This is a genomic window from Clavibacter michiganensis (genome assembly GCF_021216655.1).
GTDB classification, from domain to species: domain Bacteria; phylum Actinomycetota; class Actinomycetes; order Actinomycetales; family Microbacteriaceae; genus Clavibacter; species Clavibacter michiganensis.
The window spans coordinates 1759261-1814631 of sequence record NZ_CP080437.1 but is presented as its reverse complement, the minus strand read 5'-3'; the positions used below and the strand labels follow the sequence as shown (position 1 = coordinate 1814631).

Sequence of the window (55371 nt, the reverse complement as noted above, 5' to 3'; positions counted from 1 at the left end):
GTCCCGGCACCTCGCAGGCGCCGGTCGCCTCCGCCTACGAGCAGGTCACCACGGCGTCCGACGTCGTCATCGACAAGCGCGACGTCGTCGGCGGCGGCACGGCCACGGTCTACTTCTCCGCATCAGAGGCCAAGACGGCCGTCGTCCTGAACGACGCGTCGCCGCTGCCCGAGGGCCGCGTGCTCCAGATGTGGTACGTCGGCGCATCCGGTGCCGTCTCCGCCGGCGTCATGCCGGCCGCGGACGGGGCGGGTCACGCCGTGCTCGACGGCAGCTACACCCCCGGCGACACCGTGGCCATCACGGTCGAGCCCGAGGGCGGATCCGAGCAGCCCACCACCGAGCCCATCGTGGCGGTCACCAGCACCTGATCGGCGCTGCACAGCCCGTGCAGAGGCAAGGCCCCCGCATCCTGGGGATGCGGGGGCCTTTCGTCGTCCGAGGAGTCGGGATCAGCCGAAGCGGCCGCTCACGTAGTCTTCGGTGGCCTGCACGCTGGGCTTGGAGAACATCGTGGTGGTGTCGTCGTACTCGATGAGCTTGCCGGGCTTGCCGGTGCCGGCGATGTTGAAGAAGGCCGTGCGGTCGGAGACGCGGCTGGCCTGCTGCATGTTGTGGGTCACGATGACGATCGTGTACTGCGCCTTGAGCTCCTCGATGAGGTCCTCGATGGCGAGCGTGGAGATCGGGTCGAGGGCGGAGCACGGCTCGTCCATCAGCACCACGTCGGGCTGCACCGCGATGGCGCGCGCGATGCAGAGGCGCTGCTGCTGGCCACCCGAGAGGCCGGATCCGGGGAGGGCCAGGCGGTCCTTCACCTCGTTCCAGAGGTTGGCGCCCTGCAGGGACTGCTCGACGAGCGCGTCCGCGTCCGACTTGGAGATCTTGCGGTTGTTGAGCTTGACGCCCGCGAGCACGTTGTCGCGGATCGACATGGTGGGGAACGGGTTCGGCCGCTGGAAGACCATGCCGACCTGGCGGCGCACGAGCACCGGGTCGACGCCGGGGCCGTAGAGGTCGTTGCCGTCGACCAGCACCTCGCCCTCCACGTACGCGCCGGGGATCACCTCGTGCATGCGGTTGAGCGTGCGGAGGAAGGTCGACTTGCCGCAGCCGGACGGGCCGATGAACGCGGTGACGGTGCGCGGCTCGATCCGCAGGTTGACGTCCTCGACCGCCTTGAACTTGCCGTAGTAGACGTTCAGGTCGTTGACTTCGATGCTCTTGGACAAAGGTGTTCCTACCGATCGGGTGAGTGGGCCGGGGGAGCGGGCGCTAGCGGCCGAGCTTGGGGGCGAAGATGCGGGCGATGAGGCGGGCGATGACGTTCAGCACCATGACGATGAGGATCAGCACGAGCGCGCCGGTCCACGCGCGGTCCACGTAGGCGAACGCGTCGCTGCCCTGGTCGGCGTACTGCCGGAACACGAACACCGGCAGGGTCATCATCTGGTCCTTGAAGGGGTTGTAGTTCATGCTCTGCGTGAACCCGGCGACGATGAGGAGCGGTGCGGTCTCGCCGATGACGCGGGCGATCGCGAGCATCACGCCCGTGACGATGCCGGCGAGCGACGTGGGCAGCACGATCTTCACGATCGTCAGCCACTTCGGCACGCCGAGCGCGTAGGACGCCTCGCGGAGCTCGTTCGGCACCAGCTTGAGCATCTCCTCGGCGCTGCGCACGACCACGGGGATCATCAGCACCGAGAGCGCCAGCGCGCCGCCGAAGCCCAGGCGGACGCCCGGACCGAGGAATATCACGAGCAGCGCGTATGCGAAGAGGCCCGCGACGATCGACGGGATGCCCGTCATGACGTCGACGAAGAACGTGATGGCACGGGCCAGGCGGCCGCGGCCGTACTCGACGAGGTAGATGGCCGCCATCAGGCCTACGGGGATGGAGATCACCGCGGCGATGGCCGTGACGATCAGCGTGCCGATGATGGCGTGGAGACCGCCACCGCCCTCGCCCACCACGTTGCGGAGGCTCGAGGTGAAGAACAGCGGGTCGAAGCGGTTGGAGCCGTTGGTGACCGCCGTGAACACGAGCGAGATGAGCGGGATGAGCGCGAGCACGAACGCGACCGTGACGAGGATCGTGATGACCCGGTCCTTCGCCTTCCGCTCGCCCTCCACGGCGAGGGAGAAGCAGAACAGCGCGACGCCGAACAGGATCGTGCCGAAGACCGCGGTGCCGACGATGTTGAAGCTGTCCGCGGCGCCTGAGAGCTCGAGCACCAGGAACACGGCCGCCATGACGAGCCAGGACACGACGAAGATCGCCGGGGCCGTGAACCGGTGCAGCTTGCCGGCGGTGAGGGAGTTGGGGAGGGTGCTCGCCACGGGACGCGTGCGGGAGGGTGCGGTCGTCGCCATTAGTTCGCTCCGGAGAAGGCCTTGCGGCGGCTGATGATGTAGCGGGCCAGCATGTTCACGGCCAGCGTGATGACGAAGAGCATGAGGCCGGATGCGATGAGCTCGTTGATCTTGAGGCCGTACGCCTCGGGGAAGCTCAGCGCGATGTTCGCGGCGATGGTGTTCGAGTTCGTGGACTGGAACCACGCGAAGTTCACGACCGCGGCGGGGGAGAGGACGATCGCGACCGCCATCGTCTCGCCGAGGGCGCGGCCGAGGCCGAGCATGGAGGCAGAGATGATGCCGGGGCGGCCGAACGGCAGGACGGCGGTCTGGATCATCTCCCAGCGGGTCGCGCCGAGGGCCAGCGCCGCCTCCTCGTGCAGCTTCGGGGTCTGCAGGAAGACCTCGCGGCAGAGCGCGGTCACGATCGGCAGGATCATGACGGCGAGGACCACCGCGACCGTGAAGATCGTGCGGCCGGTGCCCGAGACGGGGCCGGCGAAGAGCGGGAACCAGCCGAACGTGTCGGTGAGGAACTCGTAGAACGGCTGCAGGAACTTCGCCAGCACCGCGATGCCCCAGAGGCCGAACACCACGGAGGGGACGGCCGCGAGCAGGTCGATGATGTAGCCGAGGCCCTGCGCGAGGCGGCGGGGCGCGTAGTGCGAGATGAAGAGCGCGATGCCGATGGCGACGGGGACGGCCATGAGCATGGCGAGCGCCGCGGCGTAGACGGTGCCGAACATGAGCGGCCCGACGTAGGCCCAGAAGCCGCTGCCGCCGGAGACCTCGGCAGGAGGCGCGGTGAGGGCGGGGATGCTCTGCACGATGAGGAACAGCGCGACGGCCGCGAGGATCACGAGGATCAGCGTGCCGGACCCCCGGGAGAGGCCGGAGAAGACGCGGTCGCCCACGCGGGCCTTGGGCTTCGCGTCCTGGGAGCTGCGGGGAGCTGCGGTGGCGGCGGCGACGTCGCGCGGCCGATCGGACTCGGGAGCCTCGGGAGGCTGCGGGGCGGCGGTCGTCATGGGTCGGGATCCCTTGGGTCGAGACGGTGGGGCTGGGGGCGGCGTGGCCGCCCGTGGGAGCGCCCCCTGACCCGCGCGGGCGCGGATCAGGGGGCGGACAGCTGGTGCTACTTGATCGACTCGACCGCGGTCTTGACCTGAGCGGAGACCGTGTCGGAGAGCGGCGCGGCGCCGGCCTTCTCGGCGGCGAGCTGCTGGCCCTCGCTGCTGGTCACGTAGCCGAGGTAGGCCTTGACGAGCTCGCCGACGGCCGGGTCCTTGTACTCCTGGCAGGCGATGAGGTAGCTGACGAGGACGATCGGGTAGACACCCGACTCGGTGGTGGAGTAGTCGATGTCGAAGACGACGTCGTTCGCCTCGCGGCCCTCGGCCTCGGGCGAGGCCTCGACGACGGCGGCTGCGGCCTCCGGCGAGTAGCCGACGAACTCGTCGCCGACCTTGATCTTCGCGACGCCGAGGGTGCCGGCCTTGGACGCGTCGGCGTAGCCGATGATGTTGCTGCCGCCCTTGACGGCGTCGACCACGCCGGTCGTGCCCTGGGCCGCCTCGCCGCCCTGGTAGGGCCAGACGCCCTTGGGCTCCGCGTCCCAGACCGTCTTGGCCGTGGTGTTGAGGTACTTCGCGAAGTTCTCGGTGGTGCCCGAGTCGTCCGAGCGGTGCACGGCGGTGATGCCCGCGTCGGGCAGCGTGGCGTCGGGGTTGAGCGCGACGATGGCCGGGTCGTTCCACTTCGTGATGGTGCCCTTGAAGATGCCGGCCGTGGTGGCGGCGTCGAGGTGCAGCTCCTTCACGCCGTCGACCTGGAAGATCAGCGCGATGGGGGAGATGTAGGCGGGGAGGTCGATCGGCTTGACGCCGTCGGCGCACTGGCCGAACGTGCCCGTGAGCTCGTCGGTCTTGAGCGCGCGGTCGGAGCCGGCGAAGGCGGCGTTCTGACCGCCGGCCATGAACGCCTCGCGCCCGGCGCCGGAACCCTCGCCGGCGTAGGTGACGGTGACGTCGGGGTTCGCGATCTGGAACGCGGCGTTCCAGGCCTCCTGGGCTGCGCCCTGGGAGGTGGCACCGATGCCGTTCAGCGTGCCGGACAGGGTGGACGCCGAGGCGTCGCCCCCCTCGGCGGGCGCCTCGTTGGAGGCGCAGGAGGAGAGTGCGAGGGCGGTGACGGCGGCGAGCGCTGCTGCGCTGCCGAGACGCGAGATCTTCACGTGATGGAGCCTTCCGGGTATTTCTTGCTGTGAGGAGGCAGGTGCATGCCCCTCGACGAAGCTATGTCGGGCTCTTGACCGGTTCGGCCGATATCGGTGAACGGGAGGTGAACAGACCGCGTGGATCGGCACGGGCTCGGGCGTACGGGCGCACAGTTGTCGGTCGGGCGGAATCGGGCTTCGAGACGCCCGGGCGCCGTCAGACGGACGGCCCGTACGTCTCCACCGCGAGGATCCCCGCCTCCGGGTCCGACGCCGACAGGTGCACCACCGAGAACTCGGCGGGTGACAGCATCCCCGCCCGCGGCATGCGGCTGGCGCGGGGCGTCTCGGTGGCGAGGGCGATCTCGTGCAGGATCTCCGGGAGGACCGGGCTGTGGCTGCAGAGCACGGCGCTGCGGGCCTTGCGCACGCGCTTCGCGACGGTCTCCCGCACGGATCCGCCGTAGGTCTCGTACGCGTCCTGGCTGATGCCCGCGTCCTCCTTCACCCGACGGCCGAGGGCCTCCGCGAGGGGTGCCACCGTCTGCATGCAGCGCTCGGCGGTGCTGCTCGTGACGACCCGCGGCCCGAAGGCGAGGAGCGTCGGCACGATCGTGCGGACCTCGTCGCGTCCGCGCGCGCTGAGCGGCCGGGAGGCGTCGGCCCCGTCCCACTCGTACGGCTGCACGGCGTGGCCGTGGCGCAGCGCGATGAGGGCGAACGAGCGGTGCGAGCCCGTCTCCACGAGCCCGGCGAAGAGGTCGAGGATCTGCACCTCGCCGGGGTAGTCGAGGCGCTTGCGGGCGTTGGGGATGGAGACCCACTCGACGCTCTCGACCTCGTCGTCCGGCTCGAAGCGGCCCGCCTCGACCATGGCGTCCGTGGCCTCGGCGGCCCAGTAGCTCACCGACTTGCGGCGACCGCCGGAGATGCCGTACTCGATGGCGCCGAGCGGCACGCCGAGCGCGACCCGGAGGCCGGTCTCCTCGTGCACCTCGCGGACGGCGGTCTGCGGGAGCGTCTCGCCGGGATCCACCTTGCCCTTCGGCAGGGAGGTGTCGCGGCGTCGCGTGCGGTGGATGATGAGCACCCGGATCCGGCCGTCGACCACGCGCCAGACGACGGCGCCCGCGGCGAAGACGGAGGGGACAGGGGGCACGTCCCCCACGCTAGCGGGGCCGGGGCTCCGCGGAGCCCCGCTCAGCGGAGCACGCGCCGCTTGCGCTTGGACACGATGCCCATCACCGCGGTCTGCAGGTCCTCCAGCGTGGTGCCGTCCGCGCCCTTGTTGCGGCGCGTCCACTCCCCGGCGGAGTCGAGGATCCAGGCGGAGGTGGTGTCGGCCATGGCGCGGTCGAACAGGTCCTCGATCTCCTGCAGGTGCGCGGGATCCACGAGCCGCACGAGCGCCTCGACGCGGCGGTCGAGGTTGCGGTGCATCATGTCGGCGCTGCCGATGTAGGTGGCCTGGTCGCCGTCGTTGACGAACGAGAAGACGCGGCTGTGCTCGAGGTAGCGCCCGAGGATCGACCGCACCTCGATGTTCTCGCTGAGCCCCGGCTGCCCCGGCGTGAGCGAGCAGATGCCGCGCACCCAGACCTGCACGGGCACGCCCGCGTTGCTGGCCCGGTAGAGCGCGTCGATGATCTTCTCGTCGACGATGGAGTTGACCTTGATGCGGATGCCGCTCGGCTTGCCGTCGAGCGCGTTCTGCGTCTCCACGGCGATGCGCTTGAGCAGGCCCTTCCGCAGGTGCAGCGGCGCGACCAGCAGGCGCTTGAACTTCTTCTCGATGCCGTAGCCGGAGAGCTCGTTGAACAGGCGCGTCAGGTCCTTGCCCACCACGTCGTCCGCCGTGAGGAGCCCGAGGTCCTCGTAGATGCGGCTCGTCTTGGGGTTGTAGTTGCCCGTCCCGATGTGGCTGTAGTGCCGGAGCACCCCGCCCTTCTCCTGGCGGATGACGAGCGCGAGCTTGCAGTGGGTCTTGAGGCCCGCGACGCCGTACACCACGTGCACGCCGGCCTTCTCGAGCTTGCGGGCCCACGTGATGTTGGCCTGCTCGTCGAACCGGGCCTTGATCTCCACCAGCGCGAGCACCTGCTTGCCCGCCTCGGCCGCGTCGATGAGCGCCTCGACGATGGGGCTGTCGCCGCTCGTGCGGTACAGCGTCTGCTTGATGGCGAGCACGTGCGGATCCGCGGCGGCCTGCTCGAGGAACGCCTGCACGCTCGTGGTGAACGACTCGTAGGGGTGGTGCAGCAGGATGTCCTGCTGCGCGATGGAGCGGAAGATGTCGGCCCGCGAGTTGTCCTCGGCGGGCTTCAGCGCGACGGCCGTGGTGGGCACGTTGTTCGGGTAGTGCAGCGCCGGGGGGTCGAGCTTGGCGAGGTCGAACAGGCCGCCGAGGTCGAGCGGGGACGGGAGCGTGAACACCTCCTGCTCGGTGATGTCGAGCTCGCGCATGAGGAGGTCGAGCGTGACCGCGTCCATGTCGTCCGAGATCTCGAGGCGGATGGGCGGGCCGAACCGGCGGCGCAGCAGCTCCTTCTCGAGGGCCTGGATGAGGTTCTCGGTCTCGTCCTCCTCGATCTGCACGTCCTCGTTGCGCGTGACGCGGAAGACGTGGTGCTCGACGATCTCCATGCCGGGGAACAGCGTCTCGAGCTGGTTCGCGATGAGGTCCTCGAGTGCGATGAAGTCGATGGGGCCCGAGCGCGTGTCCGGCGTGAGCGGCATGAAGCGCGGCAGCATCTGCGGCACCTTGATGCGCGCGAACTCCTGGCGGTTCGTCTTCGGGTTGCGGATGCGCACCGAGAGGTTGAGCGACAGGCCGGAGATGTAGGGGAACGGGTGCGCGGGATCCACCGCCAGCGGCATGAGCACGGGGAAGACCTGCTCGGAGAACAGCTCGTGCAGGCGGTCCTGCTGCGCCTCGTCGAGCGAGTCCCAGCGCACGATGCGGATGCCGTGCTCCTCGAGGGCCGGCCGGACGCTGTCGTTGAAGGCGGCCGCGTGACGGACCTGCAGGCGGTAGGCGGTCTCGTTGATGGCGGAGAGCACCTCGGCGGGGGTGCGGCCGATGTTCGTGGGGACGGCGAGGCCCGTGGCGATGCGGCGCTTGAGGCCGGCGACGCGGACCATGAAGAACTCGTCGAGGTTGCTGGCGAAGATGGCGAGGAAGTTGGCGCGCTCGAGGACGGGCAGCTCGGGGTCCTCCGCCAGCTCGAGGACGCGGCGGTTGAACGCCAGCCAGCTCAGCTCGCGGTCGAGGAAGCGGCCCTCGGGGAGGGTCCCGTCGTCCTCGAGGAGCTCGTCCTCGTCATCGAAGTCGTCCAGGGATTCGGCGACCGCCTTCGCATCGCCGATGTACGTCTCGCTGTCCATCCGCCCATCATGGCATCGTGGTGTGCGCTCCGCCCTCCGGCAGGTGAACGCAGGGTGAACCGCATCAGGGTAGCGCCGGGGGAGGCGCGGGGATCAGGCGCGGCGGTACTGGACGTCGACCGCGGCGTCGCGGAACGCGGCCCGTCGGTAGAGCGCGAGGGCGGGCGCGTTGTCGGCCTCGACGTAGAGGTCCACCTCGTCGAGGCCGCGCGCGGCGAGCAGGTCGAGGCCCGCGGCGAGGAGCGCTGATCCGAGCCCGCGGGCCGCGCGGTCGGGATCCACGCCGAGCACGTACACCTCCGCCTGTCCGCCCTCCACCTTGAGCCAGTGGAAGCCGGCCAGCCGGCCGTCGGCGTCGCGGGCGAGGAGCAGGAGGGCCGGGTCGAACCACGGCTCGGCGACGCGGTCGTCGAGGTCGCCGCGGGTCATGCGGCCCTGCTCGGGGTGGCTCGCGAAGGCCCGCGCGTTGAGCGCGACCCAGTCGTCGGCGTCGTCGGCGGTGAAGGAGGAGAGCGCGAGGCCGGCGGGCATCGGGCGCTCGCCGAGGCCCGTGCGCGCCTCGGCGACCGACGCGCGCAGCTGCAGGAGCTCGCGGGCCCGGTCGAGTCCGGTCGCGGCGGCGAGGGCGCGCGCGCCCGGGTGGTCGCCGTGCGCCCAGACGGAGACGGGGGATCCCGCGGCCTCCGCGAGCACGGCGTCGAGGAGCGCGCGGCCGACGCCGCGGCGGCGGCGAGCCGGATCCACGACGATCTCGGCCTCGATCCCGCCGTCTCCGCGCGCAGCCACGGCCGCGCCGATCGGGCGGCCGTCCGTCCCCTGGACCACGAGGAGGGCGGGGCCGTCCTCCGTGCCGAGCGTGAGGCGGGTCTGCTCGTTGAACGGGGCGACGCCGTCGTCCGCGCGGGCGCGGTCGCCGAGCTCGAGGATCCCGCGGACGACGTCGGGGGTGGGCTCGACGCGGGCGACGCGGGAGGCGTCAGGCGCCGGGATCGGTGGGGGCGGGAACGCGCTCACTGTCCTCCTCGTACACGTTGAAGCGGTAGCCGACGTTGCGCACCGTGCCGATGAGCGACTCGAGGTCGCCGAGCTTCGCCCGCAGGCGCCGCACGTGCACGTCGACCGTACGCGTGCCGCCGAAGTAGTCGTAGCCCCACACCTCGCTGAGCAGCTGCTCGCGCGTGAAGACCCGCGACGGGTGGCTCGCGAAGAAGCGGAGCAGCTCGAACTCCTTGAAGGTGAGGTCGAGCGGCTTGCCGTGCACCTTGGCGGAGTAGCTCGCCTCGTCGATGACGACCCCGGACGCCTGGATCTTGCTGCCCGTGTGCTCGAGCGCCGCGCGGCCGATGACGAGGCGCACGCGCGCGTCCACCTCGGCGGGGCCGGCGGAGTCGAGGATCACGTCGGTCGCGCCCCAGTCGGCGCTGACCGCCGTGAGCCCGCCCTCGGTGAGCACGAGGATGAGCGGCGTGCCGCCGCCCGTGGTGGTGAGGATCTTGCAGAGCGACTTCGCGCTGGCGAGGTCGCGTCGGGCGTCGACCAGGACGAGATCGGCCGCGGGGGCGTTCACCAGGCTCGCCGCATCCGCCTGGATGTGCCGCGTCCGGTGGCTGAGGAGCCCGAGCGCCGGGAGCACGTCGGTGTCCGCGGACGAGGTCAGGATCAACAGCTGGGCCACAGGGATCCTCCATGGATGAATTCCCCCCATGATACGTGGGGCAGGATTGCGGGGTGACCTCCCCCCTGCGCAGCCTCGTCCCCGTCTGGCTGGCCGCCGCCGTCGGCGCGGTCGTGGTGGCGATGGCCGTCGGCCCCGACGCGGCCCCGCGATGGTTCCCGCTCGTGCTCGCCACGTGCGTCATCGGGACCTTCGTGATCCAGCTGGCGCTGCCCCGCAAGACCGGCTTCGTCGACCGCGCCGTCGGCAGCGTCGTGGGAGCCGTGCTCGTGCTCGCCGCGGCCACCGTCGTCGTGCTCCTCGTGCCCGTCGCCGCCTAGACCGACCGGTCGGATCCGGCCACCCGTGGGGTAGATTGGGGCCATGTCGTCGCTGCTTGCTCTGGAACTCTTCTTCACCGGACTGCTGGTCCTGGCGAGCCTCTCCATCGGCTGGGTCTCGCTCGTCGTGGTCTACAACCTCTTCCGCGGCCAGCGCTGACCGCGCGCCGCATGATCGAGATCCCGACCGGCCTCCCCGCCGAGCTCGTCCCGCTGTCCTGGCTCCTCGGCGTCTGGGAGGGCACGGGCGTCGTCGAGTACGCGGTCGGGGACGACGTCGTCCGCCGCGAGTTCGGCCAGCGCATCAGCTTCAGCCACGACGGGCTGCCGCATCTCAACTACTCCTCGTACGCGTGGGTCGAGGGTGACGACGGGCCCGTGCCCTTCGTCACGGAGACCGGCTACTGGCGGCTGCGACGCCGCGTCACCGACGGCGACCCGGGTCCGGCGATGCTGCCGCCCACCGGCGAGCGCCCGTTCACGACGGCCGAGGAGGTCGAGACGCTCCGCAACGCGGACGGCGGGTTCGACGTCGAGGTCGCGCTCGTGCATCCGGGCGGGGTCAGCGAGCTCTACGTCGGCCAGGTGAAGAGCGCGCGCATCGACCTCGCGACCGACGCCGTGCTCCGCACCGAGGGTGCCAAGGCCTACACGGGCGCCACCCGGCTCTACGGCCTCGTCGAGCGCGACCTGCTCTGGGCGTGGGACATCGCGGCGCTCGGCCAGCCGCTGCGCACGCACGCCTCCGGGCGGGTGTCGCATGTCGACTGACCCCGGTCCCGTCGTCGCCCGCTCGCCCTTCCTCGACCTGCCCGGCACCGTCGCCGCGGACGGTCCGGATGCGGGCGTGCCCGCGCACCTCGGATCCCTGGTCGCGGAGCAGCGCGCGCTCGCCGCGGGCACCGCGATCGTCGACCTCTCGCACCGGGCCGTGCTCTCCATCACGGGCGAGGACCGGCTGACCTGGCTCGACTCCATCACCAGCCAGTCGTTGCGCGGCCTCGCGCCCGGCGACTCCGCGGAGACCCTCTTCCTCGACCAGAACGGCCGCCTCGAGCACGCGGTCGGCGTGCTCGACGACGGCGTCACCACGTGGCTCCTGCTCGGCGCCGGCGACGCGGCGTCGCTGCTCGCGTACCTGCAGCGGATGCGCTTCATGCTCCGGGTCGAGCCCGCCGATCGCACGGCTGAGCTGGCCGTCATCGGCACGCTCGGCGAGCCCGACCTCCCCGTCGCGGCGCCCGCCGGCGTGCCGCTCGTGTGGCGCGACCCGTGGGCCCACGTCGTCCCCGGCGGCCACCAGTACGCGGCGGCCGCGTCGCACCCGGGCGAGGGCTGGACCTGGAGCGAGCGCCTCGTGCCGCGGTCGGCGCTGCCGGCCGTCGTCGCGCGGGCCGTGTCCGGCGAGCTGCCCGTCGCGGGCGTGCTCGCCGCCGAGGCCCTGCGCATCGCCGCGTGGCGCCCGCGCTTCGCCACCGAGGTCGACGACCGCACCATCCCGCACGAGCTCGATTGGCTGCGCAGCGCCGTGCACCTCAGCAAGGGCTGCTACCGCGGGCAGGAGACGGTCGCCAAGGTGCACAACCTGGGCCGGCCGCCGCGCCGCCTCGTGCTGCTGCAGCTCGACGGATCCGACGCGGTGCTGCCGGGGGCCGGATCCGAGGTGCGGCTCCCCGCCGCCGCCGACGGCACCCCGGGCGAGGTCGTCGGGGCCGTCACCTCGAGCGCGCTGCACCACGAGCTCGGCCCGGTCGCGCTCGCGGTCGTGCGCCGCAACGTGGATCCCGGCCTCCAGCTCGAGGTCGTCGCCGACGACGTGCGGGTCCAGGCCATGCAGGACGCGATCGTGCCCACCGACGCCGGCCGCTCGGCCGACGTCCCCCGCCTGCCGCGGCTCGGTGCGGTCCGCCGCTGAGCGCGCGCGGGAGCGGTCGGCCCGTGCCGCCCGCACCCTGAGGCACCGGGCGGATCCGCGCGCCGCGCTCCTGCGCCTCTGGGGATCCGCGCCCGCCGCCCTGCAGATCGCCGTCGCGGCGACGGGCGGCTGGGCCTTCGCGCACCACGTCCTCGGCCACGACACCCCGCTGCTCGCGACGACCGTCACGATCACGAGCCTCGGCTTCGTCCGCGACGCGCGGCCGGTCCGGGTGCTCGAGACGGCGATCGGCATGACCGTCGGGATCACGCTCAGCGAGGTGCTCCTGCTCGGCATCGGACGCGGTGCCTGGCAGCTGTTCGTCATCATCCTGGCCACGCTGCTGGTGGCGCGGCTGCTGTCGTCGAACGCCGCGTTCGCCGTCGCCGCCGGCGTGCAGGCCGTGCTCGTCGCGCTGCTGCCCGCGCCGCCGGGCGGGGTGTTCGTCCGCAGCGTCGACGGGCTCGTGGGCGGCGCGGTGGCGCTGCTGGCGACGGCGCTCATCCCGCGGGATCCCAGGCGCCAAGCCCTGCGCGAGGCCCGCCGCGTCTTCTCCGAGTGCTCCTACGCGCTCACGTCGCTCGTCACGGCGCTGCGGCTCGGCGACGCGACCGCCGCCGACCGCGCGCTCGACCGCCTCCGCCGCACCCAGCCGCTCATCGACGCGTGGAGCGCGGCGGCCGACTCGGCCCTCTCCATCGCGCGCATCTCGCCGTTCCTGCGCCGCCACCTGCCGGAGCTGCGCGCCCAGCGCCGCGTGCTCGACGGCATGGACCTGGCGGTGCGGAACCTGCGCGTGATCTCGCGGCGCATCGACTTCCTCGTGGTCGACCGCGTGCGCCGCCCGGTGCTCGCGGAGTTGCTCGCCACCGTCTCCAACGGCGTGAACCTCCTCGGCCAGAGCCTGTCGGATCCGTCGGCCGCGCCCCTCGCCCAGCAGAACCTCGTGCTCGTGGCCGTGCGGCTGGATCCGCGCGAGCTCATCCCCGGCGCCCCCGTGGGCGAGGTGATGCTCGTGATGCTGCTGCGGCCGCTCCTCGTCGACCTGCAGGTGGCCGCCGGCGTCGACGCCGCGACCGCGCGACAGGCGCTGCCCGAGGTCTAGGCGGGCGCGACCGCCGACCACGGCACGGTCAGCTCGCCCAGCCGCCACCGGGCGCGCCCGCCCTCGACGGGGACGCCCGCGTCGCGCATCCGCCGCACCGTGCCCAGCCACTGCTGCCGGGGGCCGTACACGCCGAGCGGGGCGCTGAGGATCCAGCTGCGGTCGAGGAGGGCGAGCACCGCGTGCACGCGCTCGCCCGGGACGTTGCGGTGGATGAGCGCCTTCGGCAGCCGCTCGGCCACGATCGACGGCAGCTCCAGCCCTGCCAGGCGGAGCGAGATCGTGAGGCTGCGCGGCCCGTCCTCGCGCACGTCGATCCAGCTCGCGACCCGGCCGATCTCGTCGCAGGTGCCCTCCACCACGGACCCGCCGGGCGCCAGCCGCGCCGCCATGCGCGCCCAGGCGGCCGGCACCTCCGCCTCGTCGTACTGCCGCAGCACGTTGAACGCGCGGATCACCGTGGCGCGCTCGCCCCCGGGCAACGGCACCTCGAACCCGCCGCGCACGAAGGAGATCCGCTCCCGGGCCGACGCGTCGGGCCACGCCGCGAGCTGCTCCCGGGCGCGCGCCACGCGCCCCGGCTCGATCTCGATCCCCACGACGCGCACGTCCGGCCGCGTCGCGCGCAGCCGCCGGTGCATCTCGAGCGCGGTGATCCCGCTCGCGCCGTAGCCGAGGTCCACGACGAGCGGCGCGGGAGCGGTGCGCAGGGAGCCGAGGGTCGCGATCCACCTGTCGACACGCCGGAGGCGGTTCGTGTTGGTCGTCCCGCGGGTCACGGAGCCGACGGGGGAGGCGGCGCCCGGCATGGGATCAGTCTCCCATCGCTCGATAGGCTGGCGGCATGGCTGAACCCCGCACCCTCGTGCTGCTGCGTCACGGCAACAGCGACTGGAACCAGAAGAACCTGTTCACCGGATGGGTAGACGTCGAGCTGAGCGAGCAGGGCGTCGCGGAGGGCCAGCGCGCCGGCGAGCTCCTCGCCGAGTCCGGCATCCTCCCCGACGTGCTGCACACCTCCGTCCTCATCCGCGCCATCGACACCGCCAACATCGCGCTCAAGCGCGCCGGCCGCTCGTGGATCCCCATCCAGCGCACCTGGCGTCTCAACGAGCGCCACTACGGCGCGCTGCAGGGCAAGGACAAGGCGCAGACCCTCGCCGAGTACGGCCCCGAGCAGTTCGCCACCTGGCGCCGCTCCTTCGACGTGCCGCCGCCCCCCATCGACGACGACGACGAGTACTCGCAGTCGCGCGACCCCCGCTACGCGGACCTCGGCGACGCGCTGCCCCGCACGGAGTGCCTCAAGGACGTCATCGAGCGGATGCTGCCCTACTGGGAGTCCGACATCCAGCCCGACCTCGCCTCGGGCCGCACCGTGCTCGTCACGGCGCACGGCAACTCGCTGCGCGCGCTCGTGAAGCACCTCGACGGCATCTCCGACGCGGACATCGCGGAGCTCAACATCCCCACCGGCATCCCCCTCGTCTACCGCCTCGACGAGGACTACCGCCCGATCGTCCCCGGCGGCGAGTACCTCGACCCGGAGGCGGCCGCCGCCGGGGCCGCGGCCGTGGCCGCGCAGGGCAGCAAGAAGTAGCGCCACCCGCACGGACGACGAGAGCCCGACCGGATCATCCGGTCGGGCTCTCGTCATCGCTGCGGGTCGTGGCCCGCGGCGGGATCAGGCGTCGGCCTGCACCCAGTCGCCGGTCGCGAGGTACTGCACGGTCTTCGCGATGGACACCGCGTGGTCGGCGAAGCGCTCGTGGTAGCGGCTGGCGAGCGTGGAGTCGACCGTGTCGACGGCCGCGCCCTTCCAGGTCTCGCCGAGCACCTTGTCGAAGACGCTGAGGTGCAGCTCGTCGATGCGGTCGTCGTCGTTGCGGATCTCCTCGGCGAGCTTCGGGTCCTCGGTGGTGAGGAGGTCCGTGAGCTTGCGCGCGATGGCCACGTCGAGCTGGCCGAGCTCCAGGAAGGTGGGGCGCAGCGACTTCGGGACCACCTTGTCCGGGAAGCGGTAGCGCGACAGCTGCGCGATGTGCTCGGCGAGGTCGCCCATGCGCTCGAGCGACGCGCTGATGCGGAGCGCGCTCACGACGATGCGCAGGTCACGGGCGACCGGCTGCTGGCGGGCGAGGATGTTGATCGCGAGCTCGTCGAGGCTCGTGGCGAGCTCGTCGATCCGGCGGTCCTGCTCGATGACGGTCTCGGCGAGGCTGACGTTCGACTCGTTGAACGCGCGGGTCGCGTTCTCGATGGAGATGGCGACGAGCGCGGAGATCTCGATGAGACGCTCCTGGACCTCGTGGAGCTCCTGCTGGAACACTTCGCGCATGGGGGACGTCCTTTCAGGCCGCCCCGCTGCGAGGGGCGGGGTGGTTCTCGGGCATGGCGGGCCCCTGGTGACGGGCCCACATCCTCCGACTCTGGTCATGCGAGGTTAACGCACGGTGCCGGCGAGCTGAATTCGCGCCCTCGTGGCCCGTGCGGCGGGGCCTGACGGCCGGGACGCCCCGATGCCGTCTCCTAGTGTGGGCGCATGGACACCGGTGCGTTGGTGCTCGTCTGCCTCCTCATCGGATTGGCGGTCGGCGCGGGATTCGTGTGGCTGCTGAACCACGCGGCGGACCGCGGCGACCGCGCCGTCGAGATCACGAACCCGGTCGTCCCCGACGGCGTGGACCAGGTGCTCGAGGCGCTCGAGTCGGCGGGCATCGTGCTGGATCCCTCCAACAACGTGATGAAGGCGTCGCCCGGCGCCATCTCCTCCGGCCTGGTCTTCCACCAGGCGCTCGTCCACCCCGAGCTCGTCTCCATGGTCGACCGCGTGCGCCGGTCCGGCGAGCCGCTCGCCGAGGAGGTGTCGCTCGCGCGCGGCCCGTTCGGCGCGGCCGAGTTCCAGATGCACGTCCGCGTCGCCCGCCTCGGCACCAGGTACGTGCTCCTCCTCGCGCAGGACCGCACCGAGTCGCACCGCCTCGATCAGGTGCGCCGCGACTTCGTGGCGAACATCAGCCACGAGCTCAAGACGCCCATCGGCGCGGTCGGGCTCCTCGCCGAGGCGCTCGACTCATGCGCCGACGACGCCGTGCAGGTGCGCCGCTTCGCCGCCCGGCTGACCACGGAGTCGGCCCGGCTCGCGCGCATCACGCAGGAGATCATCGAGCTCTCGCGGCTCGAGGCGGCCAACGCGTTGGAGAAGGCGGAGCCCGTCGACGTCGACCACGTCATCAGCGTCGCGCTCGACCAGGTGCGGCTCGGCGCGGAGCTCCGCGGCATCGAGCTCGCGCGCGGCAAGCGGTCGCGCTCGACCGTCTACGGCGACGAGGCCCTCCTCGTCGTGGCCGTGCACAACCTGCTGAGCAACGCGGTCAACTACTCGCCGGACGGGTCGCGCGTCGGAATCGGCGTCATGGTCGACGACGGCGCCGTCGAGGTCGTGGTCACCGACCAGGGCATCGGCATCCCCGAGGATGAGCAGGGCCGGATCTTCGAGCGCTTCTTCCGCGTGGACCAGGCCCGCGCCCGCGACACCGGCGGCACGGGGCTCGGGCTCAGCATCGTCAAGCACGTCGTGCAGAATCATGGCGGCGACGTGCGGGTCTGGTCCCGTCCCGGCCGCGGCTCGACCTTCACCATCCGCCTCCCCGAGGCATCGCAGACCCCGGCGCTCGCCGGTACGGACATCGGAGAACCCACGTGACACGCATCATGCTCGTCGAGGACGAGGCGTCGCTCAGCGAGCCGCTCGCCTTCCTGCTCCAGCGCGAGGGATACGAGGTGGACGTCGTCGAGGACGGTCCCGCCGCGGTGGCCTCGTTCGACAAGGACGGCGCCGACCTGATCCTGCTCGACCTCATGCTCCCCGGCCTCCCCGGCACCGAGGTGTGCCGGGAGATCCGCACGCGCTCGGCCGTGCCGATCATCATGCTCACCGCCAAGGACTCCGAGGTGGACATCGTCGTGGGCCTCGAGCTCGGGGCCGACGACTACGTCACCAAGCCGTACTCGACGCGCGAGCTGCTGGCGCGGATCCGCGCCGTGCTCCGCCGCCGCGTCGAGGTGGACGACGAGCCGCTCAACGTGCTCGAGGTCGGCTCCGTGCGCATGGACGTGGAGCGCCACACGGTCGAGGTCGACGGCCGCGAGATCGCGATGCCGCTGAAGGAGTTCGAGCTGCTCGAGCTGCTGCTGCGCAACGCGGGGCGCGTGCTCACGCGCGGCCAGCTCATCGACCGGGTGTGGGGATCCGACTACTTCGGCGACACCAAGACCCTCGACGTGCACATCAAGCGGATCCGCTCCAAGATCGAGCGCGAGCCGTCCGACCCCGTGCTCCTCGTCACCGTCCGCGGGCTGGGCTACCGCTTCGAGGCCTAGGCCGCCGACCGGCCGGCACGACGAAGGCCCCGTCCCGTGAGGGGCGGGGCCTTCGTCGTGCGAGGCCGCGTGCGCGAGCCGCGGGCTAGTTCGTGCTGTCCCCGAGGCCCTCGTCGCCCTCGGTCGTGCCGGGAGTCGTGGTGACCTTCGTGTCCGGGGTGGATCCGGTCTCACCGGGGACGAGGTTCGTGTACGTCTCCTGGTCGCCGTTGAGCACGGGGACGTCCATCTCGACGCCCTCGGCGTCGCCGTACTGGATGTAGATCTTGGTGAGCGAGCCCGGCGTCGGGTCGACCGAGTCGAAGGTGATGCGCTGGGAGTCCTCCGCGCCGAACTTCGTGAGGCCGGGGGCCGCCGTGACGGTGCGCGTCTCGCGGTCCGCGCTGCCCTCGGTGAGCTCGTGCTGGAAGGCGACGCGCTGGCTGTCGCCCGAGTTGTTGACCAGCGTGACGACGAGGCTCGCGCCGGCCGCGGATCCGCCCTCGGTGAGGAGGATGGCGTTGCGCACCTGGATGTCGCCGACCGTGGCGTCGAAGCCGTCGCTCGGGAAGTAGGAGATCTGCGTGGCCTGGGGCGTGATGAACGTGCACGACGACGTGCCGACCGCGATCAGGGCCGCGAGGACGATGGACGATGCGGTACGCGCTCTCACGGGACCCTCCTGTTGTCGCGCGGGCCGGCGCCGGGGCGTCCGGAGGCGTCCGCGCTGGATCAGCTGACCCTCTCAGCCTACGGGATCGGGTGGCGCCCGACCGCCCGCGGGCGCGCGGGACCCGGCTGGTATCCTGGGGAGAAGTCCACAGAACGGGGAACCCATGCTCTTCGAGGTCGGCGAGACCGTCGTGTACCCGCATCACGGGGCGGCGACCATCATCGAGGTGAAGAAGCGCGTCATCCGGGGCGAGGAGAAGCTGTACCTCAAGCTCGACGTCAACCAGGGCGGCCTCCAGATCGAGGTGCCCGCCGAGAACGTCGACATGGTCGGCGTGCGCGACGTCATCGGGCGCGAGGGCGTGGAGAGCGTCTTCGCGGTGCTGCGGGCCGAGTTCACCGAGGAGCCCACCAACTGGTCGAGGCGCTACAAGGCGAACCTCGAGAAGCTCGCGTCGGGCGACGTGCTGAAGGTCGCGGAGGTCGTGCGCGACCTGTGGCGCCGCAACCAGGACCGCGGCCTGTCCGCCGGCGAGAAGAGCATGCTGCAGAAGGCCCGCGGCATCCTCGTGGGCGAGCTGGCCCTCGCGGAGAAGACGGACGAGGAGCACGCGTCCACGCTGCTCGACGAGGTCCTCGCCTCCTGATCCGTCCGCCGTCGGCGCGCGTCGCCGCCGGTAGCCTGACCGCATGAGCCACGACCCCGTCGTCCCGTCCGCCCCCGCGACCGATGGCGGCGCGACGGACGGGCCACGGCTGGGCGTCGTCGTCGTGGCCGCGGGAAGCGGCACGCGGCTCGGGGCGGGGATCCCGAAGGCGCTCGTGGAGGTCGGCGGCGTGACGCTGCTGGCCCGCTCCCTGAGCTCGGTCCTCGGCCTCGCGGAGGAGGCGCACGTCGTCGTCGTGGCGCCGGACACGCACCTGGCCGAGACATCCGCCGTCGTCGACGCGGTCGCGGGCGCGGCACGCGGATCCGTCGCGGTCGTCGTCGGGGGAGCGACCCGGCAGGGATCCGTGCGGGCGGGCCTCGCCGCGCTCGTCGGATCCGTCGACACGGTCCTGGTGCACGACGCCGCGCGCGCGCTCACGCCCACCGACCTCTTCGCCGCCGTGGCGCGCGCCGTCCGCGCCGAGGGCGCCGGGGTCGTCCCCGGCCTGCCCGTCACCGACACCGTTAAGCGCGTGGATCCGGCGGGGGAGTGCCTCGGCACCGTCGACCGCAGCGACCTGGTCGGCGTCCAGACCCCGCAGGGATTCCCGCGGGCCGCGCTCGACGCCGCCTACGCACGGGCCGCCGCCGAGCACACGGACGACGCGGCCCTGTTCCAGGCGTCGGGCGGACGCGTCCGCGTGATCCCCGGCGACGCCCTCGCCTTCAAGGTCACCACCGCGTGGGACCTCCGTCGCGCGGAGGAGCTCGTCGCCCGGGACGCGGGCGCGGGATCCGCTAGCTCGCGCCTCCGCTCGGGCATCGGCACCGACGTCCACGCGGTCGACGCCACGCAGCCGCTCTGGCTCGCCGGACTGCACTGGCCGGGCGAGGCGGGTCTCGCGGGGCACAGCGACGGCGACGCGGTCAGCCACGCGATGTGCGACGCGCTCCTCTCCGCCGCGGGCCTCGGCGACATCGGCGGGATCTTCGGCACCGACGACCCGGAGCTGGACGGCGCGCACGGCGAGGTCTTCCTGCGGCGGACCGCGGAGCTCGTCCGCGACGCCGGCTACCGGATCGTGAACGTCGCCGTGCAGGTCATGGCGGTACGCCCGAAGCTGTCGCCGCGGCGGGCGGAGGCCGAGCGGATCCTCTCGGCCGCCGTGGGCGCGCCCGTCTCGCTCGCCGGCACGACCACCGACGGGCTCGGCTTCACGGGTCGCGGCGACGGCGTCGCCGCGGTCGCGACGGCCCTCGTCGAGCGCCTCTGACCGCGCTGTCGCGACGGCCGTCGACCGCCGTCCCGGCCCGTCATCCGGCGGGGGCGCGGATGCGCGCTGACTAGGATCTCTCTGTGACCCTGCGCCTCCATGACTCCCGGACGCAGTCCCTGCGGGACTTCGTGCCGCTCGTCGACGGCAGGGTCGGCATCTACGTCTGCGGTCCCACGGTGCAGTCCGCGCCGCACATCGGCCACCTCCGGAGCGCGCTCGCGTACGACCAGCTGCGCCGATGGCTCACCCACCGCGGGCTCGACGTGACGCTCGTGCGCAACGTCACCGACATCGACGACAAGGTCATCGACAACGCCCGCCGCGGCCAGGAGGCCGGCGGCACCGAGGAGTGGTGGGCGCTCGCCTACCGCGTCGAGCTCGAGTTCTCCCGCGCCTACTCGGCCCTCGGGATCCTCCCGCCCAGCTACGAGCCGCGCGCCACCGCGAGCATCGGCGAGATGCAGGAGATCATCCGGCGCCTCGTCGAGCGCGGTCACGCGTACGCGGCGGACGACCGATCGGGTGACGTCTACTTCGACACCGCCTCCTGGCCCGAGTACGGCGAGCTCACCCGCCAGCGCGCAGCCGACATGGAGGCCGCCGCCGACGCGGATCCGCGCGCCAAGCGCGACGTGCGCGACTTCGCCCTCTGGAAGGGCGCGAAGCCCGGCGAGCCCGCGAGCGCGTCGTGGCCCTCGCCGTGGGGCTCCGGCCGCCCGGGCTGGCACATCGAGTGCTCCGCGATGTCCACGCGCTACCTCGGCGCCGAGTTCGACATCCACGGCGGCGGCCTCGACCTCCGCTTCCCGCACCACGAGAACGAGCTCGCGCAGTCGCGGGCCGCGGGGGATCCGTTCGCCCGCTACTGGCTGCACAACGGCCTCGTCGCCGTCGCCGGCCAGAAGATGAGCAAGTCGCTCGGCAACTCGCTCTTCGCCGCCGACCTGCTCGCCTCGGCACGGCCGGTCGTGGTCCGCTACTTCCTGGGGTCCGCGCACTACCGGTCGACCCTCGAGTTCCACGACGGCGCGCTCGCCGAGGCCGAGGCCGCCCTCGACCGCATCGAGACCTTCCTCGACCGCAGCGCCCGCCGCCTCGCCGGCACGCGCTTCCAGGCCGCGCCCGCGGCGCCCGACGGCTCGCCCGCCGCCGTGCCCGCCGAGTTCGCCGAGGCCATGGACGACGACCTCAGCGTCCCGCAGGCGCTCGCCGTGCTCCACGACGCCGTCCGCGCGGGCAACGCCGCCCTCGACGCCGGCGACCTCCAGGAGGCGGCCTCGCTGCGCGCGGACGTCTCCGCGATGGTGGCCGTGCTCGGGATCGATCCGCTAGCCGACGAGTGGCGCACCGCGTCCGACCAGCCCGCGCGCCGTGCGCTGCAGGCGCTGGTCGAGCACCGGATCGCCGAGCGACAGACCGCGCGGGAGGCCAGGGACTTCGCCCTCGCCGACCGCATCAGACAGGAGCTGGCCGAGGCCGGCATCACGATAGAGGACTCGCCTGGCGGGTCGCATTGGAGCATCGATGGCGAATAAGCCCAGCCGCTCAGGCGCGGTACGGAAGACCAAGAAGGGTCCGCTCAAGGGATCCGGAGGGCAGGGCAGGCAGGCCCTGGAGGGCAAGAAGCCCACGCCGAAGGCCGAGGACCGGCCCTACCACCCCGCCGGCAAGCGCAAGCTCGCGAAGGACCGGTACGAGGCGGCGTCCGCGGGCGCCAACCGCGGCCGCGACGAGCGCGCCGAGCGTTCGCCCGCACCCCGATCCGCGGCGCCGCGCGCCCGCGCGACCGACCGTCCCGCAGGTGCGGACGCCCCGCGCGCCCGCCGCGCGAAGCAGCAGGACGAGTCCGAGGTCGTCACCGGTCGCAACTCGGTCGTCGAGGCGCTCCGTGCCAAGATCCCCGCGACCGCGCTCTACATCGCCTCGCGCATCGAGTACGACGACCGCGTCAAGGAGGTGCTGTCGCTCGCCACCGGGCGCGGGATCCCCGTGCTCGAGGTCATGCGCCCCGAGCTCGACCGCATCGCCGGTCACGACGCCGTCCACCAGGGCCTGGCCCTCAAGGTGCCGCCCTACGAGTACGCGGACGCGATCGAGCTGCTCGACAAGACCATCTCGCGCGGCCAGCTGCCGCTCCTGGTGGCGCTCGACGGGATCACCGACCCGCGCAACCTCGGGGCGATCATCCGCTCGGTCGCCGCGTTCGGCGGCCACGGCGTGATCGTGCCGCAGCGTCGCTCGGTCGGCCTCACCGCCAGCGCGTGGAAGACCTCGGCGGGAGCCGCCGCACGCACGCCCGTCGCCATGGCGTCGAACCTCACCCAGACGCTCAAGGCGCTCAAGCAGCGCGGCGTCTTCGTGGTCGGGCTCGACGGCGGCGGCGACATGTCGCTCCACGAGTTCACGCTCGCCGACCGCCCCATCGTGGTCGTCGTGGGATCCGAGGGCAAGGGCCTCTCGCGCCTCGTCACCGAGACCTGCGACACCGTCGTCTCCATCCCGATCGGCGCATCCACCGAGTCGCTCAACGCCGGCATCGCCGCGAGCGTCACGCTCTACGAGATCGGCAAGCTGCGCGCCGCGAAGCGGAAGTAGCGCACCGCACGCAGGAGGAGCCGCGACCCCAGGGTCCCGGCTCCTCGTGCGTGCGCCCTGCGCGGAGGGCGGTCAGACCTTCGTGCGCCAGTCCTCCGCGGCCTCTGCCTCGGTGATCGGCACGTCCGACTCGTCCTCGATGACGCCGATCGACTCGGTGGGCGGGTCGATGACCGTGGCCTCGTCGCGCCGGTGCCGGAGGATGTCCTGCACGTACGCGGTCACGGCCTCGGCGAGCGGGATGTCCCTGCTGAGCTTCTGCGACATGTACCAGCGGTGCTCGAGCAGCTGGTGGAAGATCTCGGCGGGCTCCAGCTTGCCGCGGAGGTCGCGGGGGATCGCCCGCACGACGGGCTCGAAGACGCGCGCGACCCACTCGTGCGCCACCATCTCCTCGTCGAGGTCCTGCTTGTCGAACGTCGCCGTGTACGAGTCGAGGTCGTTGAGGAGCCGACGCGCCTGGTTCTCCTGCGCGTCCACGCCCGTGAGGCGCAGCAGCCGGCGCTGGTGGTGCCCGGCGTCCACGACCTTGGGCTGGATCCGCACCTGCGAGCCCTCGGCGGTCGTGCGGATCGCGAGCTCCTCGATGTCGAAGCCGAGGTCGTTGAGGCGGTCGACGCGCTCGTTGATCCGCCAGCGCTCCGAGGTCGGGAACTCCTCGCGGCCGGTGAGCTCCTTCCAGAGCGTGCGGTACTGGGCCACGATGCGCGTGCTCGTCTCGAGCGGGTCGAGCCCCTCCTCGATGCGGCCGCCGGCCTCGAGGTCCATGAGCTCGCCGGCGATGTTGACGCGCGCGATCTCGAGGTCGTTCTCGCGCTGGCCGTTGGAGAGGCCGCCGTTGAACAGCTTGCCGGTCTCCGCGTCCACCAGGTAGGCGGCGAACGCTCCCGCGTCGCGGCGGAAGAGCGTGTTGGAGAGCGAGACGTCGCCCCAGAAGAAGCCGATCATGTGCAGGCGCACGAGCAGCACGGCGAGGGCGTCGACGAGGCGCGTCGCGGTGTCCGGCCGCAGCTGCTGCGAGAAGAGCGCCCGGTAGGGGAGCGAGAACTTGAGGTGCCGCGTGACGAGCACCGACTTGAGCGGGTCGCCGTCCTCGTCGGTGCGGTTCATGATCACCGCGACGGGCTCCACGCACGGGATCTCGAGCCGCTGCAGCGTGCGCAGCATGTCGTACTCGCCGCGGGCCATCTCGTCGGTGGTCTCCTTGATGGCGATGACGTAGCCGGACAGGTTCGCGAAGCGGACGAGGTGCCGGGAGATGCCCTTGGGGAGGGTCGCGATGGCCGACGAGGGCCACTCGTCGAGCGGCAGCTGCCAGGGCAGGTCGAGGAGCGCGGGATCGACCGTCGCCGAGGTGATGTTCAGGGATCCGGCCATGCTGCGACCCTACCCGACCGCGGAAACGCCGCTGCCGCGGCCCCGGCGCTCCCGGCGAGGGGAGCGTGGGGACCGCGGCAGCGGTGGTGGATCGGTTCGATCAGCTCGCGGCGACCGGCGCGTTGAGGCGGAGGCCGCTCTCGGCGTCGAAGGCGTGGAGGTGGCCGGGCTGCGGCGTGATGAAGACGGTGTCGCCGGCGTTCGGGTGCAGGCGGCCGTCGACGCGCGCGACGAGGTCGGTGCGCTTGCCCTCGATGTCGGTGTGGCCGTAGAGGTAGCCGTCCGCGCCGAGCTCCTCGACGAGGTCGACCGTGACCGAGAGGCCCTGGCCCTGCGAGGTGCTGACGACGACGTCCTCGGGGCGGACGCCGATGGTGACGGATCCGCCTGTGGCGTTGGTGAGCACGTCGCGCTCGACCGGGACCACGGCGGTGCCGAACTGCACGCCGCCGTCGACGACGTTCGCGGTGAAGAGGTTCATCGCGGGCGAGCCGATGAAGCCGGCCACGAAGACGTTCTGCGGCTTCTCGTACAGGTCGCGCGGGGTGCCGACCTGCTGCAGGACGCCGTCCTTGAGGACCGCGATGCGGTCGCCCATGGTGAGGGCCTCGGTCTGGTCGTGGGTGACGTAGACCGTGGTGACGCCGAGGCGGCGCTGGAGCGACGCGATCTGCGTGCGGGTCTGGACGCGGAGCTTGGCGTCCAGGTTCGACAGCGGCTCGTCCATGAGGAAGACCTGGGGCTGGCGGACGATCGCACGGCCCATGGCCACGCGCTGGCGCTGGCCGCCGGAGAGGGCCTTGGGCTTGCGGCTGAGGTAGGGCTCGAGGTCGAGGAGCTTGGCCGCCTCGAGGACGCGGGTGGCGCGCTCGTCCTTGCCGACGCCCGCGATCTTGAGGGCGAAGCCCATGTTCTCGGCGACCGTCATGTGCGGGTACAGCGCGTAGTTCTGGAACACCATCGCGATGTCGCGGTCCTTCGGCGGGACGTCCGTGACGTTGCGGTCGCCGATGAAGATGTTGCCGTCGTTGACCTCCTCGAGGCCCGCGAGCATGCGGAGGGTGGTCGACTTGCCGCAGCCGGACGGGCCGACGAGGACGAGGAACTCGCCGTCGGCGACCTCCAGGTCGATCTGGTCGACCGCGGGGCGCGTCGAGCCCGGGTACAGGCGCGTGGCCTTGTCGAAAGTTACAGATGCCATTTCGGTGTTCTCCTTCACGGGCAGGTACGTGCCCGACGATCCGTGGTGATGGATGTGATGCTCATGGCTCATCGCTGTGGGCGACGACGACCACCCGATGAGTATTGCACGCGGGTCTGTGGTCGGGAAGCCCGGCACGATGCGGATCGGCGGCTATTCCCCACCCGAGGACAGGGTGCCGCGGGCCTGTATCGTCTCCTGCGGCGATGCACCCGCGCCCGCCGCGTCACCGCTTTCCCAGACTGGCCGCCTAGAGTCCTGAGGTCGTCCGGGAGCCCGCCCGCGCCCGACTCCCCATCCACTGAGCGAGGATCCATGAGCAGCACGCCGCCCGCGCACGAACCGCACGGCGGTCACCGACGACGCCGCGAGGCCGCTCGGGAGAAGGCGCGGCTCAACCGCGTGAAGCAGCGTCGTCGCGATGTCGTGGGCCGCTACGCCATCCGCGGCGGGATCGCCGCGGCCCTGGTCGCCGTGGTCGTGGTGGTCGGGCTCGTCGTCGTCCAGGGCGCGCGTCCCGCGGGGCCCGGGCCGCAGAACATGGCGAGCGACGGCATCCTGATCGGGAAGGACCTCGCGGCCACGCCCACGAAGGCCCTCGACCCGGAGCAGGATCCGGTGCCCACGGGGTCCGAGGCGGCAGGCGTCGCCCACATCCGCGTGTACGTCGACTACCTCTGCACGGCGTGCAAGGAGTTCCAGGACACCAACGGCGCGCAGATGGAGGGCTGGCTCCAGTCGGGCGCGGCCACGGTGGAGATCCACCCCGTCGCGATCCTCACCAGCAAGTCGCAGGCCTACTCCCTGCGGGCGGCCAACGCGGCCGCGTGCGTGGCCGACTCCGCACCCGACGACTTCTGGGCCTTCAACTCCGCGCTCTTCGCGGAGCAGCCCGCCGAGCAGAGCACGGGCCTCAGCGACGATCGCATCGTCGAGCTCGCCGGGCAGGCGGGCGCCAGCTCCTCCGACATCGCGAAGTGCGTCTCCGACCAGCGGTTCCAGTCCTGGGTGAACGCCGCGACGGATCGCGTCCTGGACGGCGAGATCCCCGACTCGAACGTCGACAAGGTCGTGGGCGCGCCGATCATCGTGGTGGGCGACCGCCAGTACACGGGCCAGCCGGACGACGCGAAGGCGTTCGCCGCGTTCGTGCTCCAGGCCGCCGGCCAGGACGCGACGACGACCCCCACCCCGACGCCCGCGCCGTCCGAGACCCCGACGACCGCGCCGTAGCGCGGCTCGTATGATGGATCGACGGCCCGCGAGGTCCGTCGGCCGGCCTGGCGCAATTGGTAGCGCACCGCACTTGTAATGCGGCGGTTACGGGTTCGAGTCCCGTGGCCGGCTCTCGATGCCGCTCCCTCAGTCGAGGACGGTGATCATCCGCTCGCTGTCGACGGTTTGACGCGGGCCCTTGTCGTCGTCGGCGACGTCGCCGACGTAGAGCCAGCCGAGCAGGTCCTCGCCGTCGCGCAGGCCGTGCATCCGTCGCACCGGCTCGCTGCGCGTGAGGCTGCCGGTGCGCCAGAACACACCCCATCCCTGCTCCTCGAGCAGCAGCGTGAGAGCGTGCGCGACACCCGCGGCGACCGCCTCCTGCTCCCAGTCCGGCACCTTGCGGCTCGGGGTGCGGCTCGCGACGACGGCGACGAGGAGGCTCGCGCGGTGCGTCTTCTTGCGGTGCTTGCCGGATCCGGGATCGCCCGCCGCCTCGTCCATCGCGGCGCCGAGCCGGTCGCGCGCGCCTCCGCGGATCTCGATGACCCGCCAGGGTCGGAGCCCGCCGTGGTCGGCGAGCCGGGAGACCGCGGCGACGAGCGGGACGAGCTCCTCGTGCGTCGGGGCCGCTCCGCCCACGGATGAGCGGGACCGGCGACCGCGGAGCGCCTCCAGGACGGGTCCGTCCTTCGCGGGGGTGCCGGGCCCGGACGGGTCGGGGGTTCCGCCCGCCCGATGCCGCGGCACGTCGATCACTCCGCGGTGCGGAACGACATGGAGACCGAGTTCATGCAGAACCGGTCGCCGGTGGGGGTCTGCGGCGCGTCGTCGAAGACGTGCCCGAGGTGCGAGCCGCAGCGGGCGCAGACGACCTCGACGCGCTTCATGCCGAGGCTCGTGTCCGTGTACAGCTTGACGGCGTCGCTCTCCTTCGGCGCGTAGAAGCTCGGCCATCCGCAGTGGGAGTCGAACTTGGTGTCGCTCGTGAAGAGCTCGGCGCCGCAGGCCTTGCAGCCGTAGACGCCGGTGCGCTCCTCGTCCAGCAGCTCGCCGGTCCAGGGGCGCTCGGTGGCCTGCTGGCGCAGCACCGCGTACTCCTCCGGGGAGAGCTCCTGGCGCCACTCGTCGTCGGTCTTCTCGATCTCGTAGGCCATGTGCGGGTCCTTTCTCGCTGGTCGATCCTAGGGGCGGCGTCCCAGCGCGCCTCCATGGACAACCGCCGCGGGCCCCCGTCGATTCCTGCATGCGGGGGACGATCCGCTCCGGGATGCGAGCGGACGCGATGCGGTGCCGCCGTGCCCGTCGCGGTGCGTGGACACCCCGGCATGCTGCGCGAGGCGCCCAGCGAGGCGCACCTAGTATGTGGGGGATGTCGGGGAAGGAGCATGCCGTGGACCAGCGCGAGACCAGCTCCACGACCGCTCCGGCGGCCGGACCGCATCCGGTCGTCGAGCTCGATGCCCGCGACCGCGCGGTCCTCGACTTCGAGGGGGACTGGACGCGTCACGCCGGGGCGAAGGAGGAGGCCATCCGCCAGACCTTCGGCCTCTCGGCCACGCGCTACTACCAGCTGCTCGGATCCCTGCTCGAGACGCGCGAGGCCCTCGCCTACGACCCGCTCCTCGTCGGGCGCCTCCTGCGACTCCGCGAGACGCGCGCCGCCGCGCGCGCAGCACGCGCCCTGCCCACCGGTCTCCCGCACCGACCGACCGCGCGCTGACCCCGCGCCCCACCGAGGAGACACGAGACCCCCCATGCCCTCCCACGCTCCCGACCGCTTCGACGAGGTCCCCGGCGACCTGAGCCGAGTGGGCGCCCATCGCGCGCCCCGTCCGCCTCACCACCGCTTCCGCGCCTTCGCGTGGGCGGCCCTCGCGACCGGCCTGCTAGTGGGCCTCGGCGTCGTCGGGCTCTTCGTCATCAATGACCGGGTCTCGTTCACCGACATCATCCCGAGCGGCGGCTCGTCCGAGGAGGCGGCGCCCACGGAGGAGCCGACCGCGGCTCCCACCGCCGTTCCCGGCATGGTCGTGACCGTCCTCAACGGCACGAGGACGTCAGGTCTCTCGGCCCGGGCCGCGACGGCGCTCCAGAAGGAGGGCTGGGCCATCGCGTCCCGCTTGAACGCCAGCTCCACCGACATCGCCACCACGACCGTCTACTACTACGACGATGCGGACGAGGGCGCGGCGCGCGGCCTCGTCGCGGAGCTGGGGGTGGGGGACGTGGCGCAGTCCGACCAGTTCCGGCCCGCCGAGGGCACGGCGGCGGCCCAGGCGTCCAAGCTGACGGCCGTGCTCGGCGCCGACTACGCCGCCAAGGGCTGACCGACTCCGTCTCGGCACGCCGAGCCGTGTCCGTGGAGTAACCCGACGGCGCATCGTCGGCTCTGTCTATCGTGCTGCCTGGTCGCACGCCCGCCGCGTCCAGGTGCTGCGCGCCGTACGTCCCGAGGGCGTGGCGCGGGGTCGATGCAGGATCCCGCGGCCGACCCGGGGGTGGCGGCACCGCGCTCCCGACACCGCGCATTCGCACATGGAGAAGCACATGGCCAACGGCACCGTGAAGTGGTTCAACGGGGAGAAGGGGTTCGGGTTCATCACCGTGGACGCCGTCGAGGGCGGTCCTGCCCAGCAGGACGTCTTCGTCCACTACTCGGCGATCGAGATGTCCGGCTACAAGGTCCTCGAGGAGGGGCAGCGCGTCGCCTTCGAGATCGGTCAGGGCTCCAAGGGCCTGCAGGCGGAGAACGTCACGCTGGCCTAGGGAGCATCCCACCACGACGCCGTCGCCCGTCCGGGCGGCGGCGTCGTCGCGTCCCGCCCGGCGCCCGGCCTGTGAGCGGCTCGCTTGCACTCCCGTAGGGCGAGTGCCAGAATCGTCCCTGGCACTCCCTCACGGGGAGTGCTAGACGACTGCCTTTTTCCTGACGTCCGGGAGGGACGAGAGATACACATGGCTAAGATCATCGCTTTTGACGAAGAAGCCCGCCGCGGCCTCGAGCGCGGCCTGAACATCCTGGCCGACGCGGTCCGCGTGACCCTCGGCCCGCGTGGCCGCAACGTCGTCCTCGAGAAGAAGTGGGGCGCCCCCACCATCACGAACGACGGCGTGTCCATCGCCAAGGAGATCGAGCTCGACGACCCGTTCGAGAAGATCGGCGCGGAGCTCGTCAAGGAGGTCGCCAAGAAGACCGACGACGTCGCCGGCGACGGCACGACCACCGCGACCGTCCTCGCGCAGGCGCTGGTCCGCGAGGGCCTCCGCAACGTCGCCGCGGGCGCCGACCCCATCAGCCTCAAGCGCGGCATCGAGAAGGCCGTCGCGGCCGTCACGGAGGAGCTCAAGGCCGCCGCGAAGGAGATCGAGACCAAGGAGGAGATCGCCGCCACCGCGTCCATCTCCGCCGGCGACTCCACCATCGGCGCGATCATCGCCGAGGCGATCGACAAGGTCGGCAAGGAGGGCGTCGTCACCGTCGAGGAGTCCAACACCTTCGGCACCGAGCTCGAGCTCACCGAGGGCATGCGCTTCGACAAGGGCTACCTGTCGCAGTACTTCGTCACCGACCCCGAGCGCCAGGAGGCCGTGTTCGAGGACGCGTACATCCTGATCGTCAACTCGAAGATCTCGAACATCAAGGACCTGCTGCCGATCGTCGACAAGGTCATCCAGTCGGGCAAGCAGCTCCTGATCATCGCCGAGGACGTCGACGGCGAGGCCCTGGCCACGCTCGTCGTCAACAAGATCCGCGGCATCTTCAAGTCGGTCGCCGTCAAGGCCCCCGGCTTCGGCGACCGCCGCAAGGCGCAGCTGCAGGACATCGCCATCCTCACCGGTGGCCAGGTCATCGCCGAGGAGGTCGGCCTCAAGCTCGAGAACGTCACCCTCGACCTGCTCGGCACGGCCCGCAAGGTCGTCATCACCAAGGACGAGACCACGATCGTCGAGGGTGGCGGAGACGCCACCGAGATCGCGGCCCGCGTGCAGCAGATCCGCAACGAGATCGGCAACACCGACAGCGACTACGACCGCGAGAAGCTCCAGGAGCGCCTCGCGAAGCTGGCCGGCGGCGTCGCCGTCATCAAGGCCGGCGCGGCGACCGAGGTGGAGCTCAAGGAGCGCAAGCACCGCATCGAGGACGCCGTCCGCAACGCGAAGGCCGCCGTCGAGGAGGGCATCGTCGCCGGTGGTGGCGTCGCCCTCATCCAGGCCGGCAAGCTCGCGTTCGAGAAGCTCCAGCTCGAGGGCGACGAGGCGACGGGCGCGAACATCGTCCGCGTCGCGGTCGACGCTCCGCTCAAGCAGATCGCCCTCAACGCCGGCCTCGAGCCCGGCGTCGTGGCCGAGCGCGTCCGCAACCTCCCCTCGGGTCACGGCCTCAACGCCGCAACGGGCGAGTACGTCGACATGCTCGCCGCGGGCATCAACGACCCGGTGAAGGTCACGCGCTCGGCTCTGCTGAACGCCGCGTCCATCGCCGGTCTGTTCCTGACGACCGAGGCCGTCGTCGCCGACAAGCCCGAGAAGAACCCGGCCCCGGCCGGCGACCCCACGGGTGGCATGGACTTCTAGTCCGACCGGGTGGGGCGGAGACGCCCCGCCCACCAGCACGATCAGCACGGAGAAGCGGGCGGTCCCTCAGGGGGCCGCCCGCTTCGTCGTGCTCCGGTCATCCGACCGCGAGGCCGGAGTGCGGATGCGGCTAGTGCGCGAACATGCGGGCGTTGCCCTCCTCCACCTCCGCGTACTGCCGGGCGGCGGCGCTCAATGCCTGGTTGATGCTCGCCAGCGCCTCCTCGACGCGCTGCTGCGTGCCCTTCCACTCGGCGACCACGCCCTGGAACGCTGTCGCCGCGCTGCCGGTCCACGACCCCTGCAGGTCGGCGAGCTGGCCGTGCAGGCCCGCCACCTCCGCCTGGATGCGGCCGATGCTGCCCTGGACCGCCGCGGTGGCCGACAGGACGGCCTCGCTGTCCACCTGGTACCTCGTCATGCGTCTCCTCCTTCTCGTCGTGGGACGGGCGGAGGCTATGCGGCGATCAGGACGCGGGTGATGCGGGAGCGCTGGCGGTGGGGGTCGCGGGGTTCTCGGCGCTGGGGAGGAGGGGCAGGATCACGCGGAAGGTCGCGCCGCCGCCCTCGGTCTCGACGACGTCGACGCGGCCGCGGTGCGCCGCGACGATGGCGGACACGATGGCGAGACCGAGCCCGCTGCCGCCGGTCTCCCGGGTGCGCGACGTGTCGGCGCGCCAGAAGCGCTGGAAGATCTTCTCGCGGATCTGTGGCGGCACGCCGTCCCCGTGGTCGCGGACCTCGATGCGCGCTTCCCGTGCGGCCTCGTCGACGACGGTGGCCAGCTCGATCGGGCTGCCGGCGGGGGTGAAGCGCACCGCGTTGCCGATGAGGTTGGTGACCACCTGCCGGATCTTGTTCTCCTCCGCGGAGACCATCGCGAAGCCCTCGGCGGGGACGCGCACGTCGTCGTCGCCGGGGCGGGTGGGGGAGAGGGCGTCCGTCGCCGTCTCGCCGGGGCGGCGCGAGCGCCGCGCGCGGAACCGAGACAGCGTGGCGCCGGCGAAGGCGATCGGCCCGGTCGCGTCGTTCCCCGACGTCGTCGCGGTGCCGCGCTGCGCGTCCGGTGACAGATCCTGGGTGGGCTCGAGGCCGTCGGCGTCGAGGACCGGGCCGACGGGGTTGACGAGGACGGGCGGGAGCGCCGTGACGGTGCGCGTCTGGGAGGAGGCCATCGCGTCGAGGGCGGCGTCGCGCGCGATGGGGTAGAGGTCCACGGGCGCGAGCTGCAGCGGCTTCGTCTCGTCCAGCCGCGCGAGCTCCAGGAGGTCCTCGACCAGCCCACCCATGCGGATGGCCTCCTTCTCGATGCGCTCCATGGCCTGCGAGACGTCCTCGGGCGTCTGCAGAGCCCCCATCCGGTACAGCTCGGCGTAGCCGCGCACTGACACCAGGGGTGTGCGGAGCTCGTGGCTGGCGTCGCCGACGAAGCGCCGCATCTGGTCGATGGTCTTCGCGCGGTCGGCGAAGGCGCGGTCGATCCGGCTGAGCATCATGTTGAGGGAGCGGTTGAGGCGACCGACCTCGGTGTTCGGGGTCGCGCCACCGAGGCGCTGGCTGAAGTCGCCGCCGGCGATGGCGGCCGCGGTGCGCTCGACCTCGCGGAGGGGGCCGAAGGTGCTGGTGACCAGCATGCGGGTGACCGCGGCGCCGAGGACGACCACGGCGAGGCCGAAGCTCGCGAAGATGACGATGTACGTGGCGACGAGGTCGTCCACCTGCTCCAGCGGGCGGGCGACGACGAGCGTCGAGTACTCCATGGCGTCCGGCGAGGCGTTCTGCGACACGCGGACGATGCCGTGCCACGCCTTCTTGCCGGAGTTGTCGGAGAAGACGACGATCTCGTTGTTGATCTGGGAGGCGCGCGCCAGGTCGAGGCCGAAGACGCGGGGGTGCTCCGCGGAGTCGCCCGTCCAGTTGTCGGCGAGGACGTCGCCCTGGGCGTCGAGGAGCACCACGAACCAGGCCGGATCCGCGGTGGCGACGTCGTCCTGCGTGAACGTGTCCGGCATCGAGGCGTCCGTGTTGAGCACCTTCGGGAGCTGCGTGATGGTGACCCGGAGCTGCGCGTCGAGCTGGCTCACCATCTGCTGCCGCAGCAGGTACATGGTGCCGGCGCCGGAGACGAGGAGGCCCAGCAGGAGCAGGAGCACCGTGACGCTCGTGATCTTGGTGCGCAGGGAGACGTTGTTCCACTTCTCCGACACGTAGTCGTGCACTGGCCGCACCTCGTGTTCCCGTCTCGCTGACCTGGGTCGAGGATATGCGACCCAGCATGTGCGAACGGCCGGGCGCCCAGGGGCGTCCGGCCGTTCAGGTGGAGCGGGTCCCCGTGCGGGCCCGGAGGATCAGGACTTGGCGGCCTTGAGCATGTAGCCGAACCCGCGCTTGGTCTGGATGACCGGCTCCGAGGAGTGCTGGTCGAGCTTGCGGCGCAGGTAGGAGATGTACGACTCGACGATGCCGGCGTCGCCATTGAAGTCGTACTCCCAGACGTGGTCGAGGATCTGGGCCTTCGACAGCACGCGGTTGGGGTTGAGCATGAGGTAGCGCAGCAGCTTGAACTCGGTGGGGCTCAGCTCGATCGGCTCCTCGCCGACGAGGACCTCGTGCGTGTCCTGGTCCATGGTGAGCTCGCCCGCGCGGATGATGGCGTCCTCGTCGGCGTGCATCGTGCGGCGGAGGATCGCCTTGATGCGCGCGACGATCTCGTCGAGGCTGAACGGCTTGGTGACGTAGTCGTCGCCGCCCACGGTGAGGCCGGTGATCTTGTCCTCGGTGTCGTCCTTCGCCGTGAGGAAGAGGATGGGCGCCGTGTACCCGGCAGCTCGGAGGCGCTTGGTGACGCCGAAGCCGTTCATGTCCGGCAGCATCACGTCGAGGATGATGAGGTCGGGCTCCTCCTCGAGGACGGCCGAGATGGCCTGGGCGCCGTTGCCGACGGCGCGGACCGCGAACCCGGCGAACCGGAGGCTCGTGGTCAGCAGGTCGCGGATGTTGGGTTCGTCATCGACGATAAGGATCTTCGGGCCATCGCTCATGGGATGAAGTATCTGCGCGCTCGCTGGGAGCCACCTGGATACCGGGGGTGGTCTGGGGCGGCCGTCTCGCCGTGAGGTCAGGCCGCGATGCCCGCCGCATCCAGGATCGTGTAGCTGTAGCCCTGCTCGGCCAGGAAGCGCTGGCGGTTCTGGGCGAAGTCCTGGTCGACGGTGTCGCGGGAGACGAGCGTGTAGAAGCTCGCGGACATGCCTGATGCCTCCGGGCGGAGCAGGCGGCCGAGGCGTTGCGCCTCCTCCTGGCGGGATCCGAACGAGCCGGACACCTGGATCGCGACGGTGGCGTCGGGCAGGTCCACCGAGAAGTTGGCGACCTTGCTGACCACGAGCACCCGCTCCGTGCCGTCGCGGAACGCCTGATAGAGCCGCTCGCGCTCGGCGACGGGGGTCGCGCCCGTGAGCTTCGGAGCACCGAGGGCCTCCGCGAGCTCGTCGATCTGCTCCAGGTACTGGCCGATGACGAGGATGCTCTCGCCGCGGTGCCGCTCGACCAGCGCGCGCGTCACGTCGAGCTTGGCGGGCGCGGTGGCGGCGAGCCGGTAGCGCTCGTCGTCGGCCGCGGCGGCGTAGACGAGCCGGTCCTCGTCGGGCAGGTCGATGCGCACCTCGAAGCACTCGGCGGGGGAGATGAAGCCCTGGGCCTCGATCTCCTTCCACGGCGCGTCGAACCGCTTCGGGCCGATGAGGCTGAAGACGTCGCCCTCGCGGCCGTCCTCGCGCACGAGCGTGGCCGTGAGGCCGAGGCGGCGGCGGGCCTGGAGATCCGCGGTCAGCTTGAAGACGGGCGCGGGCAGGAGGTGCACCTCGTCGTAGACGACGAGGCCCCAGTCGAGCGCGTCGAGGAGCGCGAGGTGCGCGTACTCGCCCTTCCTCTTGGCGGTGAGGATCTGGTACGTCGCGATGGTCACGGGCTTGACCTCGCGCGACTGGCCCGAGTACTCGCCGATCTCGTCCTCGGTGAGAGTGGTGCGCTTCAGCAGCTCCGAGCGCCACTGGCGGGCCGACACGGTGTTCGTGACGAGGATCAGCGTGGTGGTCTTGGCGCGGGCCATGGCGGCGGCGCCGACGAGCGTCTTCCCGGCGCCGCAGGGGAGGACGACCACGCCGGATCCGCCGTCGAGGAAGTGGTCGACCGCGTCGGTCTGGTAGCCGCGCAGCGTCCAGCCGTCCTCCACGAGCGCCATGTCGTGGGGCGTGCCGGGCGTGTAGCCGGCGAGGTCCTCGGCGGGCCAGCCGATCTTCACGAGCTCCTGCTTGAGCTGCCCGCGCGCCCACGCCTGCACGCGGTAGGTCGTCGCGTCCACGCGCTCCGTGAGCAGCGGCGCGATGCGGCGGGAGCTCGCGACCTCCGAGAGGACGGCGGACTCCGTGCTCGAGATCTGCAGCTCTCCGTCCGAGTCGCGCCCGATGACGAGGCGGCCGTAGCGGCCGACCGTGTCGGTCACGTCCACCGTGACCGACTGCGGCACGGGGAACCGGGAGTAGCGCTCGAGGGTCGCGAGCATGTCCTCGGCCGTGTGGCCGGCGGCACGGGCGTTCCAGAGGCCGAGGCGGGTGATCCGGTACGTGTGGATGTGCTCGGGCGCGCGCTCCAGCTCGGCGAACACGGCGAGGTCGTGCCGGGCGTCCTCGGCGTCGGCGTGGGCCACCTCGAGGAGGACGGTGCGGTCGCTCTGGACGATGAGGGGGCCGTCGGGCATGCCCGCCAGCCTAGGCGCGCTCATGCGCTCGCCGGCGCGGGGGAGATCTCCACCACGCTCGACAGGGGCAGGGTGCGCTCGACGTCGGCGACGCGGTCGCGGGCGCGCAGCCGTCCGCCGGCCACGCTGGAGGGCTCGAGCACGTGGTCCACCTCGCGGCCGTCCGGCATGCGCACGCGGACGCGGAGGGCGGCCTTGGCGCGGATCGCCGCCTCGAGCTGGCGCGTCGTCCAGGCGGCCCCGTCGTCGGGGCCGTCGGCCTCGCGGACCCGGGCGACCAGGGCGTCCGCGGCGTCGGGCTCGGGATCCGCGGCGGGCGCCGACGCCGGGGCGGTCCGCGGGGCCGGTGCGATGCGGTGCCCCGCGGCGTCCTCGCGGACGGGGGCGAGCCGGGCGGCCGCGAGCGCGCGCTCGACGGCGTCGGGCGAAGCGGCTGAGGTGAGCACCGCGTCGCCCGCGCGGACGAGACGCAGGGGCGCGAGGTCGCGGTCGACGAGGAGGGTGGCGAGCAGCGGACCGTCCTCGGAGACGATCGCCGACCGGGCATCCGGGGCCCCGTCGGAGGGCGACGCCGGGCGGACGCGGAGGCGGCCGAAGCGCGCGGCGGCCTCGTCGAGGAGGTAGTCGAGGGGCTGGGGGATGCCGGTCAGGGAGATCTCCGCCAGGAGGGCGCGGATGGCGTCGGCCGTCGCGCCGGACGCGAGGGCGCGCGTGACGGATGCGGCGGAGATCCGGTAGGTCGCGGCAAGCCCCCGCCCCTCGGCGTCGGCGACCTCGAGCAGGCGCGACTCGACCGCGGGATCGAGCGGCCCGGGGGAGACGACGGTGAGGTCGTGCTGCAGGTAGACCCGATCGACCTCGGGCGGCAGGTGCGGCGCGAGCGCGGCGGCCGCGGGGCCTGGCCCCGACGTGAGGAGCGCGCGGCCCGCGGAGCTCGGGACGTCTCCCGTCGTGATGCCGAGGAGGCCGGCGTCGCGCGTGAAGGCGGTGATGCGCTCGCCGATCCAGGCGGATCCGCCGGGGAAGCGCCAGAGGACGCTGTCGACGAGCCCCGCTCCCCACGACGCGTCGGCGCGCTCGGCGAGGATGCCGCGGGTCGCGGGCGCCAGCGCATGCAGCCAGGCCGCGGCGAGGGCCTCCCACCGCTCGGCGGTCGGCCGTGCGGACCAGGCGGCGGCTGTCGAGGTCGTCGACCAGGCGCGATCCGTCCGGGCGACGAGCGTCGCGCGGTCGGCGAGGGACAGGTAGGCGGGGACGTCGTCGAGGTCGGCGCCGAGCGCGGCGGCCAGCCGCCGCGCGTCGGGAAGGGACATGCCGCCTCGGCTCAGCTCGCGCGCGGGCTCGCGGGCCAGCTCGTCCACGAGGGCGGCGACGGCGACCACCGACCGGAACGCGTTCTCGCCCGCCCGTCGGTCGACCTCGTCGGGATCGACGCGGGGGACGGCCGCGAGAGGGGCGGGCGGTGCGAGGCGGGCCAGCTCGTCCGTCCCCGGGAGACCGGCGGCGGGCCAGGCGGCGAGGGCGGCCGCGACCTCCGGATGCGTCGTGATGCCCGTGTCGTCGACGCCGGCCAGGAGCGTGTCCGCGGCGCGTCCCGCGGCGTCCGCGAGATCCGCCGGGTCCATCGGCTCCTCGCCGGAGCGACGGGAGAGCGCGTCGCGGAGCGCGCCCAGGGCGACGGGCCGCGCGGTCGCCCCCTCCTCGGCGGCGACCGCGAGGACGGCCAGCGCCGTGCGGTCGAGCTGCTCCAGGGCTCGCGCGACGGCGTCCGGGGCGAGCAGCGCATCGGCGAGGTCGAAGAGGTCGGCGACGCGCGCGGCGTCGACGTGGCGGTCGCGGACCAGGGCGGCGAGCGCAGCGTCGTCGAGCGCGCGCAGGCGGGCCGCGAGCACGAGGGCGTCGGTCATGGTCGTCCCGCTAGCGGGACGTGCCGTCCATGCGACGCCGGCGACGGACGCTGATGATCAGGATCGCGATGAAGAGGAGCGCCGCGATGGGGATGCCCACGGCCGGCAGCAGCAGGATGACCTGCCACATGGGGGTGCTGTACTGCGACGCGTCGACGGCGATGAGCGGCGCCAGCAGGATCGCGAGGATGCTCAGCACGGCGACCAGCAGGATCCCGGCGAGCATGTAGGCGAGGATGCGCTCGGCCCGTCCCTCGCTCGGTGCGGTCTCGGATGCCATCCGCTCAGACTACGCCGTGGCGCGCGCCCGGGCGCGTCGGATCCGACCCCTACGGCGGGCCGGGCGTCGTCGTCGCCGGGTCCGTCGGGGCCCCGGCGAATAGACTGGACCGCCCACCAGCACATCGAGCCCCGCCCGGGGCGAGGGAAGAGGATCGCATGCCCACCGGCAAGGTGAAGTTCTACGACGAGGACAAGGGGTTCGGGTTCATCAGCTCGGACGACGGCCAGGAGGTCTTCCTGCACGCGTCGGCCCTGCCCTCGGGCGTCGCCGGCGTGAAGGCCGGCACCCGGCTGGAGTTCGGCATCGCCGACGGCAAGCGCGGCGCGCAGGCCCTCTCGGCGCGGATCCTCGACGCCCCGCCCTCGCTGGCCCGCATGTCCCGGAAGCCCGCTGACGACATGGCGGTCATCGTGGAGGACCTCGTGAAGGTGCTCGACGGGATCGGCACCGGCCTCAAGCGCGGCCGCTACCCCGAGGAGTCCCACGGCCGGAAGATCGCGGCGCTGCTGCGCCGGGTCGCGGAGGAGCTCGATGCCTGAGCCGCGGGACGACGAGACGACGACCGACGCGTCGACGATGACCGACGAGACGGCCTGCACGACGACGGGCGCGGTCGACGAGACCACCGGCGAACTGGCCGCCGCCGACGCGCCCATCGCGGAGTCCCCCGCGACCGAGACGGAGGCACCCGCGGAGCCGGCCGTCCCCGACGCCGAGCTGCTCGCGGCCGTCGACCTCGCGCGCGCCGCCCTGCTCGAGATCACGCCGGCGGAGACCGTCGGCGAGCCGGCCGGATCGATCGTCGAGGGCGACCGCGTGCTTTCGCTCCTCTTCGCGAACACGATGCCCGGCTACCCCGGCTGGTTCTGGACCGTCACGCTCGCCCGCGTCGACGACGCCACCCCCACCGTGCTGGAGGCCGAGCTGATGCCCGGGGAGGGAGCGCTGCTCTCGCCCGAGTGGCTCCCGTGGTCCGATCGGCTCGCCGGCATCGAGGCCGACCAGGAGGCCGAGCGCCTCGCGGCGGAGTCCGACGACGAGGACCAGGACGAGGACGACGACCCCGCGGAGGACGCGGAGGACGCGGACGACGTGCTCGACGGCGTGGACTTCGAAGCCCCTGCCTCGGACGACGACGATGATGACGATGACGATGACGATGACGACGACGACGACGACACGAGCTTCGACGGCGCCGATCGCTGACCCGCGTACCGCATGACGACGGCGGCGACCCCCTCGGGGGCCGCCGTCGTCGTCATGTCCGGGAGGCCGTGATCAGCCGGCGCCCTGCTCCACCACGAACTCGATGCAGCGCACGAGGGCGCGCACGTCGTCCGGCTCGATGGCCGTGAAGGTCGCGACCCGCAGCTGGTTGCGCCCGAGCTTGCGGTACGGCTCGGTGTCGACGACGCCGTTGGCGCGGAGCGTCTTCGCGACGGCGGCCGCGTCGATGGAGTCGTCGAAGTCCATCGTCACCACCACCTGCGAGCGGTGCGCGGGATCCGTCACGAACGGGCGCGCGTACTCCACGCGCTCCGCCCACTCGTAGAGGACGGACGACGACTCGCGCGTGCGGGCGTCTGCCCAGGCCAGGCCGCCTGCCCGGTCGATCCAGTCCAGCTGGTCCTCGAGCATGAGCAGCGTGGCGAGGGCCGGGGTGTTCAACGTCTGGTCCAGGCGGGAGTTGTCGACGGCGTTCTTGAGGCTGAGGAACTCGGGGATCCACCGGCCGGACGCCGCGATGCGCTCCACGCGCTCGAGGGCGGCGGGGGAGAAGAGGGCGAGCCAGACGCCGCCGTCGCTCGCGAGGTTCTTCTGCGGGGCGAAGTAGTAGACGTCCGCCTGGGCCGCGTCGAAGTCGATGCCGCCGGCCGCGCTCGTCGCGTCGACGACCGTGAGCGCGCCCTCGTCCCCGTGGACGCGGGTGACGGGCGCCATCACGCCGGTGGAGGTCTCGTTGTGCGGCCACGCGTAGACGTCGACGCCCTCGACAGGGCTCGCGGATGCGCGGCTGCCGGGCTCGGCGCGGATCACGTCGGGCGCCTCGAGGAAGGGCGCCGCGGCGGCCTTCGCGAACTTGCCGCCGAACTCGCCGAACACGAGGTTCTGGCTGCGGCGCTCGATGAGGGAGAAGGCCGCGGCGTCCCAGAACGCCGTGGATCCGCCGTTGCCCAGCACGACCTCGTAGCCGTCGGGCAGGCGGAAGAGCCGGGAGAGCCCCTCGCGGACGCGCCCGACCATGTCCTTCACGGGCGCCTGGCGGTGGGAGGTGCCGAGGATCTGCGCGCCCGCGAGCGCGAGGTGGTCGAGCTGCGCCTGCCGGACCTTGGACGGGCCGCAGCCGAATCGTCCGTCGAGGGGCAGCAGTTCGGTGGGGATCGTCGTGGCTGGCATGCGGCAATGGTAGGGGACCGTCCGCGGGCGCCCCGGGCCGTCCCACGACCCGAGCCGGTCATCCGGCACCCGGGGAAGTAGGCTGGTCCCTGGCGCAAGGGAGGCCCGATGACTGATCTCGTGGACACGACGGAGATGTACCTCCGCACCATCCTCGACCTCGAGGAGGAGGCCATCGTGCCTCTGCGGGCGCGCATCTCCGAGCGCCTCGGCCACTCGGGTCCCACCGTCTCGCAGACGGTGGCGCGCATGGAGCGCGACGGCCTCGTGATCGTCAGCGGCGACCGCCACCTCGAGCTCACCCCGGAGGGTCGCAGCAAGGCCGTCCACGTGATGCGCAAGCACCGCCTCGCCGAGCGCCTCCTCAGCGACGTCATCGGCCTCGAGTGGGAGTTCGTGCACGATGAGGCCTGCCGCTGGGAGCACGTGATGAGCGAGCAGGTGGAGCGCAAGATCCTCGACCTCCTCGGTCACCCCACGGAGTCGCCGTACGGCAACCCCATCCCCGGGCTCGACGAGCTCGGCGACTCTCCCGCCGTCGCGTTCATGGCCGGCGTCGTCAGCATCGTCGAGGCGTCGCTCGGCACGACGGAGGACGCCCCCGCACGTGGCGTGATCCGCCGGCTGGGCGAGCCCGTGCAGTTCGACCCGGAGCTGCTCTCCCAGCTGAAGCAGGCCGGCGTGCTGCCGGGTGCCACCGGATCCTTCTCCCGCGAGGGCGCCTACGTCCTGGTGCGGGTGGACGGCGCGGGGCCGGGGCTCGAGCTGCCGCTCGAGGTCGCCGGGCACATCTTCATCGAGCGCTGACCCGACGCGGTCTGCGGAGCGCGCGACGCCGGGCGTCGGCGTATTCGCCCGGTGGATCCCCAGGACCACCCCCGGACTGGGCACAGGCGAGGGGCGCGCCGCCCTCATCGGGGGTTCCGTCCGGCATCCGTCGTGAGGATGACGTCTGCCGTTATGGATTCGTTAGAAATATGGTCCCTCAGGATGACAAACGGGAGCGCGTCCCTTACTCTCGAACAGGCCCGACCGACCACCACAGAGGTTCCGGGCCCGGTGCAGGGCGTCTCGACACCCGTCCCCTGCATGAGTACCCCTCGACGACCTTGGAGGGACGGGGCGCCAGCATGTCCGGCGTCGAGACGCAGGAGGTTGACAACTTGGCCCATGGTGACATCAGCGGTTCCGTCGGGAACCCGTCCGACCCGACTCGACCGCCCGCACCCGGGATGGATCGTCTGCCCACCCGCCGCGAGCTCCGCGCCGCGGAGACCGCGAAGGCCGTCCGCCCGCGTCGTGACTCCGCGACCCGCACCCTCCAGGCTCCCGCTCCCCGCCTGAGCCCGACCCCGGCGCCCGTCGGCCGTTCGCGCCGCACGAAGGCCGCCAACGCCGTCGTGATGACCTTCGTCACCGGCCTCGTCGGCGTCATGGCCATCCCCGCGTACGCCGCGGGATCCCAGCTCGAGCACACCTCGTCCGCCGAGGGCGCGTCTCTGCAGGACTACACGGCCGCCAACGCGCAGGTCGTCACCGCCGACAACGCGTCGTCCGCCCCGGTCGAGGAGGGCTTCACCGCCACGTCCGTCGCCGACCTCAACGCGCAGAAGGCCGAGGCCGCACGTGCCGCCCTCGCCGAGCAGCGCCGCACGCAGCTCGCGTCCTCCGCCACGACCTACAACGGCGCGTCCGCGTCGCAGCTGGCCCAGAACCCGATCTACCCGGGCACCTCGGCCACCGGCGTCGCGGCCGTCGCTCGCCAGTACCTCGGGGTCCCGTACGTCTTCGGCGGCAACACCCCCGCGGGCTTCGACTGCTCCGGCCTCGTCCAGTACGTGTTCGCCCAGTTCGGCCTCAACCTCCCGCACTCGGTGCGGGCGCAGGGTGCGGCCGGCGTCACGGTGCCGGCTTCCCAGGCGCGCGCCGGCGACATCGTCGTCTGGAACGACGGCAGCCACGACGGCATCTACACGGGCAACGGCATCATGATCGACGCGCCGAAGCCCGGCGACCACGTCAAGGAGCGCCCGGTCTGGAGCTCCAACGTGCACTACGTCCGCCTCCTGGGCTGACACCGGCACGAGCACGACCCCGGGAGGCCGGCGGCACGCGTCCTGTGGGATGCGCCGCCGGCCTCCTGCGTTCCCCGGGACAAACGGGGATCGAGGGGTACCCTGTCCGGTGAGACGTCCCTCGACCCGCCCGGGAGCCCCGATGACCACCGCACCTGACATCCGAACCATGGATGCGCACGTGCGCCACGGCCATCGGCACCATCCCCGGATGGGCAGCCACCTGTTCCACCCGAGCGGTCACCCGCTCTCCTAGAAGGCATCGCCGAGCACTCGGCGGTGCCTTCGCGTGTTCCCGGGGGCGGGACGCCTCATTCGGATTCCTGGAAGCCGTCCAGGCCGGTCTGAGAGGGATGTCGTGCGCACACTGGTACTCAACGCGGGCTTCGAGCCGCTCGCCGTCGTGTCGTTCAAGCGGGCCCTGGTGCTCGTGCTGAGCGGCAAGGCCACCATGCTCGCCCAGGACGAGGAGCACCCGATCCTCGGGAACGGCGGCGCGTGGGGTCGCCCGTCCGTGATCCTGCTCACGCGGTACGTGCGGATCCCGCACGCGCGCCGCGTGCCCGTCTCGCGGCGCGGGGTGCTGCGGCGCGACGGGGGCCGGTGCGCCTACTGCGCCCGCAACGCGACCACCATCGATCACGTCCTCCCGCGCTCGCGCGGCGGGAAGGACACGTGGGAGAACCTCGTGGCCTGCTGCCTGTCGTGCAACAACCGCAAGAGCGACCGCACGCCGGAGGAGATGGGCTGGACGCTGCGCACGCCGCCGCGGGCCCCGCAGGGGAGCGGGTGGGTGGTCAGCGGGATGGAGCGGCCCGCGCCCGGATGGGACGAGTTCCTGGCGCCGGCGGCCTGATCGAGGCGACAGATCGCCTCCGTAGGCTGAGGGCATGACCGCCGACGCTCGCGAATCCCCGATCCCCGACGACCCCTTCCTCTGGCTGGAGGAGATCCACGGGGACCGCGCGCTCGCCTGGGTCCGCGCGCAGAACGAGCGGACGCTCGGCCGGTCGCCCGAGGGATCGCGCGCGGAGCTGACGACCGAGCTGCTCGAGGTGCTCGAGTCGGACGAGCGGATCCCGTACGTGACCCGGCACGGCGAGCACCTCTACGGCCTCTGGCGCGACGCCGACCACGTGCAGGGACTCTGGCGTCGCACGACGCTCGACGAGTACCAGGCTCCGGCGCCCGAGTGGGAGGTGCTGCTCGACCTGGACGCGCTGGGCGAGGCGGAGGGGATCCCGTGGCAGTTCTCGCGGGCGCAGCTGCTGTCGCCCGCACGCGACCGGGCGCTCGTCTCGCTCTCGCCCGACGGCGGGGACGCGGTCGCCGTCCGCGAGCTCGACCTCGGCACCGGGCTCTTCGTCGAGGGCGGATTCGAGGTGCCGGTCGCGAAGACGATGGTGTCGTGGATCGACCGGGACACGGTCTTCGTCGGCACGGACTTCGGGCCGGGCAGCCTCACCGAGAGCTCGTACGCCCGGACCGCGCGCCGGTGGAGCCGCGGGCAGGCGCTGGCCGACGCCCCCGAGGTGCACGCGGTCGCGGCCACGGACATGCTCGTCCACGTCACGCACGACCCCACGCCCGGATTCGAGCGCGACGTGGTGCGGGAGGTGCCGGACTTCTTCACGTCGCGGACGCTCCTGCTGACGGACGCGGGCACGGTGCCGATCGACGTGCCGGAGGACGTGGACGTCGACCTGCACCGCGAGTGGCTCGTGCTGCGGCCGCGCACCGACACGGAGATCGGCGGAGTCGTGCACGCGGCCGGGTCGCTGCTCGCGGCGCGCCTCGACGACTTCCTCGCCGGATCCCGGCAGCTCGCCGTGCTGTTCGCGCCGACCTCGTCACGGAGCCTCGAGGACTGGGCGTGGACCGCGGGGCACCTCGTGCTCACGCTGCTCGAGGACGTGGCGAGCCGGATCCGCGTGCTGACGCCGCCGACCGCCGCCGGGCGCGCCGGATGGCGCGAGGAGGACGTGCGCGTGGGGACGCCGCTCGCGTCCGTCTCCGTCGTCGCGACCGACCGCGAGACCGACGAGTACTGGCTCGCCGTGACGGGGTTCCTCACGCCGCCGACGCTGCTGCACGGCGTGGTCGGCGAGGGCGCGCCGCGACCGGTCAAGGAGCAGCCCGCGTCGTTCGACGCCGACGGCCTCGAGGTGCAGCAGCACTTCGCCGTGTCCGACGACGGGACGCGCGTGCCCTACTTCCAGGTGGGTCCGCGCGACCTGCCGCTCGATGGATCCGCGCCCACGCTGCTCTCCGGCTACGGCGGCTTCGAGAACAGCCGACTGCCGTCGTACAGCGGCGTCGTGGGGCGCGGCTGGCTCGCGCGCGGCGGCGTCCACGTGCTGGCGAACATCCGCGGCGGCGGCGAGTACGGACCGGCGTGGCACAGGGCCGCGCTGCGGCAGGACCGGCATCGGGCCTACGAGGACTTCGCCGCCGTCGCGCGCGACCTCGTGGCACGCGGCGTGACCGTGCCCGCGCGCCTCGGTTGCGAGGGCCGCAGCAACGGCGGGCTGCTGGTCGGCAACATGCTCACGACGTACCCGGAGCTGTTCGGCGCGGTGATCTGCGGAGTGCCGCTGCTCGACATGCGGCGATACACCCGGCTGTCGGCCGGGGCGTCGTGGATCGCCGAGTACGGAGACCCGGACGTGGCATCCGACTGGGAGTTCATCCGCACCTTCTCGCCGTACCACAACGTCCGCCCCGGGGTCGCGTACCCGCCGACGCTCGTCTACGCGGCGACGAGCGACGACCGCGTCGGCCCGGTGCAGGCGCGGAAGATGGTCGCGCTCCTGCACGAGACCGGGGTCGAGGACGCCTGGTACTTCGAGAACACGGCCGGCGGCCACGGCGGATCGGCGGACAACCCCGCGACGGCGCGCCTGCAGTCGCTCATCCACGCGTTCCTCTGGGAGCGGCTCGGCGGCGTGCCGGCGGCGGCCTGAGCGGCAACGCGGCGGGGTGACCGGCGGCCGCCGTCCGGGCCGTCAGCCGACGCGGCGGGTCGTGGCGCGGGGGCGCAGGCCGGACACGAGGTCGGTCAGCATCGCCGTGGGCTCGAGCCCCACCTCGCGGGCGAGGCGCGTGCGGTACATGTCGTAGGCGCGGAGGGCGTCGGACTGGTTGCCGGCGGCCACGTGCACGGTGATGAGGCAGCGCTGCGCGGTCTGGCGGAGCGGATCCACGTCGATGGCCCGTCGGGCCGCTGCCGCCGCCTCGTGCAGGCGCGCGCGGGTCAGGAGCGCCTGGGACTGGGCCTCGAGCGCGTTCACCCGCAGGTGTCGCCACTCCTCGGCCGCGGGCTCCAGCCAGGCGTCGAACCAGTCGGGCAGGAGATCCGCGCTGAAGAGGGCCACCGCGGCCGGCGAGATGTCCGCGTCGTCCGGCTCCCCGTGACGAGGCTCGAGCAGTCGGGCGGCCGTCGCGCGCGCCGTCCGGAGGTCGACGTCGACCGCGTCGTGCAGCACGAGCCCGCCGGGGGCGGAGCCGACGATCTCGCGGCCGCCGTCGCCGAGGCGGGCGATGGCGGAGCGGAGGCTCGACGCGGCGCGACCGTCCAGCGCGTCGGGCCACAGCTGGCTGGCGAGGGTGCCGCGGTCGGCGGGTCGGGCGCGGATCGCGAGCGCGGCGATGAGCCGCCTGGTCCCCTCGGAGAGCGCGGCTCCGGTCGGATCCGGGCCGGGGGAGGCGGACGCCGGATCGGCGCCGAGGCCGGCGACGCGGAAGCCGCCGAGCACGTCGACGCGGATCACGACGGTGCTCCGGCGCTGGCCGGGCGGGCGGCGAGGAGCCGAGCGGCGGCGGGTGGGCGGCGCGCCGAGCGGAGGGATCCGCCGTCGACTCGCTGATGCATCCCGCACCTCCATCGCGGCCACCGTATCCGTTCGGACACGAAAGCCCACCATGAGCGTGCTTTTGGGGCTACGCGCGAGAGAGCGCCTGACGACGGGTCGTCGGGCGCTCCCTCGGCTGATCCGCGTTGCGGTTACCGCTGGGCGGACCTGCGTCGTGCGTTCCAGCCCAGTCCGAGCGCACCCAGGACCAGGGCGGCGAGGCCCCAGCCGATCGTCGGAGTGGGGTCGTAGCCCGTCACGGGCAGCGATCCGCCGGGCGTCGTGCCCCCGGGGACGATCGGCGTGGCGGTGGTGCTCGTCGGGGTGGGCGTCCCGGCCGTCGGCGTCGGAGTGCCCGCGGTCGGGGTGGGCGTGCCCGGCGTCGGCGTGCCGACCGTCGGCGTGGGCGTGGGGACCGTCGCGGTGGGCGTCGGCACGGTGGCGGTAGGCGTCGGGACCGTCGGCGTCGGGGTCGGCGCGGTTGCCGTCGGCGTCGGGACGGTCGGGGTCGGCGTCGGCGCGGTGGGCGTCGGGGTCGGCGCCGTCGGCGTGGGCGTCGGGGCGGTCGGCGTCGGGGTCGGGGTCGGCGCGGTGGGCGTCGGCGTCGGGACCGTGGGGGTGGGGGTGGGGGTGGGCACCGTCGGCGTGGGAGTCGGCACCGTGGGCGTCGGCGCGGGCGTGGTCGGCTCGACCGTGGGGGTCGCGGTGGGCGTCGCGGTCGCCGTCGGCGTCGGTGTCACGACGGCGGTGACGAAGTTGCTGATGTTCGTGGCGCAGGTGACGGTCGCGCCGCCGCCGTTGCCGGAGCCGTTGCACTGGTTGACCGTGACGAGGAGCGCGGAGGTCTCGGTGGACGTCGGGACCGTGCAGGTCACACGACCCGCGGCGCCGCCGCCGTTGCCGGAGCCGTTGCACTGGGTGACGTCGGCGCCGGTCGTGTTGGAGACGGGCGAGCAGGCGGTGCCGCCCGCTGCGCCGTCGGTCGCGGATCCGATGCACTGGTTCACCGTGGCGGGCGTCGTGGTGCTCTCGCCGACGATGTTGTTGGTGATGTCGACGTTGCAGATGACATTGCTGCCGCCGCCGTTGGCGACGCCGTTGCACTGCTCGACGGCGGTGATGATGATCCCGTCGCGCTGCGACACCGTCGTGTTGCACAGGGGGGCCGCTCCCGCGGCGCCGGCGCAGACGCGGGTGGTGACGGTCGAGGACCCCGTCTGCGTGGCGACGTCCAATTCGTTCACGACCGTCACGTCGCATTCGACCTGGTCGCCACCGCCGTTGGGGGTGTCGTTGCACTGGCTCGTCGTCGTGGGGGAGACGGCGGCGGATGCGGACTGCATCTGACCGGTCAGGCCGACGACGGCGACGAGCGCGATGAGCGCGGCGCCCGCGGACGCGAGGACGCGTGCGCGGATGCGGTGACCCGAGCGGCGGGCGGGAATTGCGGTCCCGGGTGATGCGAGGTGTTTCGGCACGGTGCTCCTTCTTCTCGGCAAGCGTGCTCGCGCTCCCGCGACGGATCCGCGACGTGGGCGTGACGCGCGCGTGACGCCCGGCGCGCCGTGCCTCCCGCGCCTCGGTATTCCGGGGCTGCGTAATTCATTACGGGGCACCCGTGGGACGACGAAGAGGGCCGATCCTGTGGCGGATCGGCCCTCTTCGCAAGTGCTGCGCGCCGTGCGCGCGTCGTGTCGCCTACTTGTTGGCGCGGTACTCCTCGAGCAGGTCGGCGGAGATGCGGCCGCGCTCGGAGACCTTGTGGCCGTGCTCGCGCAGCCACTCGCGGGCGGCGCCGAGGTCCTCCTTGGGGGCGCTGGAGGAGGAGCGGCGCGAGCCGGCCGAGCGGCCGGTCGTTGCGCGGCCGACGCGGCGGGCGCGGTCGACGTACGTGTCGAGCGCCTCACGCAGCTTCGCGGCGTTGGCGTCGCTCAGATCGATCTCGTAATTCACGCCGTCGAGCGCGAACGGGACGGTCTCGCCCTTTCCCTCTTCGATGACGACGCCGTCGATGTCGTCGACGAGCGTGGTGACAACCTTGCGAGCCACGTCTGTTCCTCTCATTGCAGATGGTGCATCAGATGATGCGGCGAGAGCCACGATACCTGTTCTCCCCCGGGAAATCCGACACCATGAGTGAATCCGCGGAGGAATTCATGTCCGATCCGCGGGGAGATGGCCTCGCGATACGTCTCCATTCGCGCCGCATCCGCATTCCGCCCCATGCGGGGGCGCGCTATCGCAGGCGTTTCCTGCGCATGTCCCCGTGGTACGGCAGGCATATCGCCGAGTATCGCCCCGTGGTCTCCCCGCCCGAGGAATAAAGATGGGCCGACGCCGCGGGGACGCAGGAGGGCCCGCGGAGGCGTGCTCCGCGGGCCCTCGTGGGTGCTGATCCCGGCGGGATCAGTAGTACTCGCCGTGGCGGTAGTCCCACGACGGGAACGACCGTGCGAGCGCCGACATGATGACGTCGACCGCGAGGCCGCGGCGGATGAGGGTCGGGTTCGGGGTGACCGAGCGCTCGCCGCGCTGCTCGGGGATGAGCGCGCCGGACGCGTCGACCATGGAGACCATGACGCCCTGCTCGTGCCGGCTCGTCTCGTCGAGGCCGGGCTGGATGGACGCGACGTAGTCGTCGGCGGCGACGATGACGTCGGCCTGCTGCTCGATGCGCTCCCCGATGCCCTCGACGCGACCGCGGTTGCCCTTGCCCGACGGGTTGGCGGAGCTCGCGAACGACAGGCGGCGGCTCTCCCACAGGCGCTCGGCGAGCTGCTCGGCGGGGCGGCCGAAGCGGATCACGAAGCAGCTCGTGCCCCGCCGGTCCATGGCGAGCTGGCCTGCGACCTCGTCGGGGATGAGGTGCTTCGCGTCCTCGCGCCACGGGAGGATGCAGCCGAGCAGCACGTCGGCGTCCCAGTGCTCCTGGTAGAAGGCGAGGATCTCGTCGTTGAGCACGGCGAGCTCCTGGAGCTGCTCGATGCTCGTGCAGAGCACTACGCCCGGCTTGTCGCGGTTCGCTGCTTGGCGTCGAACTTGCGCTCGAGGCCGGTGCCGTCCGTCGTCATGAGGATGTAGCCGACCCTGGTGGCGGCGACGACGAGGCCTCCCGGGGCCTCGAGGGCCTGGGCCGCGCGCTCGTCGAGCGTGCCGTCCCAGGGGATCGTGCGGGTGGTGTCGGTCATGGGCGCGTGCCTCTCGTGCGTGTCGGAGTGGGGCCGCCGGGCGCACCTGCGTCGGGCCGGGGTGCGCGCAGCCGCGCGTGCGGCGGATGAGCGGTGATGTCGACGGTAGGCGCGGCGGCTGGGTGGAGCGGGTGAGCGTCCACAGGGGAGGGGCGCCGGCCGCCTCGAACGGGGGCTCCTGACGGCGGGGGCCGCTGCCTAGCCTGAGGGGATGAGCGCTGCCGCCGGCTGGTACGACGACCAGGATCCCCGCTACGTCCGCTGGTGGGACGGCGCGCGGTGGACCGAGCACGTGCAGCCGAGGCCCGAGGCGGCGCCGCAGGAGCCCGAGACGATCGCGCCCGCGCCCGCGGCCGAGCCCGTCGACCGGCTCTCCAAGCGCGAGGCCCGGGAGCGCGCCGCGGCGGCGGAGGCGCACATCGCGCAGCTGGAGGACCTGATCCGGCGGCACGGCACGCGCGACTTCGCCGAGCTGGACGACTACCGGGCGCGCGCGCAGACGGAGGCGGAGGCGGCGCGACGCACGGGCGCCGACGCGGCATCCGCGCTGGTCGCCGCGGCGCGGGCGGAGCGGGACCGGATCCTCGCGGAGGCGGGGGCCGAGCGACTGCGGGCCGAGCAGGAGGCGGGAGCGGTGCGCCTGCGCGCGGAGGAGGAGGCGGGCGCCACGCGTCGGCGGGCCGAGGCGGAGCTGCAGGCGGTCGACGAGGCCGTGCACGAGCGGATCGAGGCCCGGCGTGCCATCGACGCCGAGCTCGCGGCCGCGCGCGCCGAGCTCGTGGACGTGACCGCGACGGCGGAGCTGCAGGGCGTCGGCCTGTTCGAGTACGACCACCCGGCGGAGTCGTCGGCCGATCTCGCGTCGCGCCTGGAGGCGCTGCGGTACACGATCAAGAACGCCGTCCGCGACAAGAGGGCGGTGACCGCCACGTCCGGCTTCACGTTCAACGGATCCGAGGCGCAGGGCCGGCGGTTCGTGAGCGACATGTCGAAGGTGCTGCTGCGCGCCTACAACGCCGAGGCGGAGAACGCCGTGAAGGCGACGAGGGCGGGCAACCTCCACGTCGCCCAGAACCGGCTGACCAAGGCGGCGGAGCAGATCGCGCGGAGCGGCACGATGATCGACCTCCGGATCCAGGACGGGTACCACGAGCTGCGGCTCGAGGAGCTGCAGCTCGCGAGCGCGCACCTCCGCGTGCTGCAGGCGGAGAAGGAGATGGAGCGGGAGCGCCGGGCGGAGCTCCGCGAGCAGGCCAAGGCGTCCGCGGAGCTGCAGGCCGAGCACGACCGCCTCGACAAGGAGCGCGCCCACTACGCCGCGACGCTTGCGGCGCTGGAGAGCAAGGGCGACGCCGAGGGCGCGGCACGCATGCGGGACCGGATCGAGGACGTCGACCGCGCGCTCGTGGAGGTGGACTACCGCGCGGCGAACGTGCGCGCCGGATACGTCTACGTGATCTCCAACGTCGGGGCGTTCGGCGAGCGGATGGTGAAGATCGGCATGACCCGGCGGCTCGAGCCGATGGACCGCGTGGTCGAGCTCGGCGACGCGTCCGTGCCGTTCCGCTTCGACGTGCACGCGCTGTTCTTCGCCGACGACGCGGTGGGCGTGGAGGCGATGCTGCACCGGACCTTCGCCCCGCAGCGGGTGAACCGGATCAACCTCCGGCGCGAGTTCTTCTACGTCACGCCCGACGAGGTGCTCGACGCCCTCAAGGCGCACGCGGTGGAGATCGTCGAGTTCGCCCTGCACCCTGCCGCCGAGGAGTACCGGGCCAGCCGCGCGCTCGAGGTGCCGGAGGCGGCTGCCGCCGGGTGAGATCCGCCCTAGCCCTCCGCCGCGAGCACCGTGCGGCACGCGAGGTGCAGGGCGAGGCGCGTCTCGGCGTCGGCGAGGTCGACCTGGAGGATGCGCTGCACGCGCTGGATCCGCTCGGCCACCGTGTTGCGGTGCACCGCGAGGATCGAGGCGGTCTCCGCGACCGACGACTCCGCGTCGAGGTAGGTCGCGAGCGTGGCGAGCAGGTCGCCCGTGGTCTGGCGGCGCAGCGGCGCGAGCAGCTCCAGGGCCGCGGGCTGGAAGGTGTCCGTCTGCGTCCAGGCGAGGAGGAGCTGGGCGAGGCCGAGGCGGTCGACGTGCAGGAAGCGGCCGGACTGCGGGCGGGACGCCGCGAGGCGGGCGGCGTCCGCGGCCTCCGCGAGCGATCGGGCGATGCCCGCGGGGCCGCGGTGCACGCGGCCGACGCCGACGTCGCTCGGCAGGTCGTCGTCCCAGCGCTGCTGGGCGCGGCGGACCGCGCGGGCGGCGTCGTGCGCGGTCGGGACGTCGGGCTCGAGCGCGAAGGAGATCCACGCGGCCCAGCCGTCGCCCTGCTCGACCACGCCCACGTCGAGGCCCTCCGCCGCCAGCGCCTCGATGAGCTCGTAGCGGCGGCCGACGATGTCGGCGTCCTGGCGCGACACGACGCGGATCCCCATGTGCCAGCCCTCGACGCGCCAGCCCAGCTCGAGCGCGCGGCGCAGGAGCCCGGCGCCGGGCGAGTCGCCGGCCTCGAGGAGCTCGCCGAGGAGCGCGATGCGCCAGCGGGCCTCGCGCTCGTCGACCGCCGGAGCGACAGGCGGTGCCCGACCGCGAGGGCGACGACGGGGAGCGCGGCGGCGACGGCCTCGACCTCGGCGACGACGGATCCGGGCACCTCGACCACGAGCCAGCTCGGCGCCATGAGCCCCGAGTCGACGGGCGCGGTGACGAGGGTGCCGCGCTCGCCGACGGGGCGCGCGTCGACGTGGCCCGCGAGGCCCGCGGCGACGGCCGCGTGCGCCGCGGGGGAGGGCGCTGAGCCCTCCGGCGCGAGCACGCGGCCGGAGGAGTCGACGAGGAGAGCGGGGCGCCCGAGCATCGCGGCGGCAGCGCGGAGGGCGTCGGCGGGATCCCGGCCCGCGTCCGCCACCGCGGACACGGCGTCGAGCGCGGCGCGGCCGGCGGCGGCCCGCGCGTCGCCGAGGCGGTCGTGCAGGGCGACGGAGGTCGCCCACGCGTCGTCGCAGGTGAGGACCACGATGCCGAGGCGGTCGGCGAGGAGCGTCGTCGCCGGATCCACCGCCACGGCCGCGTCGAGCACGACGGCCGCGACTCCCCGGTCGGCGAGCCGGCGGAGCCGCGCGTCGAAGCGCCAGGTGGTGCGCTCGGCGCGGTCGAGGACGACGAGGACGTCGCCTGCACCGCTGCTGCTGCCGCCGCTGACGCCGGCCGTCGCGTCGTCAGCGGGAGCGTCCATCCGCACGCCGCGGACGCCGGAGACCGCGGGATCCGCTGCCCCCGCCACCCGGCGCACGTCCGCGAGCGACGCGTGGTCGAGGAGCGCGGAGAGGGGGATCGGCCGGATCACGCGGGAGCACCGACGGCGTCGGCGTCGAGGTCGGCGTCGGCGTCGACCCGCCCGAACCCGAACGCGGCGGGCGAGACGGCGGCCCGGCGCTCGGGCGTCGCGGTCCACCACGCGGGCGCGTCGAGGGCGACGACCACGACGCGGGCGCCGGGCCGCGCGTCGTCGACGAGGAGCACGCGGGCCCCGGCCACGGAGGCGCCGGGCACGGCGACGACGGCGATGATCTCGGGTGAAGCGGCGACCGGTCGGCCGTCCACGAGCGCGATCACGAACTCGTTCTCGGCCTCGAGCCTGATCACCGCGCCCGTGGCCTCGTCGACGACGCTGACGGTCGTCACGTCGAAGCGGCCGGGGCGGGGCGACGTGACGACGTCGACGATGCGGCCGTGCCCGAGGAGCGCGCCGCCGAGCGCCGCGGCGAGCCGGGCCGGGGTGCCGGTGCCGTCGGCCGCGCGGAGGGCGCGGCCGAGCCGGAGCGCGCGCTCGGCGGTGCCGGGGATCGCCGACTCGCGGAGGTCGGCGGCCCGCTGCGGCGGCAGCGCGAGCGCCGCCCAGCCGGAGGAGTGCGCGATGACGAGCCGGAGCAGCCCCTCGACCTCGGCGGGCGTGACGCCGTCGAGCAGCATGGTGCGTCCTCCCGGCTCGGTCACCGCGCACGGCGAGATGGCGCGGCCGGAGACGACGAGGCTCGACTGGTCGATGCGGGGGAGCGCGCGGCCGGTGAGGTCGGCGTCGAGGAGCGGGAGGCCGAGCGTCGAGGCAGCGGAGAGCGGCGCGAGGCCGTTGACGCCCGCCATCTCGAGCGCCATGAGCGCGGCGGGCGGCGTGCCCGTCCAGCGGGTGAGCGCCTCGACGGCCTCGGCCAGCTCGGTGCCGGACGGGAGCTTCTCGCGCAGCACGGAGGTGGATCCGATGTAGCCCACCGGGACCACGAGGTCATCCGCGTCGAGGTCGTCGAGCCCGAGCCCGCGCACGGGCGCGTCCCGCAGCTGGCGGGCGGTGGCGGCCGCGAGGATCCGCGGGTCGCCGCCCCCGCCCGAGCCGAGCAGGAGGAGCCCCGAGACGAGGTCGGGGAGGTCGTCGACTCCCAGGTCCCGGCTCACGGGCGTCACGGTAGCACTCGGGTCCCGGCCCTTCCCTAGCGGGGGAACGCGTCGACCGGGGATCGGACGGGGTCGATGTCGTAGCCGAAGTAGCGGGGCCCGGCGAGCTCGATGCCGCCCGGGCTGTGCCACCGCTCGTCGGCCGGCGCGGAGACCACGCGCACCCGCTGGCCGAAGCGCAGCGTCTCCGTCGTGATCGGCTCGCCCGTCTCGCTGTCGAGCACCATGATGAGGTCCGGCGTCGAGGCGACCGGCACCCCGTCGATCGACGCGAGCAGCATCTCGTTCTGGAACCCGAGCACGATCTCGCGGCCGGCGTCGGCGCCCGCGCCCTGGATCCTGGCCTCGCCTCGCGCGAACCCCGCGACGGTGCGCCTGGCGACGTCCACGACCTTGCCGCCCAGGAGCACCGCCCCGCCCAGTCGCGCGGCGACCGCCTCGACCGGGTCCACGAGCGCGTCGCGGGCCTCCTCCACGAGCGTGCCGAGCTCGTGGCAGAGCGACAGCGTGTGGGGCACGAACGACGCCTTCACCTGCGCGCCCGTCATCGCGTAGTTCGACATGATCATCGAGCTGCCCATCTGCACCGCCACCGGCCGGGTGAGGCGCTCGGCCCACGCGTTGTCGATGGTGTCGACGACCCCCGTGTTGCCCTTCTCGTCGGCGAACGACATGGGCGTGGCGCGGATCCCGTCGATGGTGGGGATCACCATCTGGATCTCCGGAAACGCCCGCCCCATCCCGTCGCCGTCCACGATCGGCAGGCCCATGCGCGCGGCCGCGACCATCGGGATGGTGGAGTTCGCGCCGCCCACCTCGATGCACGCGACGTGCGTGGGCGTGACGCCGAGGTAGCGCGCGAGCGCGAGGATCGCCCCCTGCAGCTGCTCCACCGTCGGCAGCTTCTCCACCATCACGGTGGGCGCGCCCATCATCGCGACGGGGATCACGACGGCGTCGTCCGGCAGCTCGAACGGGTCGGCGAGCGGGATGGGACCGAGCTCCTTGATCGCCTCGCCCGCGAGCAGCCGGCCGATGTAGGGGTCGCCGCCGCCGCCCGTGCCGAGGATCGCCGCGCCGCGCGCGATGGCGGGCAGGTGCTCGAGCCGGATCTCGGTGAGGCGGGTGCGGGACGCGGTCGTGTCAGACATGCGCGGCCTTCCTGATGTCGAGGTCGCCGACGGCCTTGGCGCGGATGCGGATCGCGTTGCCGGGCAGGTACGGGATGGGGAGCTCGTCGAAGTCGACGATCTGCACGGTCGAGGGGGAGGCGCCCGCGGCGACCGCGCGCTCGACGGCCTCCTGCCTGGCGTCGTCGAGGGCCTGCTGCCGGGATCCCTCGCTCACGCTGTAGACGCGGTCGAGCTCGCCGGAGACCTGCGCGATGGCCGCGCCGACCGCGTTCGCGACGGCGAAGTTCTCGGGGCGATGCACCCGGCCGAGGCCCTCGAGCTCCTCCGGCAGCAGGATCGATCCGCCGCCGACCGCCACGACGGGCAGCGGGGCGGACGACGTGCGCAT

General features: G+C 72.8%; 56 protein-coding genes and 1 tRNA gene (2 of these 57 cut by a window edge). 26 read left to right on the top strand and 31 right to left on the bottom strand.

All coding sequences use genetic code 11. The features are described 5' to 3' along the window. Nucleotides 1-371: the 3' portion of an anti-sigma factor gene (locus tag K0V08_RS08430; RefSeq protein WP_079534923.1), read on the top strand. Its footprint begins 493 nt before the window's first position; only the last 371 of its 864 coding nucleotides appear in the window; its start codon lies beyond the left edge, outside the window; the stop codon is at nucleotides 369-371. 81 nt (nucleotides 372-452) lie between these two features. Here the strand turns inward: K0V08_RS08430 and pstB are convergent, their stop codons facing one another. The 8 genes from pstB to K0V08_RS08390 all read right to left on the bottom strand — a co-directional run bounded on the left by pstB (nucleotide 453) and on the right by K0V08_RS08390 (nucleotide 9632). After that, complete coding sequence (gene pstB, locus K0V08_RS08425; protein WP_012298002.1) at nucleotides 453-1232, bottom strand: phosphate ABC transporter ATP-binding protein PstB; 780 nt, start codon at nucleotides 1230-1232, stop codon at nucleotides 453-455. A 43-nt stretch (nucleotides 1233-1275) separates the two neighbouring features. Beyond that, complete coding sequence (gene pstA / locus K0V08_RS08420; protein ID WP_079534921.1) at nucleotides 1276-2376, bottom strand: phosphate ABC transporter permease PstA; 1101 nt, start codon at nucleotides 2374-2376, stop codon at nucleotides 1276-1278. Next, nucleotides 2376-3386, bottom strand: a complete 1011-nt coding sequence (gene pstC, locus K0V08_RS08415; protein WP_012039195.1) for a phosphate ABC transporter permease subunit PstC — start codon at nucleotides 3384-3386, stop codon at nucleotides 2376-2378. Before pstC ends, pstA begins: the two co-directional genes overlap by 1 nt. 107 nt (nucleotides 3387-3493) lie before the next feature. Next, complete coding sequence (locus K0V08_RS08410; RefSeq protein WP_012039194.1) at nucleotides 3494-4591, bottom strand: phosphate ABC transporter substrate-binding protein PstS; 1098 nt, start codon at nucleotides 4589-4591, stop codon at nucleotides 3494-3496. Between the two features lie 199 nt (nucleotides 4592-4790). Further along, a complete protein-coding gene (locus tag K0V08_RS08405) occupies nucleotides 4791-5741 on the bottom strand; it encodes an NUDIX hydrolase (RefSeq protein ID WP_050976322.1) in 951 nt (316 codons plus the stop codon). A 32-nt stretch (nucleotides 5742-5773) separates the two neighbouring features. After that, nucleotides 5774-7957 carry an RNA degradosome polyphosphate kinase gene (locus tag K0V08_RS08400; RefSeq protein ID WP_079534919.1) on the bottom strand — a complete coding sequence of 728 codons (2184 nt, stop codon included), beginning with the start codon at nucleotides 7955-7957 and terminating at the stop codon, nucleotides 5774-5776. Nucleotides 7958-8050: 93 nt separating this feature from the next. Next, entirely contained in the window at nucleotides 8051-8971 is a 921-nt protein-coding gene (gene mshD, locus K0V08_RS08395; RefSeq protein ID WP_079534917.1) for a mycothiol synthase, read from the bottom strand. Beyond that, nucleotides 8934-9632 carry a response regulator transcription factor gene (locus K0V08_RS08390; RefSeq protein WP_079534915.1) on the bottom strand — a complete coding sequence of 233 codons (699 nt, stop codon included), beginning with the start codon at nucleotides 9630-9632 and terminating at the stop codon, nucleotides 8934-8936. Before K0V08_RS08390 ends, mshD begins: the two co-directional genes overlap by 38 nt. A 53-nt stretch (nucleotides 9633-9685) precedes the next feature. Here K0V08_RS08390 and K0V08_RS08385 point away from each other — a divergent pair, with 53 nt between their 5' ends. From K0V08_RS08385 to K0V08_RS08370, 4 genes are all read left to right on the top strand, one after another. Then, the gene (locus K0V08_RS08385; RefSeq protein ID WP_012039189.1) at nucleotides 9686-9952 is read left to right on the top strand and encodes a hypothetical protein; all 267 of its coding nucleotides are present in this window, start codon (nucleotides 9686-9688) and stop codon (nucleotides 9950-9952) included. 171 nt (nucleotides 9953-10123) lie between these two features. Next, complete coding sequence (locus K0V08_RS08380) at nucleotides 10124-10723, top strand: heme-binding beta-barrel domain-containing protein (protein WP_079534913.1); 600 nt, start codon at nucleotides 10124-10126, stop codon at nucleotides 10721-10723. Beyond that, nucleotides 10713-11867, top strand: coding sequence for a CAF17-like 4Fe-4S cluster assembly/insertion protein YgfZ (ygfZ, locus tag K0V08_RS08375; protein WP_079534911.1), 1155 nt, complete (start codon nucleotides 10713-10715; stop codon nucleotides 11865-11867). The genes K0V08_RS08380 and ygfZ overlap by 11 nt, the downstream gene beginning before the upstream one ends. Then, the gene (locus K0V08_RS08370; protein ID WP_079534909.1) at nucleotides 11851-12972 is read left to right on the top strand and encodes an FUSC family protein; all 1122 of its coding nucleotides are present in this window, start codon (nucleotides 11851-11853) and stop codon (nucleotides 12970-12972) included. The genes ygfZ and K0V08_RS08370 overlap by 17 nt, the downstream gene beginning before the upstream one ends. On the opposite strand, the gene K0V08_RS08365 is transcribed toward K0V08_RS08370, so the two are convergent. Continuing rightward, the gene (locus K0V08_RS08365; protein ID WP_079534907.1) at nucleotides 12969-13781 is read right to left on the bottom strand and encodes a class I SAM-dependent methyltransferase; all 813 of its coding nucleotides are present in this window, start codon (nucleotides 13779-13781) and stop codon (nucleotides 12969-12971) included. The two genes, K0V08_RS08370 and K0V08_RS08365, sit on opposite strands and share 4 nt — an antisense overlap. A gap of 35 nt (nucleotides 13782-13816) precedes the next feature. Here K0V08_RS08365 and K0V08_RS08360 point away from each other — a divergent pair, with 35 nt between their 5' ends. Beyond that, entirely contained in the window at nucleotides 13817-14572 is a 756-nt protein-coding gene (locus K0V08_RS08360) for a phosphoglyceromutase (RefSeq protein WP_079534905.1), read from the top strand. A gap of 84 nt (nucleotides 14573-14656) precedes the next feature. On the opposite strand, the gene phoU is transcribed toward K0V08_RS08360, so the two are convergent. After that, entirely contained in the window at nucleotides 14657-15310 is a 654-nt protein-coding gene (gene phoU / locus K0V08_RS08355) for a phosphate signaling complex protein PhoU (protein WP_012039182.1), read from the bottom strand. A gap of 204 nt (nucleotides 15311-15514) precedes the next feature. Here phoU and K0V08_RS08350 point away from each other — a divergent pair, with 204 nt between their 5' ends. After that, on the top strand, nucleotides 15515-16678 hold the full coding sequence (locus K0V08_RS08350) for a sensor histidine kinase (RefSeq protein ID WP_012039181.1): 1164 nt from the start codon (nucleotides 15515-15517) through the stop codon (nucleotides 16676-16678). Further along, nucleotides 16675-17355: a response regulator transcription factor gene (locus tag K0V08_RS08345; protein WP_012039180.1), complete on the top strand. Its 681-nt coding sequence runs from the start codon at nucleotides 16675-16677 to the stop codon at nucleotides 17353-17355. The genes K0V08_RS08350 and K0V08_RS08345 overlap by 4 nt, the downstream gene beginning before the upstream one ends. 85 nt (nucleotides 17356-17440) lie before the next feature. Here K0V08_RS08345 and K0V08_RS08340 read toward each other — a convergent pair whose 3' ends face one another. Next, the gene (locus K0V08_RS08340) at nucleotides 17441-18007 is read right to left on the bottom strand and encodes a hypothetical protein (RefSeq protein WP_079534904.1); all 567 of its coding nucleotides are present in this window, start codon (nucleotides 18005-18007) and stop codon (nucleotides 17441-17443) included. A gap of 163 nt (nucleotides 18008-18170) precedes the next feature. On the opposite strand from K0V08_RS08340, the gene K0V08_RS08335 reads away from it, so the two are divergent. From K0V08_RS08335 to rlmB, 4 genes are all read left to right on the top strand, one after another. Further along, nucleotides 18171-18653: a CarD family transcriptional regulator gene (locus tag K0V08_RS08335; protein WP_012039178.1), complete on the top strand. Its 483-nt coding sequence runs from the start codon at nucleotides 18171-18173 to the stop codon at nucleotides 18651-18653. Between the two features lie 43 nt (nucleotides 18654-18696). Next, a complete protein-coding gene (gene ispD / locus K0V08_RS08330) occupies nucleotides 18697-19929 on the top strand; it encodes a 2-C-methyl-D-erythritol 4-phosphate cytidylyltransferase (protein WP_079534902.1) in 1233 nt (410 codons plus the stop codon). A gap of 83 nt (nucleotides 19930-20012) precedes the next feature. Beyond that, the gene (cysS, locus tag K0V08_RS08325) at nucleotides 20013-21467 is read left to right on the top strand and encodes a cysteine--tRNA ligase (RefSeq protein WP_079534900.1); all 1455 of its coding nucleotides are present in this window, start codon (nucleotides 20013-20015) and stop codon (nucleotides 21465-21467) included. Further along, nucleotides 21457-22527 carry a 23S rRNA (guanosine(2251)-2'-O)-methyltransferase RlmB gene (gene rlmB / locus K0V08_RS08320; protein WP_012039175.1) on the top strand — a complete coding sequence of 357 codons (1071 nt, stop codon included), beginning with the start codon at nucleotides 21457-21459 and terminating at the stop codon, nucleotides 22525-22527. The genes cysS and rlmB overlap by 11 nt, the downstream gene beginning before the upstream one ends. Nucleotides 22528-22599: 72 nt before the next feature. On the opposite strand, the gene K0V08_RS08315 is transcribed toward rlmB, so the two are convergent. Next, nucleotides 22600-23904: a DUF4032 domain-containing protein gene (locus K0V08_RS08315; protein ID WP_012039174.1), complete on the bottom strand. Its 1305-nt coding sequence runs from the start codon at nucleotides 23902-23904 to the stop codon at nucleotides 22600-22602. Between the two features lie 100 nt (nucleotides 23905-24004). Beyond that, the gene (locus K0V08_RS08310; protein ID WP_012039173.1) at nucleotides 24005-25105 is read right to left on the bottom strand and encodes an ABC transporter ATP-binding protein; all 1101 of its coding nucleotides are present in this window, start codon (nucleotides 25103-25105) and stop codon (nucleotides 24005-24007) included. 315 nt (nucleotides 25106-25420) lie between these two features. On the opposite strand from K0V08_RS08310, the gene K0V08_RS08305 reads away from it, so the two are divergent. After that, nucleotides 25421-26338, top strand: coding sequence for a DsbA family protein (locus tag K0V08_RS08305; protein WP_012039172.1), 918 nt, complete (start codon nucleotides 25421-25423; stop codon nucleotides 26336-26338). Between the two features lie 41 nt (nucleotides 26339-26379). Continuing rightward, nucleotides 26380-26452, top strand: a tRNA-Thr gene (locus K0V08_RS08300). A gap of 15 nt (nucleotides 26453-26467) precedes the next feature. Here K0V08_RS08300 and K0V08_RS08295 read toward each other — a convergent pair. Together K0V08_RS08295 and msrB are read right to left on the bottom strand one after the other, a co-directional pair. Continuing rightward, on the bottom strand, nucleotides 26468-27070 hold the full coding sequence (locus K0V08_RS08295; RefSeq protein WP_079534979.1) for a nitroreductase family protein: 603 nt from the start codon (nucleotides 27068-27070) through the stop codon (nucleotides 26468-26470). A 5-nt stretch (nucleotides 27071-27075) separates the two neighbouring features. Further along, a complete protein-coding gene (gene msrB, locus K0V08_RS08290) occupies nucleotides 27076-27477 on the bottom strand; it encodes a peptide-methionine (R)-S-oxide reductase MsrB (protein WP_012039170.1) in 402 nt (133 codons plus the stop codon). Nucleotides 27478-27713: 236 nt separating this feature from the next. On the opposite strand from msrB, the gene K0V08_RS08285 reads away from it, so the two are divergent. The 4 genes from K0V08_RS08285 to groL all read left to right on the top strand — a co-directional run bounded on the left by K0V08_RS08285 (nucleotide 27714) and on the right by groL (nucleotide 30898). Further along, the gene (locus K0V08_RS08285; RefSeq protein WP_079534898.1) at nucleotides 27714-28043 is read left to right on the top strand and encodes a DUF3263 domain-containing protein; all 330 of its coding nucleotides are present in this window, start codon (nucleotides 27714-27716) and stop codon (nucleotides 28041-28043) included. A 34-nt stretch (nucleotides 28044-28077) separates the two neighbouring features. Beyond that, entirely contained in the window at nucleotides 28078-28650 is a 573-nt protein-coding gene (locus K0V08_RS08280; RefSeq protein ID WP_012039168.1) for a LytR C-terminal domain-containing protein, read from the top strand. A gap of 220 nt (nucleotides 28651-28870) precedes the next feature. Further along, nucleotides 28871-29089 (top strand): cold-shock protein, encoded by a 219-nt coding sequence (locus K0V08_RS08275; RefSeq protein ID WP_012039167.1) that lies wholly within the window; start codon nucleotides 28871-28873, stop codon nucleotides 29087-29089. A 189-nt stretch (nucleotides 29090-29278) separates the two neighbouring features. Beyond that, a complete protein-coding gene (groL, locus tag K0V08_RS08270; protein WP_012039166.1) occupies nucleotides 29279-30898 on the top strand; it encodes a chaperonin GroEL in 1620 nt (539 codons plus the stop codon). Nucleotides 30899-31028: 130 nt separating this feature from the next. Here groL and K0V08_RS08265 read toward each other — a convergent pair whose 3' ends face one another. The 6 genes from K0V08_RS08265 to K0V08_RS08240 all read right to left on the bottom strand — a co-directional run bounded on the left by K0V08_RS08265 (nucleotide 31029) and on the right by K0V08_RS08240 (nucleotide 37844). Beyond that, nucleotides 31029-31319 (bottom strand): WXG100 family type VII secretion target, encoded by a 291-nt coding sequence (locus tag K0V08_RS08265; RefSeq protein ID WP_012039165.1) that lies wholly within the window; start codon nucleotides 31317-31319, stop codon nucleotides 31029-31031. Between the two features lie 46 nt (nucleotides 31320-31365). After that, nucleotides 31366-33126, bottom strand: coding sequence for a sensor histidine kinase (locus tag K0V08_RS08260; RefSeq protein ID WP_079534896.1), 1761 nt, complete (start codon nucleotides 33124-33126; stop codon nucleotides 31366-31368). A gap of 120 nt (nucleotides 33127-33246) precedes the next feature. Then, entirely contained in the window at nucleotides 33247-33939 is a 693-nt protein-coding gene (locus tag K0V08_RS08255) for a response regulator transcription factor (RefSeq protein WP_012039163.1), read from the bottom strand. A gap of 77 nt (nucleotides 33940-34016) precedes the next feature. After that, the gene (locus K0V08_RS08250; protein WP_079534894.1) at nucleotides 34017-35657 is read right to left on the bottom strand and encodes a DNA repair helicase XPB; all 1641 of its coding nucleotides are present in this window, start codon (nucleotides 35655-35657) and stop codon (nucleotides 34017-34019) included. A 20-nt stretch (nucleotides 35658-35677) separates the two neighbouring features. After that, the gene (locus K0V08_RS08245; RefSeq protein ID WP_079534892.1) at nucleotides 35678-37564 is read right to left on the bottom strand and encodes a helicase-associated domain-containing protein; all 1887 of its coding nucleotides are present in this window, start codon (nucleotides 37562-37564) and stop codon (nucleotides 35678-35680) included. 10 nt (nucleotides 37565-37574) lie between these two features. Next, a complete protein-coding gene (locus K0V08_RS08240) occupies nucleotides 37575-37844 on the bottom strand; it encodes a hypothetical protein (protein WP_012039160.1) in 270 nt (89 codons plus the stop codon). 158 nt (nucleotides 37845-38002) lie between these two features. Here K0V08_RS08240 and K0V08_RS08235 point away from each other — a divergent pair, with 158 nt between their 5' ends. Both K0V08_RS08235 and K0V08_RS08230 read left to right on the top strand, forming a co-directional pair. After that, nucleotides 38003-38386: a cold-shock protein gene (locus K0V08_RS08235; protein WP_079534890.1), complete on the top strand. Its 384-nt coding sequence runs from the start codon at nucleotides 38003-38005 to the stop codon at nucleotides 38384-38386. After that, the gene (locus tag K0V08_RS08230) at nucleotides 38379-39053 is read left to right on the top strand and encodes a DUF3027 domain-containing protein (protein WP_079534888.1); all 675 of its coding nucleotides are present in this window, start codon (nucleotides 38379-38381) and stop codon (nucleotides 39051-39053) included. The genes K0V08_RS08235 and K0V08_RS08230 overlap by 8 nt, the downstream gene beginning before the upstream one ends. A gap of 72 nt (nucleotides 39054-39125) precedes the next feature. Here K0V08_RS08230 and serC read toward each other — a convergent pair whose 3' ends face one another. Continuing rightward, the gene (serC, locus tag K0V08_RS08225; RefSeq protein WP_012039157.1) at nucleotides 39126-40244 is read right to left on the bottom strand and encodes a phosphoserine transaminase; all 1119 of its coding nucleotides are present in this window, start codon (nucleotides 40242-40244) and stop codon (nucleotides 39126-39128) included. A gap of 108 nt (nucleotides 40245-40352) precedes the next feature. On the opposite strand from serC, the gene K0V08_RS08220 reads away from it, so the two are divergent. From K0V08_RS08220 to K0V08_RS08205, 4 genes are all read left to right on the top strand, one after another. Then, nucleotides 40353-41051, top strand: a complete 699-nt coding sequence (locus tag K0V08_RS08220) for an iron-dependent transcriptional repressor DtxR (RefSeq protein WP_012039156.1) — start codon at nucleotides 40353-40355, stop codon at nucleotides 41049-41051. 425 nt (nucleotides 41052-41476) lie between these two features. Further along, complete coding sequence (locus K0V08_RS16070) at nucleotides 41477-42319, top strand: C40 family peptidase (protein WP_269435322.1); 843 nt, start codon at nucleotides 41477-41479, stop codon at nucleotides 42317-42319. A 358-nt stretch (nucleotides 42320-42677) separates the two neighbouring features. Continuing rightward, a complete protein-coding gene (locus K0V08_RS08210) occupies nucleotides 42678-43175 on the top strand; it encodes an HNH endonuclease (RefSeq protein ID WP_012039154.1) in 498 nt (165 codons plus the stop codon). A 34-nt stretch (nucleotides 43176-43209) separates the two neighbouring features. Further along, nucleotides 43210-45282 (top strand): prolyl oligopeptidase family serine peptidase, encoded by a 2073-nt coding sequence (locus K0V08_RS08205; protein WP_079534884.1) that lies wholly within the window; start codon nucleotides 43210-43212, stop codon nucleotides 45280-45282. A 42-nt stretch (nucleotides 45283-45324) separates the two neighbouring features. On the opposite strand, the gene K0V08_RS08200 is transcribed toward K0V08_RS08205, so the two are convergent. From K0V08_RS08200 to K0V08_RS08180, 5 genes are all read right to left on the bottom strand, one after another. After that, entirely contained in the window at nucleotides 45325-46089 is a 765-nt protein-coding gene (locus tag K0V08_RS08200) for an AfsR/SARP family transcriptional regulator (protein ID WP_012039152.1), read from the bottom strand. A gap of 233 nt (nucleotides 46090-46322) precedes the next feature. Beyond that, on the bottom strand, nucleotides 46323-47648 hold the full coding sequence (locus K0V08_RS08195; protein WP_183130588.1) for a hypothetical protein: 1326 nt from the start codon (nucleotides 47646-47648) through the stop codon (nucleotides 46323-46325). 220 nt (nucleotides 47649-47868) lie between these two features. Next, a complete protein-coding gene (locus K0V08_RS08190) occupies nucleotides 47869-48219 on the bottom strand; it encodes a histone-like nucleoid-structuring protein Lsr2 (protein WP_012039150.1) in 351 nt (116 codons plus the stop codon). A gap of 357 nt (nucleotides 48220-48576) precedes the next feature. Continuing rightward, entirely contained in the window at nucleotides 48577-49170 is a 594-nt protein-coding gene (locus tag K0V08_RS08185; protein WP_228511061.1) for a translation factor (SUA5), read from the bottom strand. Beyond that, entirely contained in the window at nucleotides 49170-49358 is a 189-nt protein-coding gene (locus K0V08_RS08180; RefSeq protein ID WP_228511059.1) for a hypothetical protein, read from the bottom strand. The genes K0V08_RS08185 and K0V08_RS08180 overlap by 1 nt, the downstream gene beginning before the upstream one ends. Before the next feature lie 211 nt (nucleotides 49359-49569). Here K0V08_RS08180 and K0V08_RS08175 point away from each other — a divergent pair, with 211 nt between their 5' ends. After that, nucleotides 49570-51177 (top strand): SNIPE associated domain-containing protein, encoded by a 1608-nt coding sequence (locus tag K0V08_RS08175; RefSeq protein WP_079534882.1) that lies wholly within the window; start codon nucleotides 49570-49572, stop codon nucleotides 51175-51177. An 8-nt stretch (nucleotides 51178-51185) separates the two neighbouring features. Here K0V08_RS08175 and K0V08_RS08170 read toward each other — a convergent pair whose 3' ends face one another. After that, nucleotides 51186-51863: a PucR family transcriptional regulator gene (locus tag K0V08_RS08170; protein ID WP_231689103.1), complete on the bottom strand. Its 678-nt coding sequence runs from the start codon at nucleotides 51861-51863 to the stop codon at nucleotides 51186-51188. A 116-nt stretch (nucleotides 51864-51979) separates the two neighbouring features. On the opposite strand from K0V08_RS08170, the gene K0V08_RS08165 reads away from it, so the two are divergent. Continuing rightward, a complete protein-coding gene (locus K0V08_RS08165; protein WP_227325335.1) occupies nucleotides 51980-52198 on the top strand; it encodes a hypothetical protein in 219 nt (72 codons plus the stop codon). Between the two features lie 545 nt (nucleotides 52199-52743). Here the strand turns inward: K0V08_RS08165 and K0V08_RS08160 are convergent. The 3 genes in view from K0V08_RS08160 to K0V08_RS08150 are tightly spaced (at most 35 nt apart) and all read right to left on the bottom strand, a layout consistent with a single transcriptional unit that may run on beyond the window. Then, nucleotides 52744-53850: a DUF917 domain-containing protein gene (locus tag K0V08_RS08160; protein WP_227266604.1), complete on the bottom strand. Its 1107-nt coding sequence runs from the start codon at nucleotides 53848-53850 to the stop codon at nucleotides 52744-52746. A 35-nt stretch (nucleotides 53851-53885) separates the two neighbouring features. Beyond that, nucleotides 53886-55001 (bottom strand): DUF917 domain-containing protein, encoded by a 1116-nt coding sequence (locus K0V08_RS08155; protein WP_079534878.1) that lies wholly within the window; start codon nucleotides 54999-55001, stop codon nucleotides 53886-53888. Further along, nucleotides 54994-55371, bottom strand: the 3' portion of a protein-coding gene (locus tag K0V08_RS08150) for a hydantoinase/oxoprolinase N-terminal domain-containing protein (RefSeq protein WP_079534876.1). It continues 1182 nt past the right edge of the window; 378 of the gene's 1560 nt are visible here — the last part of the coding sequence; its start codon lies beyond the right edge, outside the window; its stop codon occupies nucleotides 54994-54996. The genes K0V08_RS08155 and K0V08_RS08150 overlap by 8 nt, the downstream gene beginning before the upstream one ends.

What these genes read in the sequence shown, in the direction of transcription:
- pstA (WP_079534921.1), bottom strand. Translation starts at nt 2,376, where the DNA reads ATGGCGACGACCGCACCCTCCCGCACGCGTCCCGTGGCGAGCACCCTC.
- pstC (WP_012039195.1), bottom strand. Translation starts at nt 3,386, where the DNA reads ATGACGACCGCCGCCCCGCAGCCTCCCGAGGCTCCCGAGTCCGATCGG.
- K0V08_RS08400 (WP_079534919.1), bottom strand. Translation starts at nt 7,957, where the DNA reads ATGGACAGCGAGACGTACATCGGCGATGCGAAGGCGGTCGCCGAATCC.
- K0V08_RS08380 (WP_079534913.1), top strand. Translation starts at nt 10,124, where the DNA reads ATGATCGAGATCCCGACCGGCCTCCCCGCCGAGCTCGTCCCGCTGTCC.
- ygfZ (WP_079534911.1), top strand. Translation starts at nt 10,713, where the DNA reads ATGTCGACTGACCCCGGTCCCGTCGTCGCCCGCTCGCCCTTCCTCGAC.
- K0V08_RS08365 (WP_079534907.1), bottom strand. Translation starts at nt 13,781, where the DNA reads ATGCCGGGCGCCGCCTCCCCCGTCGGCTCCGTGACCCGCGGGACGACC.
- K0V08_RS08360 (WP_079534905.1), top strand. Translation starts at nt 13,817, where the DNA reads ATGGCTGAACCCCGCACCCTCGTGCTGCTGCGTCACGGCAACAGCGAC.
- phoU (WP_012039182.1), bottom strand. Translation starts at nt 15,310, where the DNA reads ATGCGCGAAGTGTTCCAGCAGGAGCTCCACGAGGTCCAGGAGCGTCTC.
- K0V08_RS08350 (WP_012039181.1), top strand. Translation starts at nt 15,515, where the DNA reads ATGGACACCGGTGCGTTGGTGCTCGTCTGCCTCCTCATCGGATTGGCG.
- K0V08_RS08335 (WP_012039178.1), top strand. Translation starts at nt 18,171, where the DNA reads ATGCTCTTCGAGGTCGGCGAGACCGTCGTGTACCCGCATCACGGGGCG.
- ispD (WP_079534902.1), top strand. Translation starts at nt 18,697, where the DNA reads ATGAGCCACGACCCCGTCGTCCCGTCCGCCCCCGCGACCGATGGCGGC.
- rlmB (WP_012039175.1), top strand. Translation starts at nt 21,457, where the DNA reads ATGGCGAATAAGCCCAGCCGCTCAGGCGCGGTACGGAAGACCAAGAAG.
- K0V08_RS08315 (WP_012039174.1), bottom strand. Translation starts at nt 23,904, where the DNA reads ATGGCCGGATCCCTGAACATCACCTCGGCGACGGTCGATCCCGCGCTC.
- K0V08_RS08310 (WP_012039173.1), bottom strand. Translation starts at nt 25,105, where the DNA reads ATGGCATCTGTAACTTTCGACAAGGCCACGCGCCTGTACCCGGGCTCG.
- K0V08_RS08305 (WP_012039172.1), top strand. Translation starts at nt 25,421, where the DNA reads ATGAGCAGCACGCCGCCCGCGCACGAACCGCACGGCGGTCACCGACGA.
- msrB (WP_012039170.1), bottom strand. Translation starts at nt 27,477, where the DNA reads ATGGCCTACGAGATCGAGAAGACCGACGACGAGTGGCGCCAGGAGCTC.
- K0V08_RS08280 (WP_012039168.1), top strand. Translation starts at nt 28,078, where the DNA reads ATGCCCTCCCACGCTCCCGACCGCTTCGACGAGGTCCCCGGCGACCTG.
- K0V08_RS08275 (WP_012039167.1), top strand. Translation starts at nt 28,871, where the DNA reads ATGGCCAACGGCACCGTGAAGTGGTTCAACGGGGAGAAGGGGTTCGGG.
- groL (WP_012039166.1), top strand. Translation starts at nt 29,279, where the DNA reads ATGGCTAAGATCATCGCTTTTGACGAAGAAGCCCGCCGCGGCCTCGAG.
- K0V08_RS08265 (WP_012039165.1), bottom strand. Translation starts at nt 31,319, where the DNA reads ATGACGAGGTACCAGGTGGACAGCGAGGCCGTCCTGTCGGCCACCGCG.
- K0V08_RS08255 (WP_012039163.1), bottom strand. Translation starts at nt 33,939, where the DNA reads ATGAGCGATGGCCCGAAGATCCTTATCGTCGATGACGAACCCAACATC.
- K0V08_RS08250 (WP_079534894.1), bottom strand. Translation starts at nt 35,657, where the DNA reads ATGCCCGACGGCCCCCTCATCGTCCAGAGCGACCGCACCGTCCTCCTC.
- K0V08_RS08245 (WP_079534892.1), bottom strand. Translation starts at nt 37,564, where the DNA reads ATGACCGACGCCCTCGTGCTCGCGGCCCGCCTGCGCGCGCTCGACGAC.
- K0V08_RS08240 (WP_012039160.1), bottom strand. Translation starts at nt 37,844, where the DNA reads ATGGCATCCGAGACCGCACCGAGCGAGGGACGGGCCGAGCGCATCCTC.
- K0V08_RS08235 (WP_079534890.1), top strand. Translation starts at nt 38,003, where the DNA reads ATGCCCACCGGCAAGGTGAAGTTCTACGACGAGGACAAGGGGTTCGGG.
- K0V08_RS08230 (WP_079534888.1), top strand. Translation starts at nt 38,379, where the DNA reads ATGCCTGAGCCGCGGGACGACGAGACGACGACCGACGCGTCGACGATG.
- serC (WP_012039157.1), bottom strand. Translation starts at nt 40,244, where the DNA reads ATGCCAGCCACGACGATCCCCACCGAACTGCTGCCCCTCGACGGACGA.
- K0V08_RS08220 (WP_012039156.1), top strand. Translation starts at nt 40,353, where the DNA reads ATGACTGATCTCGTGGACACGACGGAGATGTACCTCCGCACCATCCTC.
- K0V08_RS16070 (WP_269435322.1), top strand. Translation starts at nt 41,477, where the DNA reads ATGGATCGTCTGCCCACCCGCCGCGAGCTCCGCGCCGCGGAGACCGCG.
- K0V08_RS08205 (WP_079534884.1), top strand. Translation starts at nt 43,210, where the DNA reads ATGACCGCCGACGCTCGCGAATCCCCGATCCCCGACGACCCCTTCCTC.
- K0V08_RS08180 (WP_228511059.1), bottom strand. Translation starts at nt 49,358, where the DNA reads ATGACCGACACCACCCGCACGATCCCCTGGGACGGCACGCTCGACGAG.
- K0V08_RS08175 (WP_079534882.1), top strand. Translation starts at nt 49,570, where the DNA reads ATGAGCGCTGCCGCCGGCTGGTACGACGACCAGGATCCCCGCTACGTC.
- K0V08_RS08155 (WP_079534878.1), bottom strand. Translation starts at nt 55,001, where the DNA reads ATGTCTGACACGACCGCGTCCCGCACCCGCCTCACCGAGATCCGGCTC.